Raw genomic sequence first — 57,671 nt, 5'->3', positions numbered from 1 at the left:
CTGCCGTATTCCTCTTGCCCTGCATTTTTACCGATCGCTACCATTTCATGGAAACAATAACAATGGAAGCCAATTTGTTAAGAAACGAAGGATTCCCGAAAACGCAGTTGGTATATGACAAAAAAGAAAATTCATTATTTGAATATACTATGCTCAATAATGATTTTCCTGAAAAAGGCCCTGTGAATTTTACAATGCAGGAAACCACTAACAGTGAAATCGCATTTTGGCAAAAAATGGAACCCCATGAACTTATTGAGGCTTATGCAAAAGGACAATTGAAAGGGAAATTGAAAGACATTGCAGCGGAACTGCAAGAGGATTCAAATCCTGTAATAATGTTAGTAAAATACAGAAAAGTTACCTTATGATACCCCAAAAAAGAAGAACTGATCTTTATTTGTTTAATTGGACTATAGTGTTGATAGCAATCATTTCTTTCAATTCATGTAAAGATCACAAGACAATTTCCTTCAATCAAGATTATTCGATCGATACAGTAAAGATGTCGATCGGAGACAGTTGTCTTCAAACATATACTACACAAAGAAACAGAGTCTATGGAAATAACTTCTATTGTTTCAATAAATTACAACATTGCATCGATATATTCGATCTATCGGCGAAACAACTCATTAACCAATTAAAGATAGACCGTGAAGGGGCAAATGGAATAACAAACATAGAGGCCTTTTGTGTTTGTGGTGATTCCATTTTCATTCAAAATGAAACGAACTATATACTAATGAATCATCGGGGAGAAATCATCCGGAAAATATCCAAAGACAAATTAAACAACCTCATCGATCAAAACATATATTCTTTTTTCCCTACAAGTATTACATTATCCAATTTTGAAAATCTCATATTCGATAAAAAATACAATGAATTAATAATACCCATCAATATAACAGACCCGTTGGCACTAAAGGATAAATCCTGTATTGCGACAATAGATATAGAAAAAGAGACTGTGAATTTACTTCCTGCGTATTTTCCTTCTACCGTAACAAATAAGTATTATGGGAAATTAGCGACTGCCCAGATATTAAGCAAAGGGGATAGTATTATATACAATTTTGCAAACTCATCATACGTATATATATACGATCGTACAAATAAACAGACCTATGAATATAATATAAAAAGTGATTATACCCCCAATTTATCTGAAAGCTTAGACAAAAACGCCAATATGAAAGGGGTATTTGACCACTATTTACATTCGCTGTTTTTTCATAATATGCAATACGACGAGTATAGAAATCTTTATTACCGCATACATACAGATAAAAGTAACGACAAATCGGCATTTAATAACAAAGAGACATTTCTTACTATCATAAATTCGCAGTTTGAGAAAATCAATGAAATAAAATTACCGTCCAATACTTATCCCGTATTCAATATAGCACCTAACGGGCTAATATTCGTTTTCATGAAAGGTCTGGATGAAGACTATTTCAGTTATGCAGAACTAACAAACTCCAACATTTACAAAGTGTCCAGTCCATCGCAAGCGAATATTCTCCCCCAGGAAACTGCTGTTAAAAACAAAAACAGCCAAACCCCCAAAAAGGTATCAACTAAACCGGGAAAGGCTCCTGTAATGACTTCTGAGAAAATCGGTAACTTTATAAAAGAGAATATGATATATCCTGAATATGAATTAGAAAACAAGATTGAAGGATATGTATATGTTGTTTTAGAAAGTGATAGTACAGGAAATGTTATAAGTTACAATATATCTGAGATAGCAACAACTACCGATAATGAGAATTTTCGTAAAGAAGCGCTCAGGATAGGCCACTTAATCAAACAGATTTATCCCAACATCACTTTTGCTTTCCATGTACCTTTTCTTATTGATAACTATCTGGAGAATCATAAAAATAAAGTCAACTCATATGAGAATAACGAATAAATCAATATACCCGAACATATTAACAGAAACCTATAATTAGACGACTAATTGTATTCACAACTCCATATATTGCGATTATCACTATGGATATAAATATATAGTGCTCCATAGCCGTTTCAATCTTTACATATTAGTCCATTGTCTGAAATCGGGTTTGGAGGACTTCAAGGCGGGAGATTAAGGTGTCGAAGGAGAGTTTGTCGCCGTAAATCATGGAAGACTTCATGGCGTCATAATCAATACGCATTTTGTCTCTGAGTTCTCCAGTAGGGCAGAAAGCTATTGTTACCGGGAGATTGAGGTCATAGTTCACACCTCCGACGTGATAAAAACGGCGGCGATGTTCGATGATTTCCTGATAGAGCGGCATATCGGTGAGAGCTGCGGCGGCAAATGGGGTGTCCATCAGTCGCTCTAAGTCGTAGAGGTGTCGGCTCATACGATCAGTACGTGGGTTTTTACGTTGATATTCTTCGTTGAGAAGAAATGCTTTTTCAAGGAATGTACGGATTGGGGAAATTGTCGGTATGTCAGCTACAATCTCATCGTCGATTTGCTGGAATTTATCACCCACAAGCGATGATATATGCCTGACTTCGTATGGTTCTTTCATTGAGAGACAGCTAACTTCGATTTTGATTATAGGGCGCACATATTGATCGGATTCAAGCCTCGGTGTATAATGAACCTCAACCACAACAGGATCGCTGTCATGGTCAATGGGGATGCCATCTTCCTTATGAGTCACAGGCAATACTTTACACTCGCCAAGACCCGCTTCGGAAAGTTTCTTTTTCAGTTCGTCTGCGAACTCTCCGATAATGTAGTCGCGATTAACGATGCGTAAATTCTTGACTTGGTTGTTTGTTGCAGCCTTTGCACATTCTCTGCCTAGCTCATTGAGGTAGAAGTCTCGATAAAGAGCAATGTCGATATCCTCCGAAAAACGGTCAATCAGGTTCCAGCCTTTACTCAAGCTCGTACCTCCTTTGAAAAACATATATGGTGATGGAGATAGGGTGAACAATACCTTAAGAATGGCGGTTACCCACCAGTCTTTTTCAACAGCACCTTCACTTATTCTCTTTTCCTCGGCAACAATATGTGCAGACTGCTGTCTGTCTGGAGCCGATACATCAATCCATTTGCTCATAGCCGTATATCTTTGCTTTAGTGTTCATTATTATCAATCTTATCCAGTTTGGCGCGTGGGCAATATCTTCTTGCCAGGTACTTTCTTCCGGGTTCTTTTTTAGAACACCATACACGACATCAAGCGTCTCGTCTGTGATATTGCTCTGCCCGATGGACTGTAATGCTAATACAAGAACCGGCATTATCTTTCCCTTATATGCAAAAGTGCTTGGCACACGATGCTTGAGTGTAATTATGCGATTCCCTATTTTAAGTTTCCGCGAGGTACCGGAAGTCAGATATATTATGTTCATCGGCACCTGTGTTGAGAAACCCAGATAGTTTTCTGCAGTCGTGCCATGAGGCAATAATTTTGCGTCATCACGTTTGGCGACAGCTTCAGCGATTTCGTATGGTGTAGGCATTACCGGGCCGAAACTCGACATTACAGGCTTTACATAAATGCCAAAAGCCACCCTCACAAGTTTTCCGACCTTAGCAAGTTCGGCCAAAACATTGGCTGCGTGGCGCGTATCAATCGGCATGAAACTGTCTGGTAAGAATATCGTTCCCTTCTTACTTCGATTTATTTTTGATATGATAGCCTGTTTCTGTTCCATATTAGTACTTTGAAGAAATGAAAATAAACATACTATTTTCATTTTTATATACTGCAAATGTAGATATTTACACCCAATGTGCCAAGCAATTAGACTGATTATTCAACGATTTCACATATATAAATATCATATGGTTACTGAATGACTTCTTGAGTTGGCATTTAAGGAATAATCACGCAATCGAGATGTTACCGATAGATGCTATTCCTCTTTAATCCTTCTTATTCCTATCTATTCCCTGATAAACCGTTTTGGTGTTTTGGAGAGGGGTTACATTTGTAATGTTTTCGAAAACAAGCAAAGTAATTCTATTAACACTAAAAAATGTAAGATTATGTCAGTAAAGTATCGTTTAGTTGAGCGCAAAAATTTAGGGAATGATAAAAATCAAACTCCGGTAAAGCTATATGCACAACCTGTTTATTCCGATCTGGTCGGGTTTGAAGAGTTATTGGGTGAGATTAGTGAAGCCGGTATCCCCTCCAACCAGGTGAAAGGAGTCATCGACCGTATGAACTACCTGATAAGAAAACACCTGGCTGCCGGAAGACGGGTACAGTTCGGCGAATTCGGAAATTTCCGCTACGGGGTAGGTTCGACCGGTTCTGCCACGGAAGATGAATTTCAAACCAATATGATCAAAATTCCGAGAATCGTTTTCAGCCCGGGTACTACCCTGCGTAAAGCCCGCAAAGACACCGGCTTTGAGAAAAAAGGAGAAACGGTTGTAAAAAACAACGGAGGTAACAGCGACAGACCGGAAATTGAATAAAGCAGTCAGCACGGTAAATTGAACAATCTAAAAGAGGGTATGCCAAAAAATCCCGGCATACTCTCTTTTTATGTTCATTTTGAGCACTTTATCCGGATATTTTATTTACATTTGTATACACTTATTCATCAGTTATTTGGTTATGAAAACATTAAGGGAGTTACACGCATTCTATTTCATTTTATGCTTTGTCCTTTGCTCCTGTCATACCCAGGATACATATCGCTGGAAGAATCAGGATGACAGAATGGTTCTCATGTCCGGAAAGACCATTGTAGGAGAACTGAATCCATCTGTAACCAAAGGAATGAACCGTACGGATCAGATTGAAAAACTCGATTCTTGTACCTTTAAGATCACCAGCCGGTATATTGCGCTGGAAAATATCGAACGAGCCAGAATCTGTCTGGATTTCGTGCACAGATCTGCTTCAGATTATTGGATGATCCCTTCCGTCTCCTACAACGGGAACAACTGGGGACGTGGAAAAGAACCCAAAGGCGCACAACAGAACGGAGAATGGAGAACGTATTCTTATCGCAGCACGCCCATACCCGGGGCAACCTACTCGGAAGGAACCAGATTTGCCGTTGCCATGTGGAGCGATGTTCCTCAAAATGAAAAAGAAAGTTTCTCCTGTTCGCTGATGCCGGACAAACAAACCACTACACACCGGCTGATATGGCCGGAAGAGGAAAAACCTGTTATGTATGCAGCCAGAGACCGGTACAAACCCGGATATCAAAAACAGGAAAAACTATCTGCAGGAGATACGATCACATTGACTGCCTATCTTACTGTCAGCGACCTCCAGCCGCACCATTACGCTATACGCCACTTTTTACGCGAAGCCTGGGACCGGGCAGACAAGCAGGGAACAGATATTTATCCTCCTGAAAAAATCTGGAACTTAGGTCTTCGGTATGCCAAAGAGTATCTATGGGTGGAAGACGGAGCTTTCAGAGGCTTTACGATCGGTTTCTCGCCGGATAAAAGCGGGGGATGGAGCAAGCGGAAAGGTTATGAGATCGGCTGGTGCGGACAAAATGCTTCTTTTGCCAATTCCCTCCTTTTCGATTACATTAAATATAAGAATAAGGAATCCCTGGAAAAAGGGTTGGCAACTCTCGACGCATGGGCCAAACTCTGCCAGCTGTCCAACGGGCTTTTTATCACGAATTACGACCGCGTCTCCAATCAGAAAAATCTGAATGACAACATCGTTTTAGATGCCTGCAACCTGGGAACGGCAGCCCTTAATTATTTTGAAGCAGCCGACCTCGTGAAAGCATGCGGACTATACAGGCCGGAATACGAACGCCTGGCTTTCGGCATCTGCGACTTTGCCAAAAACGACCAGCAGACCAATGGCGTATATGCCCGGGGCTGGTACTCGAACGGAGAATGTTTCTACCGGGAAGGTACGATCGGCTGTTTCCTGGTCCCTCCGATGCTGGAGGCTTTCACCAGATCTAAAGACAGCACTTATTTTGTTTCGGGTACGAGGGCATACGATCATTATGTCAGTGAACTGAAAACGAAAGGATATTCTACCGCCGGTGCTCTGGATACCTGGTGTATCGACAAGGAATCGTCCATCTCCCTTCTGCGTTCGGCCTTGAAATTATACAAGCTGACAAATAACAAAGAATACCTGGACGATGCCGTTGCTATCTCCTACTATTTATCGACCTGGCTATGGCATTACAACGGTGTTTACCCGGAAGACGATAATTTCACCCAATACAATTATAAGACATTCGGTGGTACTTCGGTTTCCGTACAGCATCACCACCTGGATCCATACGCCCTGTTCTGGGTGCCGGAATGGTTGGAACTGGCTAAACTGACCGGTGACGGCCAATGGAAAGAAAAAGCAATCGCCATCTGGAATAACGGTTGCCAATTGATCTCCGACGGAACATTAGTGATCAACGGACGTGTCCGCCCCGTCGGTTCCCAGAATGAAGCCTATCTGCAAAGTCACTGGAACTGGGATGCAGCTCCCCGTTTTGACAGGATCAATTCATGGCTGGTCGCCTGGCCCGGAGCTTTCAGATTGGAAACATTAAGAAAGTTGGACGCTATCGATCTGCCACAAATAGAGTAGAATATTTGTAGAAAAAACAATTATTACCCTATTTTGATCGATAAATCCCCTATTTTGACCGAATAATGATACTGTGGTTTGGAAAATATAACGTAATTTTGACACGTAATAAAAAAAAATCACAGTATCATATCATGAAAAAATTATTCATCAGTGCCCTCGCATTTCTGGCATTACCCTTATTTGCCCAAAAAGAGGCAAGTATCCGTGTGTATCCCCAACAGGGAACACAACAGATCAGTAAACATATTTACGGACAGTTTGCCGAACATCTGGGAACCTGTATATATGGCGGACTTTGGGTCGGTCCCGATTCCGATATCCCCAACACACAGGGATACCGTAACGATGTTCTCAATGCGTTGAAAAACTTACAAATCCCTAATCTTCGCTGGCCCGGAGGCTGTTTTGCAGATGAATATCATTGGATGGACGGTATCGGTCCGAAAGAGAACCGTCCGAAAATGGTAAACAACAACTGGGGCGGAACGATTGAAGACAATAGCTTCGGGACCCACGAGTTCCTCAACCTCTGCGAACTGCTCGGATGCGAACCTTATATCAGTGCCAATGTCGGTAGCGGAACCGTGGAAGAAATGGCGAAATGGATTGAATATATGACTTCGGAAGGCGACAGCCCGATGGCACGCCTGCGCCGCCAGAACGGTCGCGACAAAGCATGGAAGGTCAAATTCATCGGGGTAGGAAATGAAAGCTGGGGTTGCGGCGGCAGCATGCGTCCGGAGTACTATTCCGATCTGTACCGGCGTTACTCTACTTATTGCCGCAATTACGACGGAAACCGCCTGTTCAAGATTGCCAGCGGTGCCAGCGACTATGATTACAACTGGACGGAAGTGCTGATGCAAAACGTAGGCGGCCGTATGGACGGGCTTTCCCTGCATTACTACACCGTCGCAGGTTGGAACGGAAGCAAAGGATCGGCAACGGATTTCAATAAAGACGATTTCTACTGGACGATGGGCAAGTGCCTGGAAATAGAGGATGTGATCAGAAAGCACATTACCATCATGGATAAATACGATCCGAAAAAGAACGTCGCCCTGATGCTCGATGAATGGGGCACCTGGTGGGATGAAGAACCGGGAACGATCAACGGACACCTGTATCAGCAAAATACGATGCGCGATGCCTTCGTCGCCGCTCTTTCACTGAATGTATTCCACAAATACACCGATCGCCTGAAAATGACCAATATCGCCCAGATCGTCAACGTGCTTCAATCCATGATCCTCACGAACGGCCCGAAGATGTTGCTCACTCCAACTTACTATGTTTTTGAAATGTATAAAGTACATCAGGATGCCACATATCTTCCGATGGATCTGATCTGCGATAAAACGAAAGTACGTGACAACCGGGAAGTTCCTATGTTGAGTGCATCTGCTTCGAAGGACAAGAACGGCTCGATCCATATCACACTCGCCAATGTGGATACCGACAATGCACAAAATATATCCCTCGACCTGCAAAGCGAGAAGATATCCGGGGTAAGTGGCCGGATACTGACATCCGGTTCCATCAACGACCATAACACTTTCGAGCAACCGGACGTGGTTAAACCGACAGTATTCAACGGTGCCAAAGTGGAAAAAGGCCGGCTGAATATCAATCTTCCTGCCAAATCGATCGTCGTACTGGAAGTGAAGTAACTTTTTCATCGTATTTTACCATCCTGCCGACAAATTCGTGCCGGTAGGATGGTTTGCGCCTCCTTTAAATTGTATACATTTGCGGGATAATAATCTCACTCGAATGAAACTCTTACCAAAAATACTACTGGCATGTTTATTAACGGGGCAGACCGTTCATGCTCAAACAGAATTCCGGATTTACGATACTATACAAGTCACCCACCACAATCTGCACTTCGATATCCGTAATTTCAAAGACCAGACATTATACGGCAAAGCGGATATATCCATCCGGAGTAAGATGGATAACCTGAAATATGTTCCTTTGCTTTTGCGACAAATGGAAATAGACAGTATTTGGGTGAATGGTTCGCTCCTTTCCGGTTATCAATACAATGATACTTTGCTGCGGATACCATTGGTTTCCCCTCTGAATGAAGGTGACAAATCGGTGGTTTCCATCGCATACCACGGTACCCCGCCTGCTGCCGAATTTGGAGGATTCTTGTTTAACGACAGTCTGCGAATGGCATATAATATGGGAGCATCGATCAATGATATCCCCCATAGCTACGGACGGGGTTGGTTTCCCGCCGTCGATGATTTCCGGTCGAGAAGTACTTTCGACCTTCATTTCAGAGTTGAAAGCGGCCTGAAAGCGATCGGGAACGGATTGCTGAAAGATACGGTCTCCAACGGGGATGGAACGACCACATGGCATTGGACTGTCAACCAGCCAATCCCGGAATATCTGGTCAATGTGGCGGTCGGTGATTACCGGAAGATCGAAATGAGCCACCGACAAGTCGGCAGAACGCTGCCTATCGATATATACGTTTTACCCCAGGAGGTCGAAAATGCCAGGGAAGCCTATGCGATCGTCCCCGGAATACTGGAGAGCATGGAAAAACGATTCGGCGAATATGCGTTCGACCGGGTAGGATACGTATCCGTCAACAGTCCCGGAGGTGCTATGGAGCATGTGGGGAATATATCCATGCCGATGAATCCACAGCCTACCCTCGATTATCAGTTATATATCATTCACGAATTGATACACGGATGGTTCGGGAATAAAGTGACCTGTGCCACAGCCGGAGACATGTGGTTAAACGAAGGGATCACGACCTTCTGCCAGGAACTGGTATTTCAGGACCTGTTCTCACAACAAGAGGCAAAAAACGATTCTGAGGGTAATCTTTTGTTCGTTCTTTCCAGTTCCTTAAACTACGACGGAGGTTATTATCCTTTACAGGGAATGCCGCAGGAACACACCTACGGCATAGCGACGTACTACAAAGGAGCTGCCGTGATGCATACGCTACGTTATTACCTCGGTGATGACCTGCTGATACCTGCCCTGAAAGACTATATAGATACTTTTGCCTTCCGGCATGTCACAACCGACGAATTCAAAGACTTCCTGTCGGCCCATACCGGGAAAAACCTGGATGATTTTTTCAACCTGTGGATAAAACAACCCGGATTTCCGGCGTTCGAGATCGATTCGATCGTTTCCACGCAGGTGAACGACGGATATAAGGAAACAATCTTTCTGGAACAGAAATTATGCCATGCCAACGAATACGGGCATAATGTACGTGTCCCGATCACTCTGTTCGACGAAACAGGGAAAGAAAGCACGGAGATAGAAGTGACGGCGACCGGAGAAAAACCTTCGTTCATGACGCAAACTCCGTTCAAACCGGCTTATTGGGTCGTCAACAGAAACAACGATGTAGCATTAGCTTCTTTTACCCGGCAGTTATCAATCAATAATCCCGGCCAATATTCTCTGCCCGGGTATAACCTTGAACTGGAGTGTAAGCAGGTTAAGGACCCGGTAAATGTCTATTTACAACATTATTGGGTGACACCGGACGCCATGCAGACAAAGTCGGATATTCTTTTATCGGATACTCATTATTGGCGCATAGCCGGTCATATCCCTGCTTCCTGTTCGTTAAGCGGAACGTTTACGATCGATAAAAAGTATCTGGACAGCGAGCTGTTGAAAGACGGCCCGGAAGAAGTGCTCGTCATGTACCGCCCTACCCCTTCCGATAACTGGCAGGAGCATTCTGCAGGTTCGTTGGAACAGGGATATTTTATCGTTGCCGACAATCTCAAACCAGGGGAATATTGCTTGGCTGTTCGAGTTTTAAACAGAAATTAATCACAAATCACAATTGTGTATTATCAATTGTTTTCTACCTTTGTCGGCAGAATGAAAAATACACTATCTAATTAAAATAAAAGAATTATGAAACCTACATTATTTCTACTGGCTGCCGGTATGGGTAGCCGCTACGGAGGTTTGAAACAGTTGGACGGACTGGGTCCTAACGGGGAAACAATCATGGATTATTCAATCTACGATGCTATTCAAGCCGGTTTCGGAAAGCTCGTCTTTGTTATCCGTAAAGATTTTGAACAAGATTTTCGTGATAAGATCATTTCTAAATATGAAGGTCATATTCCTTGCGAATTAGTATTCCAGGCTATCGATAATCTTCCCGAAGGATTTACCTGCCCGGCAGAACGTACAAAACCATGGGGTACGAACCATGCCGTTATGATGGGTGCCGACGTGATCAAGGAACCGTTCGCCGTAATCAACTGTGACGATTTCTATGGCCGCGATTCTTTCCAGGTAATGGGCAAATTCCTTTCAGCACTGCCTGACGGTTCTGAAAACACGTATGCAATGGTCGGTTTCCGCGTAGGAAATACGTTGAGCGAAAGCGGTACCGTTTCCCGTGGTATTTGCAGCACAGACGAAAACGAGTTGTTGACTTCTGTTGTTGAACGTACCAAGATCCAGCGTCTGGACGGTGAAGTTAAATACATCGGCGACGACGGCGAATGGGTGGCTACTCCCGACACTACTCCGGTAAGTATGAACTTCTGGGGCTTCACACCCGACTATTTCGCTTACAGCAAAGATTTCTTCAAAGTGTTCCTGAGCGATCCGAAGAATATGGAAAATCTGAAAAGCGAATTTTTCATTCCTTTGATGGTCGATAAGCTGATCAGCACCAGTACGGCTACTGTAAAAGTATTGGATACGAACAGCAAATGGTTCGGAGTAACTTATCCGGAAGACCGTCAGGAAGTTGTCGATAAGATCCAGGCATTGGTCGATGCTGGTGAATATCCAGAAAAGCTGTTTTAACAACTGAACAATCATACAAAATTCCCGGTAGAGCTGTTATTTTTCAGTTATTCTACCGGGAATTTCTTTTTCTCACCAAAAATCTGTAATATTGTTCCAAATTATGTAATCGCACACATGGGGATCAAAGAAAAAACAGACACGGAATTAGCCATCTTACTCACTCTTAATGATGAAGCGGCTTTCAGTGAACTATATGTGCGCTATAAAGACAAATTGTATTACTTCTGCCTCCATTTACTCAAATCAAAAGAAGAAGCCAACGATATCGTTCAGGAAATATTTATCCGTATCTGGGAATCACGTAACTTTATCAACCCGGACCTCTCTTTTTCTTCTTTTCTCTATACAATGGCACGCAACAGGATACTTAATTATTTCCGGGATATCGATATCGATGAAAAGGTAAAAGAAATACTTGCCACACAAAAAGTTACGGAGGAAGAAGCGATCGACTCCAAAATAATCTACACTGAATATCAGGTGATCCTTCAGAATGCAATCAGCCAGCTTCCCCCGCAACGCCGGAAGATATTCAACATGAGCCGCATCGAAAGTATGTCTCATAAGGAAATTGCAGCCGAATTAGGTATTTCGGTCAATACCGTGCAGGAGCATATTTCAGAGGCGCTCAAATTTATAAAAGCCTATTTCAGCAAACATGCGGATATGTCCATAAGCCTGTTGCTGGCAGCTTTTATCTTGTATAAATAATACTTAGTTATTACTGAAAAAGTCGCCGGTTGTTTTAACTTCTTCCAGCTTTTCTTCTATCAGGGCCGTCAATTCCTTTACTATATCCGGATATTTGGTAGCCAGATTATATTTCTCCGAAGGATCGGTATTTATGTTAAACAGTAAAGGCAATTCGCCTTTAAAATAATCCAGCCCCAACTGGCTGTATGTTTTCACATGCAACTTCCATTTGCCTTTCCGCACCGCCATCAGCTGATGGTCGATACCAAAATAGAAGAATGGCGTTTCCGGTTTCGGAGCCACACCTTCGTATCCCAGGTAAGAGGCTACATTCTTTCCGTCGATGACCCGGTCTGTCGGAATAGCTGCACCGCCCATCCATACGGAAGTGGCAAAAACATCCATGGAAGTTATAACCTCTTCATTGACCTGACCGTTCAGATGGCCCGCCCAGCTAACGAAACAAGGTACACGGACACCCCCTTCCCAGGTACTGCCTTTACCGTCGCGGAAGATACCGGCCGATCCGCCTTCCTCGTTCCGGGGCAGCCAGGGCCCGTTATCGCTCATAAACCAAACGATCGTATTCTTATCAAGACCTTCTTTCCTGAGAGCAGACAAAATCTCCCCTACTCCCCAGTCGATCTCTTCCACCGCATCGCCGTAAGTACCCCTCTTGGATTTGCCGATAAAGGCTTTTCCGGGATATAACGGAACATGAGGCATTGCATAAGGGACATAGACAAAGAAGTTTTCTTCCTTATGCTTTTTAATGAATGATATCGCTTTTTCCGTGTAAAGCGCTGTCAGTTCCGACTGGTCGGGATTCATTTTGAGCGTATCATTTCCACACATCAAAGCTATATCCGGATATTTCGGGGGGATCATATCATTGCTGTACGGAAGACCTACATATTCATCGAAGCCGTTCTGCAAAGGCAAATATTCCTTCTTCGTACTTCCCAGATGCCACTTGCCATAGATAGCCGTAGCATATCCCTGCTCTTTCAGCAATTCGGCCATCGTCAGTTCGCGGGGATGAATACCTCTTTCTGCATCCGGGCTCAGTACCCAGCGGAAGCCGGCACGCACCGGATAACGTCCTGTCAATAAGGAATAACGGCTTGCTGTTGAAGCCGGGGATGCACTGTAATAATTCGTAAAGCGCATACCGTCCAGAGCCATCCGGTCCAGATTAGGAGTCTTTATATCCGGATGTCCCGTCACACCTATATCTCCATACCCCATATCGTCACAGTAAATAATAACGATATTCGGGCGGGTGGTCTTGTTTTCTTTAGCGGCTGCCTGGCACAAAGGTACCGGCAGCAATGCTAAAGCTATTTTTATATGATTATTCATTTTTGTTTTCTTTCCTGTCACTTTTCCTTATTACTTAAATACCTGTAACATCGGACGGCCGATCCATACCTGCGGCTGTTTCAGATTGAATATATGAGCGATAGTGGCTGCCGTGTCAAACTGCATCATGCTTTCAGAAAATTCATAACCTTTCTTGATTCCTTTTCCGGAAATAATGAAAGCAGTTTCCATTTCCTGCATCGTCTTACCACCATGTCCTTTATTGATCCCCCCGTGGTCGGAAGTAACAATAAAGATCGTATCATCCAGCATACCGGCATTTTTTACAGCTTCTACGATCTGAGCGATATAACCATCCAATACTTTCAGCATATTATAATACTCCGGCGTGTCATGGCCATCCGCATGGCCGATATGATCCGGGTTATCAAAAATGACCGCACACAGGTTCGGTTTGGCCGATTGGATATAGTCGACAGCATAACGAGCCGTAGCATCGGGTTCTTTTGAAGCCTCGGCCACATGCTTGTCGTAATTCAGCGCCAGGGTGTCCACAACATAACGGATCCCTTTCCATTCGCAGACACAACCTATCTCAGCCTTCGGTTCCGATTCACGCAACAGGCCAAATACAGTCGGGAAAATGCCGTCTTTACTCAATACCCGCGAAGGAAGTTCCGGTGTTCTCGATCCCCATTCCGTATATCCGTGTAATTCAGGACCTGCCCCCATAAACATGGATGCCCAGTTCACAGCACTGGAAGATGGCAGTACACTTCTTTTTTTCAACGTATAGGAACCATCCGCCATCAATTTCTTAACCGTGGGCATTTCCGCTTTCTCCACGCTATAGGCTCCCCAGCCGTCGAGACCGATCAATATGACATGTTTAGCCTTCCATTTGGCTGCAAACGAAACATTGGCAAATAAAAAAATAAAAGCAACGATATATAAATATTTTCTAGTATCCATATTTTATGTATTAAATAATAAAGGTTGTTTCTACGACAACACAGTCCGGAAACAACCTTTAAGAGAGTATTGATATTAATTATTCGGCAGTTTCCCAACCCGGGTTTTGTTTTAACTTAGGATTCAACGCTATTTCCTGAGTAGGGATAGGTTCCAGATAATATTTTTCCAGCCATCCCGACGGTTTTGCGAACAGGATAGAATATCCCTCATCAGCCCCATTGAGAATATTGAGCTTACCTCCATAGTTACTGCTCTTCACCCATGCGCCTAATGGTTGTTTATTCACATATTCCCCTTTCTTCCAACGTTTCAGGTCACGGAAACGGAAACCGTCACCCATCAGTTCGATACGACGCTCACGACGGATTTCCCACAACACGGGATCTACGCTCTGGTCTCTGTTCAAATCGAAGGAAGCATCTATTTCCGATACATTCATAGATGGAATAACCGCACGAACACGAAGTTTATTGATAGTAGCATCAGCTACGGACTGAGAAAATTCACCTAATTCAAATTTAGCTTCAGCATAGTTCAGCATCACTTCTTCTATACCAAATAGCAGATAATCGACAGTAGAAGAACGCAACGCCATATTATCGACGTGACGGTTATAATATTTCCAGAAATAGAACCCTAAATGGCTAACAAGGAATCCCTGTCCGTTCGGGTAGTTACGGAAATGAGGGAAACCGGAAACCTGATACCCGACGAAGTTAGATACCGGTAAACTCTTGCCTGTCGCCGAGCCGCCTATTTCTTCCATATAGTCAATATATTCACGATCACTGGCAACTCCGGTATGCTCCCAACCGAATGATGTACCGGCGGCACCTGTCAGGTTCACTTTATATGGAGGAACTACCGTCCAATATAAACGGCGGTCACGGTGACGGAACTGGGCATTCAGATCCTTATCGCCTTCATACACCTTACTGGTAGAAACCGGACGTCCGTCTGAACATAGATAACTGTCAACAGCATCTTTTGTCAGGTCGACGTACCATGCCGAAGAGCGGATCACGCGTGTGATACTATGCGTTACCATATCCGTTTCATATTGTTTAGCCAGGATCACCCCTGTTTTTCCAACCAATTCTTCCGAATTATAAAGATCATCATAATTAGACATGATAGCAGGATAAGTATTCATCAACTTTTCTGAAGCATCTGCACAAGCCCGCAGGTAAGTTTCGCTATCATTCAGTCCGTGATATTTACGCCATGTACCTTCAAACAATCCGAAACGGGAAATCAGGGCTCTGACAACATGAACATTGATCGTATTTGTCCCTGTACCATCCTCTTTGATATGTTCTTCTGCCCATTGCAGCTCTTCCAGAATATGTTTGGCGACTTCGTCTCTCGGAGTCCGCTCACAATAAAGTTCTTCCGTATCCGTATCATCCAGCACTCTGTCGATCCAGGGCACATCGCCATAAGCCGCCATCATATCGAAATAACGTAAAGCTCTGAAAAAGTAACCGACACTTCTCCAGTGGTCTTTATCGACATCACTCATGGAAGAACCATCGATATTCTGCAACATTATATTTACACGACGGATAAACGTAAAGCTCCAGGAATCGCTGGTCGCCGGTAATTTCTTTAACTGATATGCATAATCGGACTCTCCTCCGGAATTGGCATAAATTATATTATCCGTATCATACTCACTCGATATATTGGCCGGTGTATAACCACCATCCGTTGGAAATCCGTCGAAATATTCATACAATCCCCAGGCATACGTTTTGAAGTTATCATTCGTTTCAAATGCAGTCGCTTCAGTCTGCTGGTCCAAGGGGATTTTATCCAAAAAATCACTTGAACATCCCGTCAATCCCAAACCGGTTAAAGCGATGACCGGTAATACGATATATTTTTTCAAATTCATATTCTTTCTTTTTAATAGTTTCATAATAATACAGAATTACAAGCTTACGCTGAAGCCAAAGGCATACGAACTCATGAAGGGATAACCCAGTCCGTTCGCTTTACTTTCGACCGCCGGGTCGAGACCTTTAGGCATATGATCGAACGTAAACGGATTTTCTGCTGAAACATACACTCTCAGGTTACTGATACCAATTTTAGAGATTACACTCTGAGGGATTGTATATCCCAGTGTCAGATTCTTCACCCGCAGATAAGCTCCGTTAGTCAGATACTTTGTCTGGGCACGAACATTCGCTGCATAGTTCGTATTTCTCATACCTGTTTCATACAAACGAGGGAAGAAAGCTCCGGTATTTTCAGGAGTCCAGTAATCCAATTGATGTTCATAGATCGTACCGAATTCATAATAATACGGGAAGATCAAATCGTTTGTCAACCATTTGTCACATTTTCCAACTCCCTGTAAAAGGAAAGAGAAGCTGAGGTTATTCCATGACAAGCCACCGTTTATACCATATTGGAAACGTAATGAGTTATTCCCGATAATCTTACGGTCGCCCGGATCATAAATCGTTTCATTTCCTGAATTGATGATACCGTTGCCATCCAAATCCTTGAACATCATATCACCCGGATTCGGTTTCACACCTTCCACATGAGGAATACCGTCTTTCAGGGTACCATTTTTCAGATTCGCATCCAAAGTTCCCTCTACAAAGTCATCGACCGTGTACAACCGATCAGTTACATATCCCCATATTTCACCTAACTGTTGTCCTTCCACATAGGTTTTATTATCAGAAGTACGAATCACACCGGCTACATTATTTTTAAACTTTGTGATATAGGCTTTGTAATCATACAGGTTGAAACCGATATTATAATGTACTTTTCCGATCTGGTCACGCCATGCCAATTCCAGTTCGAAACCGGTAGATTTCAAATCGGCTACATTCTGTAAAGGAGCTGTTGCACCCAAAGTAGCAGGCAATTGCGATCCGCTGGTCAACATATCCTTCGTATCGCGGCGGAAAAGGTCGAAGTTGGCGGAAAGACGGTTCTTCAAGGCACTGATATCGAAACCGAGGTTTAAGGTACGAACCGTTTCCCAGGTGAAATTTCCACTTACCAGACCCGGCTGCTTCAGAGTAATAGGCTGTGTATTATTATCCAACCATTTCGACTTTTCAGATTCCATACTTGGTACAAACTGGTAGGGATCGATATTCTGATTACCAACCGTACCGATTGATCCTCTGATCTTAAATTCAGGAATATAATCGCGCAACGGTTCCATGAAACTTTCTTCCATCACTCTCCATCCCACAGACAGAGACGGGAAGAATCCCCAGCGGCTACCCGACGGGAATTTGGAAGAAGCATCATAACGTCCGTTCAGCTCAAGCAGGTAACGGTTTGCGTAGTCATAATTCAAACGTCCGAAAAATCCCATCACCGTATATTCGGTAAACTTATCATACGCTTTCTGTACACCCACAGACTGGGAAATCGAAGGCATATCGTCATTGATCATATTTGAAGTTTCAGCTTTCAGATAATCATAATGATTGGATTCCTGGTTATATCCTAATAATAAAGAGAAATTATTATCGGCAAAACTTTTGGCGTATGAGCCGTAAATGTTCAAAGCCGTATAATTTGTAACAGCACGTTGGCGGCTATACGTTGAATAATCAGAAGTGTATTCTTCCGAGAATTTATCAGCATTGGCAAAACGGATACGTTTTGAATACTTTGTCTCGGTTTCATTCAGGTTATCATATGTAAACTCTGCATTCAAAACCATGTCTTTGATCGGCGTTGCTATCAATTTGGCGAAGACACGCGTATCAGAGATCGCATTCGTGTTCTGACCGCCCAGACGAGTCAGGTTACCTGCTGTACCGGAATATAGATCTTCGTCATTGATCGTGATCATCCCTGTCGGGTTGTAAGACGGAGCCCACACCGCTTTGGAATAGTTGGCACCGCTGGGCATGCCTTTATCCGATTTATAGAAACTAAGATCCAACTGTCCTGTCAACCAGTTCGTTATTTTCGAACTGATAAAACCTTTCGCATTATAACGTTTATAGCTATCCATATCGGTTGTCATGATACCATCGGAACCCGTATATCCCAAAGAAATACGGTATGAAGAACGTTCGGTACCCCCACTCACAGAGAAATCATGTTTCTGCTGGAAACCTGTTTCCGACAAGAAATCCTTCATTATATCCGTTTGTGCCAACTGATAACGCATGCCACCTATATCTGCATATCCATCCGGATAAGCAGACGGATTAGAACCGTATTCATGAAGCAGATCCAGCCATGTATCCACAGTCTGACCGGAATAATATGTTATATAACCCATATCCGAATATGCCTGAACGGTCTGGAGCGGATTCGCTTTTACCGGCAAATTCGTCGGCTTTGAAAAAGAAAAATTATTACTGTATGTCAGCTGTACCTTCTGTTCTTTCTGGACCCCTTTGGTTGTAATCAGGATAACACCAAAAGCAGAACGAGCTCCGTAGATAGAGGCAGATGCCGCATCTTTCAGGACCGTAACCGACTCGATATCATTCGGATTGAGTAAGTTCAACGAACCGGAAAACGGCACATTATCGACAAGAATAAGGGGGTCGCCGTCATTGATACTCGTTGTACCGCGAATATTAAAATCCAAACCGCCACCAGGTTCACCGCTACCGGAAGTAACCTGTAATCCCGGAACTGCTCCCTGCAACAAAGCACCTGTAGTCGGAACCGGGCGATCTCCCATCACCTCATCCATTTTAACGCTACTTACGGAACCGGTCAGGTTGGCTTTTTTCTGTTTCGCAAAACCGACTACGACGACTTCATCCAGAGCCTGTGTATCCTCAATCAATGCAACTTCCACACTCTGTTGTCCTTTTCCTATCGGCATTTCTTTTGTCAGATAACCAATGTATGAAACAACCAAGGTACCTTTCTCCGGTACTTCCAGAGAAAAATTACCATCCATATCCGTCACAGTACCACTGGTAGTACCTTTTACAAACACGTTAGCACCAATAATAGGCTCGCCATGATTATCACGGATAGTACCGGTTACTTTTTTGGCATTTTGTTCAACAGCCGGAAAAGACGCTTTAACTTGTCCCCGACTGACCGATATCGTATTATTGATCTTTTTAAAAGACAATCCCGTTTGGCGGGATAATTCATTCAGAATAGCATCTATCGAACCTTCTTTAATTTGTACACTTACATTTTTCAAGCCTTTTAAAACGGATTCGTCATAAAAGAAATTAAAGCCGGTGATTTTACTTAATTGTTCAAAAGCGTCGCTGACTGACGTCTGTTTCACCACATACGTGATATCGCTTTCTTTAAGACTTTGCCCTAAAGCTCCTTCCGCGCAAAGTAACTGCGACGACAGAGCGATAGCACAAACGGTTAACGAAGTTCGCATAAGAGTCTTGTTATAGATTAGATTATAATTCATACATTTGTAATGTTTTAATAAATGATGTTTGTTAAGACAGGCAGAGATACTTTACAACCCAGTGGCTCAATACTGTTCTGAAGGTCCCTGCTGAAAATCAGTGAAGGCAGTAGTGTAGCAGCACTACTGCTTTTTTCATATATTTTATCATCTAGTGTTTATCATAGGCATTCCGTTTTTTTAATGTTAGACTTAATGTTTATCATATAATATAATATTATCTCCTTCGAGTCGGCTTCGAAGTCCTGTCGTAAAGCAGATGGCTTCAATTACAGCCTCGATACTTTTGTTATCATGGGTACCCGTGATGCGATACTCACAATCTTTACATTGCAGAATCACTTTTCGATTATAAGTACGGTTGATTGTTTTAATTACTTCACGGATCGGTTCTTTGTTAAAATACAGGGAACCATGTATCCACTTTATATAGTTGTTTTCCTCAATGGTTTCCTTACGAACGTTCCCGTCTATTTTATTGATCGAAAGATGTTCATTCGGTGAAACAGCCAGCTGAAGGTCCTGATCGGCAACATTTACCCTGACTTTTCCTGTCGATACGGTTAGTTTGATAAATTCATCTTCTTTGTAAGATTTGAAATCGAATGAAGTACCCAATACCTTTACCTGGGCTTCTCCGCTTTTTATAACAAAAGGTTTATCCGGATCGGGAGTCACATCGAAGAATCCCTCTCCTTCTATCTCTATGGTACGTTCTTCTTTATTAAAATTATTGGGGATGCGAACCTTTGTATCAGAATTAAGAATAATCTTCGTGCCATCTGCCAACCGTATACTTTTCTTTTCGCCTTTTGCAGATATTTTTTCCGTATAAGTAATCATCTGTTGCGGACGGTCATAAATTTTTAATAAACCGAACGTCACACTGAAAGCAAGAATTAAAATAGCAGCAATCCGATAAAAACCGTTCAAACGGTTTTTATTCCTAACACTGGTGTTAGCGGATTTATTTTTATGTTCGATCTTTGATAATAAGGAAGAAACTTCTTTGCGTAATTCGGTTTCCCTTTCTGAAGTCGGTTGGGCCATATCCCTATCGATAGCTTCCCAAAGCGGCTGGATAACAGAATCCAACCCAGCATGGCTGTCCGGAGATTTCAGCCATTGAAGCAATGTCCACAACTCCTGTTCCGAACATTGATCTTTTATATATTTTTGAAGAAGCGATATGATGATCGTGTCTCTCATAAGTATCTTTATAAAATGACTGTTTTTAAGTCTGTTTATAAAGGATACACACAAAAGATTTCTGTCTAGGGGTCAACGAGTTTTTATTTAATATACATTAACAATTATAACAAGAAAATCTTGTCACCCTGCGCTTAAAACGCGATGACAAGATTCCCATTCAGTAACATTTTATATACTTAATCTTTTAGAAACTATACTGTACTGCCAGATTCATCCGGTTGGCATGGCGTGTCTGATCGTTGAAATCCGTACGCCATCCTCTCAGGTATTCGGCACCCACCTGCAGGTCGGGAGTTATATTCCAGAACAGGTTCGCTACCAGATACTGGCCGTAACGGTATTGTTCGGAAGGAGTGACAGGGTAATCGTTGTCACTGTACAGGCGGGACTGGCTGTAAGTACTTGAAACAAATACTTTCGGAGTGATATTGTACTGCAAACCGGCATACCAGCCCATCATCGAAAGTACCTGCATGTGGCCGGATTTGGCCGGATCGGGAACAATATCCACATTGAGGTTACTCAGGTCGTTCATGTACTGGCTGATACCTTTTCCGTAAACACCTTGTCCGTACACCTGAACTTTGCTGCAGACGTTGAAAGTCGTGGAGAGTAAAACACCCCAACCGGTTTCCGATTCGGCTTTATTGGCTACCAGGTTATCATAGGTCATACTTCTGACGATAGCGGCCGCACGCAGGTGACTTTTTGAGTTCCATCCGTATTGCAGATAAGCCGGGAAATTCGGCATACGTTGTGAACCGATACTCAGCTTGTCATTGGTGATCCCGTCCACAACCGGCATTTCCACACCGATACCGGCTTTCCATCCTTTTCCGAAGGCACGTTCATAACGGAACTGCGTTGCATGATAGATAGCCATCCCGTTCGGTCCGGCAAAGTCGATCGTCGGAGGAATAGCCGACAGGTCCATAAACGAACCGTAGTCGTATCCGAGTGTGAAACCCAGTAAAGATGCATAAGCATTTCTCAACTCAAACCCTTTACCGTCACCGCGGAAATTACCGGCGGTATAGACAACGAAGTCACCTAAATGCTTGGTATGTCCTACCAACTTCAGGAAGACCGTACTGGTCGTTGCATCCATCTGGAACTGGTTTCTTACGTGTGACGCACCTTTGTTGGGGATCAGTGCAGGGTAGAAATCAATATCCTTGGCAATACCGCCGAAGTCGTATTCGGCTGTTGCCTTTACATATCCGCCGATACCCAGGGCGAAACGGCCTTTGCGGTCGGTCAGCAGGAAACGGGGAATACCCGGTTCGTGGAAACGCTGATTCTGGGTTTCGTTCAGTATCCGGATAATCTCATCGCCCGCCTTGTCACGGGATATGAACAGGATTGAATTCGGCTCCTCATCCTTGATGATCACTTTCTGAGCCTGGGCATGGGTAGACAGTAGACCTAACCCGAGCAGTAAGGCTGCTCCTTTAACAAATGCTTTCATAAATGTGTTTTGTTTAGACGTTTTACCAGTAAGGAACAAGCATTGCATGAAAAGGTTGTGTTAAAAGGTTGCGTTAACGACTAAAAGTAACTATTTTTGTTGCCTTAATAACAAAATAAAACGAAGATGAAAAAGCTGTTTGCTATAGGTTTACTCCTTATTGGAATATTGTCATCCTTTCATTTGCAAGCGCAGGAAGTTGAGACACTTGTCCTGATCGATACCGATATGGGAAAGATCAAAGTGAAGTTATTTAACGATACTCCACAACACAGGGATAATTTTATCAAAAATGTGAAAGAACACCGTTACGACGGATTACTTTTCCATCGTGTGATCAAACAATTCATGGTACAAGGAGGTGACATCAACTCGAAAGATGCTCCTATCGAACAGCATCTCGGTGACGGAGATCCGGGTTATACCATCCCTGCAGAGATCGTCTATCCGAAATATTTCCATAAACGCGGTATGTTATGCGCTGCCCGTACCAGCGACGATGAAAATCCGGAACGTGCCTCATCCGGAACGCAGTTCTATATCGTCACCGGAAAGTTCTATACGGAAATGGAACTGGATAAGATGGAAAAGGCCGAAAACAGGACATTCACTCCGGAAGAGCGTCAGGCTTACATGCTGGAAGGTGGTGCTCCGCACCTGGATAACAAGTACACAGTCTTCGGTGAAGTCATAAAAGGTATGAAAGTTGTCGATAAAATCCAATTTGTCGAAACAAATGAAGACGACAGGCCGTTAAAGAATATAAAGATCAAGACAATGAAAGTTGTCGATAAATAATCATTAAACGAAATTAAGAATGGAAACGCAAACAAACGAGACACAGGTGTTGATGAAAACCAGCCTGGGTAACATCAAACTGAAACTATACAACGAAACACCGAAACATCGCGATAACTTTATCAAGCTGGTAGAGGACGGAACTTACAACGGCCTGCTTTTCCACCGTGTGATCAAGGATTTCATGATCCAGGGAGGTGACGTCACATCCAAAGATGCTCCGATGAGCAAACAGCTTGGTGCCGGCGACCTGGGCTATACGGTTCCTGCCGAGTTTGTTTATCCGAAATATTTCCATAAAAAAGGTGCACTCTCTGCTGCCCGTACCGGCGATGAGGTGAATCCCGAAAGAGAATCTTCTGCATCCCAGTTCTATATCGTAACCGGTAAAGTCTACAAAGATGCCGAACTGGATCAAATGGAGAAACAAAAAGAAGGCCGTCTGAAACAATCAATTTTCGCCCGCCTGCAAAAAGAAAATGCGGCAAAGATCAAGGCGGCTTACCAGAGCGGAGACAAAGCGGAACTGGCTATCATCCGCGATACCCTGGTAGGTAAAACCGAACTGGAAGCGGAAAAACGTAAAGAGGAAGCCAAGCTGACACCGGAACAACGCGAAGCTTACAAAACAATCGGCGGTGTTCCTTTCCTGGATAATGAATATACGGTTTATGGCGAAGTGGTAGAAGGACTGGACGTAGTGGATGCCATCCAAAATGTCAAGACCAACCGACAGGACCGTCCGCTGGAAAATGTGGTTATCGAATCAGTTGAAATCATTAAATGATACAATTCTCTGCTTATAAAGAACATTATAAAGAAACAATACGCCTGGGTGTCCCGATCATGTTGGGACAGCTGGGCATTATTATTGTCGGGTTTGCCGACAACATCATGGTGGGGCATCATAGCACCGCCGAACTCGCCGCCGCCTCATTCGTCAATAACTTCTTCAACCTGGCTTTTATTTTCGGAATGGGTTTTTCATACGGCCTCACTCCTATTATCGGTGGGCTGCATGCCAACAAAGAATATCGCCAGGCCGGTGAGACACTGAAGAACAGTCTTTTTATCAATTTCATCGTCGGGGTCCTGTTGAGTTGCCTGATGCTTCTGCTTTTACTGAATATCAATATATTAAAGCAGCCGGAAGAGTTGATGCCATATATCGTTCCTTATTATATCCTGCAACTATTCTCGGTAATATTTGCCATGCTGTTCAATTCGTTCAAACAGTTCAGTGACGGTACGACCGATACGGTCACGCCGATGTGGATCATGCTGGGGGCGAATGTGCTGAATATTATAGGTAATTATTTCCTTATCTATGGTAAATGCGGCGTTCCCGAACTGGGACTGACAGGGGCCGGTATTTCTACGCTCGTCAGCCGTATCCTGACCTTTATCGTTTTCTATATTTTATTTACCCGAAGGGAAAAGTATAAGGAGTTTTTAGTGGGGTTCAAAAATGGGGTTGTCAACCGGCTGAATCTCTCTAAACTGATACGTTTAGGTTTTCCGGTAGGACTGTTGATGGGAGTTGAAACAGGGTCGTTCAGCCTGAGTGTTATTATGATGGGATGGTTAGGAAGTACGGCATTAGCCGCTCATCAGGTATTGGGTGTTATTACTACGCTTGGGTTTATGGTTTACTACGGGATAGCTGCGGCAGTTACGATACGGGTCAGTGTTTTTAAAGGGTATAGCGATTGGCTGAATATTCGTCAGGCTTCTTTTGCCGGACTGCATCTGATCATGGGGGTTGCTGTCCTGTTCGTTTCATTTATTATGTTATTCCATAAGAATATGGGATATTTGTTTACACCGGAACATGAAGTGGTGGCAATGGTGGCTTTGTTGTCCTGGTCGGTTGTTCTGTACCAGTTCGGCGACGGATTACAGATATTGTTCGCCAATGCTTTGCGTGGTATTTCGGATGTGAAATATATGGCTTACTGCGCTTTTATCTGCCACTTCGGGCTGGCGTTGCCGATCGGGTATATTTGCGGATTTATCTTTGACTGGGGAGCGATCGGCATCTGGTGCGGATTTCCGATAAGTCTGACGACGTTGGGGGTATTGCTTTGGAGACGGTTTAATAAACTCACTCTGAAACCTATAAAACAACAATAATAAAAATCCTTTTTGCAATCGATTATACACTACAAAATCGATTACAAAAGGGATTTTTATCTCTATTTACATTACTATTTCACGATCACTTTGCTGCTTTTCACATCTCCCTTTTCGGTTGAGACCTTTACGACATAGACGCCTCCTGTCAGATAGAGGCGTTTGACCGGTTCGTTTATTGACTGGAGACTGAGTTGTAATCTGCCGGAAAGATCATATACCCGTACCGTCTTCAGTCTGTCAGAGGAAGAGGTGGCAACTACAATTTCACCGGCTACCGGAGAATAGATGGCAATATCGCTTTCTGCCTGTAGCCCCTCTTTTCCACCGTTCAGGAAATAGCGGCCATGCGTAGAACCGGGAACAGTTACCTGTGTGTTCAGGGCATCCAGCCGGATACTTTGATCCAGCAGGGCATCATAAAGGTAAAGCGGACTGTCGAACTGCTCGATGCCCTCGAAAGTGAGGGTTACATCTTCTGCGTTATCGCTGTAAATGCCCAGCGGGATGTTGGTAATAACCGACGTTTGATTGATAACCACCGCCTGATTTCCGGCTACGCTGTACAGAGCAGGATGCTGTTTTTCGTCCGTATCTAATAATACGGCTGCATCCTCGCCGATGCGGTAGTCGGTATCAGCCTGTTCCCGTTTGACAATGGAAATAGAACTACATTCGTCATTCCGTTTGGCTGAGATGTAAAGAGTCGGGAAAGTTTCTCCTTCTGATGAACGGGTTGAAAGCGAGGTATTATTATCTGCCGACATCATTTCCGGAGTAAAAGTGACAGTAAGGGATTTCGCCTCAACTGCATCCCGTTTCTGAACAAAGAAGCCTTGCATGGGTTTCAGAAAACCGCCAGTACTACCGTCTGTACTTACCGTTTCGTTATCTTTGTCTAATACAAATGCGTCATATTCCGTCCAGTAAGCTCTAATCAACTCTCGATTTCCATCAAAAAACTCTTTCATATTCAAATAGGTCATAAACGGATTGCCTACAAAGAAGAAGTAGCCGTTGGTAGCATTTATGACTTCAGCTTCTAACTCCGCTACTCCCGTATCGAAACCTAATCTACCACGTTTATCCTGAATATCCGGAGGAATAGGATACGTATCATCTTTACCACTGGTTCCACCATATTCATAATAATCATAAGTTTTATCATCTTTAGGCAAACGAACCAAAGCCATATCATTATTAAAATTCTCCACACTCCCGTAAAAACCGGTACCCGGTTCATAAGGGACTGAAACATCATTATATTCTACACTCCAATTGGAGGCAACAGCGTCATAGCTTTTATCCTCCTCATCTTTCAAATACATCTTAGCACTATGATCCCATGTTTTCTGATAGAAAGCAGGATTAAAACGATTGTAGTTTCCTCCCCAATTTATATTACTAAAAGCCGCAGTTTCCTGTTTTGCAGAACTTTTCCATGCATACATATCACCAGCTATCACCCCCTGCAAAGGGGATGACAAGAAATATTTCTGGTTCTTCACCATCTCAAACTCAACTCTTGCCTTCTTGTAAGTCAAGTAATCCTGCCCCATCAATGTTGCTCCAGGCTTAAAGTAAATTTCATTACAACGGTTTCCATTAAAAGCTACTGCAGCATATACACCATCATCAACCTCTTCCGGTGTCATCATATCATATTCTATGCGATCAGTCGCATCTCCAATTCTGTCAGAATTATCCTCCGGTATCATATTCAATGACTGATCACTACTTCCCTTTGCCGTCAATTTATACAACCATGAACTGTTTTCAGGCTTAAGTATTGTCACGTATGAAAAGTTCATCGGAGCAAAAGCATACTCCAAATCATTCCGGTTCAGGCCATCCGGGTTTGCATCAGCGTCTTCTTCGCTACCCATATAAAGTTCTTTTTTGTTCGAACGCCTCCACAAAGCGTCGTTATTCCAGTTACGGGAAGTTCCGTCACTGATCCATGTCAAATACTGAGGAACTATTTTAAGCGGAAGATACACGATACCGTCACAAGTCTCTATACGATTATTGTCTATCGTCCTCTCTTCGAAATGAATCATCAAAGTATAGATATACCCCTCGAGCGGCTCAAAATCCGGCAAGAAATTTAAACGAATATAATTATCGCTTCCATTCTTTTCTGCTTTCATATCTGTAAGCACCGCGACAATCGGAAGTTCCTCAACGACATCACCATTTATTTTGTATAGCAAAACGGAATCTTTCAAATCTACCGACGAAATACCCAAGTGATCTGCGTTTGAATTATCTGTCAATTCAATATGGCGCACCGGTATTTGCAGAGAAGCCTTTGAGAAAGATGATTCATCCCGTCTACACTCTTTAATCTGTTCCAGACCAATACGTAAAGGTACTTCCGACATATCCTCCGGATACTGTATGTCGGTAAGCCCAAGTTTCATCACAGGAGCCTTCGTCGTTGCTTCAAGCTCTACTTTTTGAGGCTCCAAACAGAGTAACGCATTCGAGCTACCTGTCACAGATTCTATTTCTTCCTTTAATTCCTGTTCGTCTACCGTAAAAGGCAAAACATAAAATATTCGATTCTCTTCAGTCAACGTAAATTCCGGACTATGGACAGATAATAGCAAAGATCCTTCCTCCACTAAACTTATCAACTTTTCCTTTATAGACTTCAAGCTATCTGCCCCCGGATTCCATGCTTTCAAATCTTCAACATTCCCTTTCTTGGGTTCACCACTTACATCTTTGTTCAAATCTTCCCTGAATAGTTTTAAGTCAGCAAACAAAAGTACTACTTCATCCGGCCAAAGATTTCCATTTCCAGTCTCTGCATTCCCTTTGTCATTCCCCTCACCATCGGTATCATTATCACCAGAAGCTTCATCTTCATGGAAAAAATACCAATCAAAACAATAATTCTCCGGTTCAAAATGAATAACTCCACCATCCGGCTTAGATGCCTGCAAAGTAGCATCAATATGCACTGGATTGTTTAAACAATATCCACTTTGGGTATAATCCGACTCTCCATTGATAACAAGACGAAGCGGAGGCAGCACTGAAAACGGAGCAATCAATGCACAAGGAGAATGCGGATCGGCATTACTCCCGTCGGAAACATCTTGTTGAGAGCCATTAATCAACATCGCGTAGTATTCTATTCCCGGAACTAACTTATCACCACCATCCGTATCTTGCCCTTCACGGGCTGTCTTGATATCAGCCAGAAAAATATACCCGGTATCGGCGTCATTGCCTTCTGTGGAAACTTTCCAGGCACAACTGATAGGAGCCAGTCCCAAATCAGCAAATAGTTGATAAGCAGTTTCTAAGTCGTTTGCTGTATATGAATCAGGCTCTTTTGCTTCATGTAAGTCTATAATATTTTGCTCTGCTAACTGTTTTAATGCTGAATAATTTTCCCTGTACTCTTTCAATGCTTCCAGATTCAATTTTGCAGCCATTTCTTTCGCATCTTCCTGACTTGCCGGAATATACTCTTCTTTTGTCGGCACAATAACACGTCCGAAACGCCCTAAATGACCATTTCCATTATAATCCAATTCCAACCATTTATGTGTATCATCATCCACACTTCTTGTAACCGGGGTTACATGAAAATCTTCCAGGAAAGAGAAATACAGATTTTTAAAATAGTCACTTTTCTTCAGACCATCAGTATCATCATCTAAGCCACTAAGCCCCAGACGAAGCAATATATATTGCTTTTTGTATTCATCATCTAAATCCGCATCATCCCCCCAAACCGGTTCATCTTTTGTTACACCCAGATTATACAACAGCATTTCATAATCAGACCTCAGCAGGACTGAGCTTGCATCGCAGGCGGCTTTTCGGCGTACATTGATATTAGGAGTCGAGCGATAGACCCTGATTTCGTCAACAGCATAATCGGCACCATCGGAGTGCTGACAGTTATTAGCCAGCTCCAACCGATAAGATTCATAATCAATATTATCAGGAATGGTAAATTCGAAACAAACCTGCTGCCACTCCAGACGCAGAGGCAATTCACGATCAGTCGCCTTTGCCGGAGTATGCCTCATCGAACCGGTATAAAACTTATATAAGTCCTTAACTTCTCCGTCGCTTGTAAATCCCTTGAAGGTAAAGCCGATATCCCCTGCAATACTGCTAGATGTCCTCGCTTCCATATTGCAAACCCACGCCGTCACCAGAAGTCTGGTTCCTTTACAAAGCTGATTTTCCACGGGTAAAGAGACAATTCTTCCAGGCTCATCGATAGCATCCAAATATAAAAAATACCCCATTTTACCAGGGGTCGATTCCCCCTTCAGTACCAAACGCTCATATAACCGATCATACGCCTTTACATAATATGATCCATCTTTACAAAAATAGTCATTGTACCCTTCCTTTCCTACACGACTGATACCAGCGACATTCAATGTTTTATACAACACATATTCAGAACGGGAGAGAGTACGTGACTTGGGAGTCCTCAGATTTTGATCATAAGCACTCAAATCGGCAAATGCATATTCGGACGATTCTTTGTTCAAACGGGTCGGTCTGTAATTCTCTTTCGGATCCTTAACAACCTTATTTCCATCCACCTCAGGATCATCGAAATTGATTTCGGCAATCAGATCATAGCTCACATCCTCATCCAATAAGTCCTGGCTCCGTTTACGATAATTATAATCCTTTGCTTGTTCCAATTCCCCTGCAGTTCTGGGATCCGAATAAGGCTCCAGCTTAACAGTGATCAGGGCCACAGGAAACCAGTTCTCTTTATCGGCAGAGACATCGGCTGTAATGTATCTGGTTATAGATTCTCCTGCTGTTTGTTTAGTGATAGGGCCTTGCAGGTTCATACAGTAGAAAACGGCTGCATTGGTAATAATTGTATTATTTTTTCCAGGTTCATCAGTACCTTTCCCTGTATACTCAGAATATTTACAGCCCAAAGTCGGAAATTCATGCTCGACAACATATCCGCCTGTAGGAACATCTTTGTTTGTACTACCGTCTCTTATATCACAATAAGCTACAGCCTTTTTATTTTCATCAAACACTCTCCACCGAACATATTTTGCACAATGATAATGAATGCTATCCTGAGACTCACCACTATAGTCTTTGACATAATAATTTGCCAGACTCTCCTTCAAACGGAAGTTAACACCGGTTTCCCAGTCTTTCGAACCATGATTCTTTTCAGTACGAAGAGGTGTATGTACTTCATATTTTTCAAAGTACCCGTCTTCAACAAGCGCATCATTATCCCCCTTTGTCTCAGCCGACTTTTGATATGCTTCCTGTGCCGCTTTCAATTGCGTATATCTTGCCTTTGCATCTTTGATAATAAACTTTCGACGAATATTAATTGCTGTCGGCAATTGGTCGATATAATTCTGACCTTTCTCCCATTGCCAATCATTCCACGCACTTCCGTCCCAGGCTAAAGAGTCGATAATACCGGAACTATCTGTTGTCTGCCCGTCATCCGCAATATATTCTACATAACGATAATGAGGCTGACTTGCCGGTGTCGACTTATCATTTGCAATATAACAGTTTAGCTTCTCGTCATATTTAAAACCACCTGGATTTCGGGGCAACCATGTAAAATGCGTCTTATACCAGCTCTCATCCTTTGCCTCATCTCCCAATCCTATCCAACGTGAAAAGCCATAAATACCTCCGTTAGCCTTGGTTTGTATAAACATACGAGTATGCTCTCCAGGATACACATATACCGTATCCACCTTTTCATGCCAGATATGTCCACGCTCATACTCCCCTTCCTTTGTCTGAGCATAAGCGATACAACTTATTGCCAACAACAAATGTAAGAGATAAGCCGGTCGTACTATTTTATTGTATTGAGACCTTTTCATATTTACTTTTTGTTTATTTATAAATAAGTTCTATTGTATATGAGATTTCCTTATTGTTTTCTGTCACTGCTGTAAATGACAACTCGGCACTACCTTGCTTATGAACCATTAGTGTCACTTGAGTGACCTCATCCCCCTCATTCGGCTGACTATCTTTCCAGGTAATAGCATCATTTCCATCCGATGTCAACCGCCAACCCTTTGTTGTGAACTGAACGCCACTACCTCCGGTTCCATCAAGGTTCTGTTGTATCAAAGCCAGTTTGATTGTCAGCTCACCCGAATTCTTGATCGAATAGGCCAGGCTAGGTACAAGAGACATTTCGTATGTAAAAGGATACCCTCCTATCGGAGCCCGCTGCTCGCTGACTGTCACTTCCAAAGAGTAATCACTAATTACCAAGGGAATGATCAACAAGTCGTTACGACGTACATAAGTAAAATGGGTTACACCGGTCAGATTCTGTTCTTTTTCTTCCTGTCGTTGAATAGTAGTCTGCACTTTGATATTATCTTGTCCATCCAACTTAGACTCATGCACATAAAATATAGCCTCTCTTTTATCAGCCGTAGCTAATTCAAAACGACTTTCCTCACCTTGCTCGAAAAATATCTTATCTACATTACTAAATCCAGTAGCATCGTTATCTGGAAATAAAGGGATATACTCTTCTTTTATATTTTCCAAAGACTTATAAGGAAGCATATAAATCTTTCTATCATTTTGGAACTTTTCCAAGATCATCTTCGACACAGCAACCTCTCCGGCTGTCTTATTCTCGATACTCATTTTCACCTTTGCTATCATACGATACAAAGGTATTTCCACCATTTCGGACTCCAATTTGTGGGGATGACTGGACATAGGGATAGAGTTCCGCTCATCCACTACTATTTTAACATCATTCTTTATTTTTGCATCAGGAATACTACCATTTAAAACACCTTGCTCATCAAATGAGACAGGCAGCGTCTTCCCCACCTCCAACGCCTCCAGAATATTTTCATTGTTCTCCAACAACGGACTATTCAAATTAGAAAAAGCATACACATAAGCTGCTTCTTTCGGGACTTCCATTGAAAAACCTTCCTCTAATATAGCTTCCTTCCCCTCTTCCCATTGTAAATCTTCCTCTTCTCTCTGCAATATTTTGCCATCGTTATCCGTAATAACCACAAGGATATTACGCATACCTTCATATTGCGTTGTATTTTGGGAGTTTTCCTCCTGACTGGCAGAGAGCATGAGCCGGAAGTCGACTGTCTTAGTGTCTCCCGGCAGGAGACCGTCCGGTTCTTCGTTTGAACAGGCAAATAAGAAAACCAATAAAAGCGAGAAAAAGAACGTATTTCTTAATCGGTACTTCATATGCACTTTCTTTATAGGTTATAACTCCGTTTCATTCAAACGTATCACCCAGTCTTTTACCTGGATGGTGTAGCACGCATAACCGATGACCGGATCAGGATCAGGTGTCGGGTCGGGATCAGGTTCGGGTTCGGGGGTTGGCTCAGGATCGGGGTCAGGCGTCGGATCAGGATCAGGGTCTGGATCGGGCGTTGGGTCAGGATCAGGGCAATCCGGACAGGTAATCGGGGTCAGGAAGAAGATGATGGAATATTCGTCCTGACGGTCCAGGTATTCCTGGGCACTGATGTCGTGACCCTCCATTTTTGTGAGCAAAAGGTAATTGTTGAGGTTGATATTCAGCACATCTTTTTCCCAGCCCTTATGCTGTACGATCAGGCGATAGTTTTCGCCCGCCATCAGACGCATGGTGTTCATTTCGGCTACGGCAACCAGCTGGTCAGAGACCGTAGACTCAGGATCGGGATCGGCAGCTATCTCTACGTTTTCAGTATAGTAAGGGAGATAGCTGATTTTCGGGTCGGACAGCAAGGAGTTGTCGTAGTCCATGTAACCGTTGTCGGCAATGATGCGGAAGGTGAAGTCGTTCACGTCCATATTGTCGCCTTTTACGTTTTGGAGAACAAAGCGCAGTTTGTTGGTGTCCTTGGCCAGTCCTATTGTCTGCTCCTCATGGGCAAGGCCGGTCACGACGATGGTGTCGAGGCTATGCCAGAGAGGATGAAGTTCGAGGGGTTGCGTACCGTCCGGCTGACGAAGGGTACGAACGCGTATATCTTCGACCGAAGAGGTGCCGGGTGTCAGCTGAGGCAGGCGGTAAGTACCGTCGTCGAGTCCCGCCCACGAAACGAGATGGTAGGTACCGGGAGACAGGTCTAGACGGATATCATTGGTTTTCAATTCGTCGCCTTCTACCTGTCGCTGCTGAAGAAAAACACCTTGGTCATCGCAAATAAAGAGGGTGACCTGATCGACTTCATGCTGGAAGGCGTCGGCGAATTTCATATTATAATCGTACACGTAATGCAGGCGAAATTCACACGGCGGCAATGAGTCGTCATGAATATAATCGCAGGCAGACGCTCCCAGCAGCAGGAGTGAAGAGATTAGTCGGGTATAAGTTTTGATAAATCGTTTCATGTTCGATCTGTTTTAATTGCTTGTTTATATGTTGTCAGTCAGCAGACTTGATTTATTTTCTTTTTCATCAGAATTGGAATCACCATCCATCTTTTGTCTTTTACCTGTTGATATATAATATATACACAGGTGAAGGGTTGTCTTTTTTCGGCGTCACCGGGTTTGAAGCTATTCATTCATCGAGGTGACGCCGGAAAGACAGGGTCATTCACCCTTATATTGTTTGATTATCAAGAAACAGTGCACAAGGGTGAATGAAGTGACGCTGTTTTTGTAAAAACTTTATTCTGAGCAGGTATCAGGCGGGTATTCCGCCGGTAAAATCCGCTCCGGCTATGGTTTCAAATGGGTCGGCAACTATTTTGAATGGGTGCCGACTCATTTGGGGACAGGTGCCTACTCATTCAGGAAAAGCTGCCGATCCGTTATTGGAAATACGTACGGCTTTTTATCCAAAAGCGTACATATTTTTTCATGCCTGCCAGACTAAGATTGTAGCACGATAGTGTTGGACAGGCGGTGACTATAGTACTATAAAGGTCAGCCTTATAGTGCCGGGGAGGTCAGCATGGTAGTGCTGGTTCAACCAGGACTGGCTGGTTAGAGTTCGATGTTACCATTGTCACGGACTACCCAGTCTTTGACGTAGATTTCGACGCTGATGTAATGATCTTGTCCTTCATCGGGATTTTCCGGATCAGTAGGTTTGAATGGAGATTCCCCCATACCTGAAACTTTCGTAACTGTCAGGTCGTATATGTTATTACGAACGATAGCGAATTCCATAACACCCATTACATCAGGGTCATCATTATTTGAGTGCCTGATCCAATATTTATAATAGTTCTTACCGTCAGGGTATGCAGAGATACCGTTTTCATAGAGAGTTGGCCCAATTTCATCAAGCTTTTTCTCATAATCACTGAATTTTATTGTTTGTGAGAATGTTGCTTGTAAATAGCCTGTTGGATCACTCTCAACTATTGCTTTTACTTCATCTTTATCTGTTTGCTCAAGACCTTTCCCTGCAATTTTTTCCATAAAGTTTTTATATGCATCGTCTTTTTCCTCCCCTTCATCTAATACATTCTCCAGGTTAGCATAAAACCAATCTGCAAACACAGTCCAAAGATCTTTGTAAATTTTGTTATTATAAACATAATAGTCGGCTGGAGTACCAGTTTTATAACCATCATTATTCACCAAAGGATACTTGTACTCATTACCTGACACCATATACCAGCTTTTCGGAACATACACCCCTTCAAAGATAGCACCTGTTGAATATCCGTTCTGTTGATTTGCTTTAGAGGTAGTATTTTCCATGGTGTAGACAGGTTCAACATTAACAATAGAATGATAATTTCCGTTATCCTTAAAGAAATCACCATACAGTTTGTCTGATGCATCCTGAACCTTTTGGTTTGTAAAACTGTTTTTGTATAAAATTTTGTACTCCGTTTCTCCAGCAGTTATATTATATTCATCCTGCGCTCTTGTTATCATATTAAAAAAGCCAGTTTTTCCACGTGTCCATGGATCTATGACAAAATTTGTTGCCAAGCCACTTGGCGTAGATGTTTCATCTCCAATATAAGTATCGTTATCATTTGAAGTGTTAAGTTCATTCATTATTCCCGTCACACGTTTCAACAGATAAGTACCAGCCTGTAACTGGTTGACGATAGTGAAGTTCTTAAGGAAAACTTTCCCTATTTCGTTTCCATCTTCCTTTCCTGTATCAGTTATTGTATAACCGTCATCTCCACCTGTTTTTTTTACCTCTATCTTCGCAGCCAGACGTTCAATAAAAGCAGTAGTCACAGCCGGATTCGTTTCATTATTTCCTGTACTGATACTTACCTTGGAAGTACCCAGGCCATCAATACTCATCGTATGAGTAGACATGACAAAACGATCTTTAGCATCTCCTGTTATGTCTTCGATCTTGCTTCCAACAAGATAATCTCCTAACTGCCCAACTGTTTCAATCTTTTTACCAGATTCTCCAGAAATTGCCTTCTGTAACTGTTCCCCAATGTTAGCCACACAAATCAAACCAAACTCCTTATCAATAAGTGAATTCGGAATTAAAGACTTTATTTTAACTGTCACACTTGAATGATTATTACCTCCGGGATGAGCGATCTCAGGATTATCCAATTTATGATATCCTACTGCGACAATTTTTTTTTCAGCAGTCACTGTTTGGTTCCAATCTGTTACACTATTTAAACTCTCACCATCTGCATTTCCATACAGAATCACTGTCACATCATGGATCTTTCTTTCATCCGATGTTCCACCATTAAATTCATCCCCATCTTCCCCACCTGTAGGGCGATCTGCTTTCGTTAAAGCTTTTGTCGTAGGTGAAGAGATAGTGACAGCCACATAAGCCTCTTCGCCTTTACCATCAATCCTATCATTAATGTCATCTCCTCCATCCAATTCTTCAGAGCAACCTCCTGCCATCATTAACAGCGCGGCCACCCATAAGCCATAAAAGTTTTTCTTTTTCATTGTGTTATAGAATTACGTTATTAATTTTAATTATTCTTCGCGTTTCAGCTTGATCTGCTCCAGGTTGCTACAGGCAGCCTCGGCCACCGATGTTTCTTCATGTGCGGCAAGCGGGGTGAGCAACTTCTCTGCCCGATCCAGATCGTTCTCAAGCATACAGATAGCCGCTTCCGCCAATTGCCGCTGGGGCGTATCGGTTGTCTTTGCCAGATAACGCTTTGCCTGCCCTAGTTTACCCTCACTGATAGCGATATTGGCAGCATTCAGGTTAGATATCGGATCGTCCGGATACATACGGACCGCTATTTCGAACACTTCCTTGAAACGGTCGCTGCCCGGCTCGTAGGTCTGTGCCACCCGAAACATCTCCTCCAGACTCAACTGCCGGGGATCAGTGTAAAGCAACTCCTTCGCCTCTTCTACCGTAAAGTTGCGTATCGTGTACTTCACTACGTAGTCCGAATGGCGCAAGGCCGGGTATATATCGCGTAGCAATATCTTATAAGGCATTCCGCCCGCAAGCATCTTCAATCGCCACTCACGTTTATCCCAATCGGCCGGTTCATCGGCTCGGATGATCGCTAATATTTCTTCCTTTTCCGGTAGATTGGAAGCTTCAACACGCAGTTCGAGTCCCTCCCAATCTTCCGGTTCGAAATTAACCTGCATACGAGCATTCCCGAAGTCATACATATTACGTACATAATCCAATAAAGCCTTAGCACGGTACTCTGCCAGATAAGCATTATTGGCATATCCGCCTTCAGGTGAAGCATATCCTTTGATATCCACTTCAGTGATCGTTGCGTATTTATCATTGCGCACCGATTCGATAGTCTCTCGTATCTTACTCAGTTCCTGTGGATTCTTACGATAGTCCGGATAGATTTCCGTTTTGTTGACAGGGAAATCAAGAAAGGCACTGCCCTCCAGTGAACGACTTTTTACGGCTTCGGCCTGCGGAGCCACATAAACCAGTTGTGGAGCCAATACGACCGGTTCGGCCAAATTGACCGGGAATAAGACAGTACGATCGTTCTGCAAGGCTTCCCAACCACAACCACAAAGGTCAGTTAGTAAAGCAAATTCGGACTTTTCCATCCATTTACAGAACGGAAGACGAACATGATAATCTAGCCGCTGTTCCTGCTTATTATAACGGCGTACTACAAAACGGGATTCCGGCCGTATATCGTGTTCCTGCCGTTCATACAGGATATGACGGTCGCGCCCATTGATAACGATCGGGGGCAGCAAACGTAGGCTGTCTCCCCGCTGAAGCACCGGAGTACATACGACTGAACGGTTGCAATCAACCTCTATACTACTGATATTGACAGTCATATCCACAATCAGAAAAGAATCGGCCTTTTCTACCAGTTTCCGTTCTACTAAAATTGTGCCTTCCTGCACGGCTCCAGAGACAGTCTCCTGAGCCGACAGGATCGTTGCGGCACCGAATAGCATGGTTGTTATAGTTAGTAAGCGTTTCATAAGGGAGTTCTTTTAGAATAAATAGATAAAACTTACCGCAGCCTGTGTCGGACCGAAATAATGTTTCTTTACTTTCTCAATCTTGCTGCCACAATTGGTACAAGGATATTTATCCGATTCAAGGTACAAATAACCTACGCCTACCGTAGCTTCCAGGTTCCAATGTTTCGACAGTAGCCATTGGTATCCGTAACTGATACCGACACCGGTACCCCACCCCTGATGACGCTCGCCTTCGGTACCCAACAATTTAATGTCGGATACATTATATAATATATAAGGTACGTGAATACCGATAAAGCTCTTGTAAAAGCTTTCGCAAAACCAATAGCGAAGTTCCGGATGCAGGCGCAAATGTTTCAACGACTTGCCGTAGCTACCATCATCATTCTTGCCGGAAAAAGGATTCAGGCCGGCCTCGAGCTCCAATGTCCATTTTCGGGCTAAACGAAATTCGACACCGGCATTGAAAGTAGCTGTAGCCCAATAAGGGATATTGGTCTTTATTGCAACCACTGGTCCTCTGTCCGTTTGTATGCCTTCTTTAGCGGAAACGAAGCTGGTATAACAGATTAGAATTAGTAATAAAACGTTTCTCATAGATACTGTACTTTTAGTTCTCTTTATATTTACCTGTGTTTCAGTACAGATAAGCCATCAACAAATACTTTTTTGAAATATCATGTAAATCATGCTATTTCGCGTTTTACAAAAATAAATATTCGAACAATAGGCAGTCACTCACATCTGACATATGGTATCAGATTGGAGAAATTTAGTACAAATTCAGGGGAGTTTTAACATAGTTATTCGAAATAACATGTATTTCATGACATTTCAAAGAAAACAAATAAAAAAAAGGATTGCTTCGGTCATCTGCAATTTCTTACAGAAGACCGAAGCAATCCTTATATTGAAAACGTAGAAGTACTAAATACCCTTCTACCTTTATTTTACTTCTTCACCCACTTATCCAGCCATTCGAAGAATGTGCGCTGCCACAATACACCGTTCTGCGGTTTCAACACCCAGTGGTTTTCATCCGGGTAGATCAACAGTTCGGCAGGAACGCCACGAAGTACGGCAGCATTGAAAGCAGCCATCCCCTGACCGGCAAGGATGCGGTAATCTTTTTCACCGTGGATACATAAAATAGGCGTATCCCACTTATCGACAAAGCGATGCGGAGAGTTGGCAAATGTACGTTGAGCCACCGGATTATTCTTTTCCCAGTAAGCGCCCCCCATATCCCAGTTGGCAAACCACATTTCTTCTGTTTCCAGATATTGCATTTCCATATTGAATATACCGTCATGAGCAATGAATGCTTTGAAACGTTTATCGTGATGACCGGCTAACCAGTAAACAGAGAAGCCTCCGAAGCTGGCACCGACACAACCCAGGCGGTCGTTATCGACATACGGTTCTTTCGCCATTTCATCGATAGCCGTGAAATAGTCTTTCATGCACTGGCCGCCGTAATCACCGCTGATCTGTTCGTTCCATTCCATACCGAAACCCGGAAGACCGCGACGGTTCGGGGCCACGATAATATAATCGTTGGCTGCCATGATCTGGAAATTCCAACGATAAGACCAAAACTGGCTGACCGGACTCTGGGGACCGCCTTCACAGAACAGCAAAGTCGGGTATTTCTTGTTCGGATCGAAATGAGGCGGATAAATCACCCAGGTAAGCATCTGCTTGCCGTCGGTTGTCTTCATCCAGCGTCCTTCTACCTTACCCATCTCCAGCTGATCGTAAATCTGCTTGTTTTCAGTTGTCAGTTGAGTCACCTTATTATTATCTGCCAGGTCGATCGTATAGATCTCATCTCCCATGCTCATGGAATGGCGTTTAGCGATCAACTTATTTTCCCCCAGCAGGTTGACAGAGTCATAGTCATACATACCGGAAGTCAGTGCTGTCAATTTATTACCGTCATTCAGATCGATCTTATATACCTGCGATTCACCATGCCATACACCGGTAAAATAGATTGAACGCGCATCGGCACTCCAGCAGAAACCGTCCACATTGGAGTCGAAGTCCTTGCTGACAAATGTCTTTTCACCTGTTTCCAGGTTCATTACCATCAGGCGGTTCTGATCGGCTTCGTAACCGTCACGTTCCATACTCTGCCAGGCAATATATTTACCATCAGGCGAATACTGCGGATTCGTGTCATATCCCATGATTCCCTCACTGATATTGACCGTCTGCTTTGTATTCAGGTCATACACATAAATATCCGAGTTGGTAGAAATAGCATATTCCTTACCCGTTTTCTTACGACAGGTATAAGCTACTTTATCGGAAGTAGTGTTCCATGCCAACTGTTCGATACCACCGAAAGGTTTCATCGGCGATTCAAACGGTTCGCCCTCCAGCACATCGATCGGGCTACCCACTTTATTTCCGTCGAAGTCAGCAATAAACGGATGCGGAGCCGTTGTCACCCATTCATCCCAATGCTTGTACATCAGGTCGGTCACGATAATACCGGTCGCTTTGTCCAGATCCGGATATTTATCTTTTGTACTCGGTACGGTCTTCACCTGAGAGATAAACAAAACCTTCTTCTCATCCGATGAGAAAGCGAAACCTTCGATATCGCCGTCATAGTTCGACAACTGGCGGCGTTCGGTCCCGTCCGGATTCATTTCCCAAAGCTGGCTGCTGCCACTTTCACCGGAAAGGAAAGCGATCTTCTTGCCTCCTTTGATCCAGGTCGCTTCGTTCTCCGAAAAAGGAGTGTGCGTAATCTGTTTGTTATCAGATCCGTCGGCATTCATAACGAATACTTCACGGTTGCTGGTGTTGAGAGGTACACTGTAATAAGCTACGGTGTAAACTACTTTTTGTCCGTCAGGCGAAACATTCATTCCTCCGATACGTCCCATGGCCCAAAGAGCTTCGGGCGTCATCCGACCGTCGGCAATTTTGATTTCCGAACGTCCGATAACCGGTTTTGTGTCTTCTGCTTTCTTAGCTTCCTGATTACAAGCACCTAGTAATACGGATGTTGCCATAACCATTGTTGCAATAGATTTATTCATGTACATTATAATATATTATATTCTGTGTGCGAAATTAGTAAATATAATTTATATCTTTGCACAAGTAATTTAAGAACTGAACAGTATGAATAAGATTTGGTTATTTGGAGCCGCTATAAGTATGGTATTAGCATTCGGCTCATGTAAACCTAAACAGAGTGCTTATAAGGCTGCTTACGAACAAGCCAAAGAAAAAGAATCTACAGCTCCTGTTGAGGTAGTAGAACAAGAAGAAGAGATTGTTGAAGAAGTTGCACCGGTTTCTAAACCCAGAACTTCTACGGCAACGACTCGCTCGGAAAGAATCAGCGCTGCACAGGGTGAAGACGCCAGCCGTCTGAAACGCTACAGTGTTGTTATCGGTAGCTTCAAAAACAAGACAAACGCTTACTCTTTGAAAGAGCGTATGCAGAATGCAGGCTACAATGCGGTATTAGGTGAAAACGAACAAGGTATGTTGCGTGTAATCGTTGCCAGCTTCGATGATAAAGCTGATGCAGCCGACAGCCGCGATGCTATCAAAGCAAAGTATGCTCCTGACTTCCAGGATGCATGGTTACTGGAAAGACAATATTAATAAGCTATTCGGCTAAATACAAAAGGGATATCCATCACGGATGTCCCTTTTCTTTTGTTACCTGTAAATATAAAAAAGCCCGGATATTCCGGGCTTTCACCAACCTAAACTAAAAACCTAAAAACTAACCATCTTTTTGCCTTAAACTATAAAAACCTATACATACATGAATTATCTTTCTTATTCGTAAGCCGGCCATGCTCCTTTGCTGGAACATACGAAGGCCGCAATCTTCACAGCATATCTGTGGGCGTCTTTCAATGTACCGCCATTGAGCAACGACATGATCAAAGCGGCTGAAAATGCATCTCCTGCACCTACCGTATCGACTACCTCTACTTCCGGTATAGGTAATGTTGAAACTTCATCCGGAGTATAAACCGTACTGTAAGAAGCTCCTGCGGTAAGAACAACCATTTTCAGGTTATATTTCTCCATAAACCAGGCTGCTATTTCATCTTCTGTCCCGTTCAGTCCGAATAGTTCTTTCAACTGATTCATCTCATCGCTATTCATCTTCAAGACATTGGAGAGATATAACGATTCTTCTATCAATCCTTTATTATAATAATGCTGACGCAGATTTATATCGAACAAACGATAGGCTGTATCCGGAGCAAATGACAGGATGGCCTGAATAGTTTCACGCGACTGTGTCGAACGTTGTGCCAATGCTCCGAAACAAATGGCATCCGCCCGCTCTGCCAGATCGACTGCATCCGATGTGGGCGACATATGATCCCAGGCAACACGTTCTGTAATCGTATATTCCGGTATCCCATCTTCCTTCAGTTCGACTTTGACTGTTCCTGTAGGATAAGGGACTTTTTCGATCAGGTATTGAATAGAGTTTTTATCCAGTTCTTTCAAGATATCTACTCCATCCTCATCATCACCAATGGCACTGACAGCATATCCCTCTGCTCCCAGACGGGATGCATGGTAAACAAAATTAATAGGTGCACCACCTGCTGTTTTACCGGTGGGAAGTAAATCCCATAAAAGTTCACCTATACCGACTACTACCGGTCTTTTGTTTTGTTGCTTCATTTGTTCCATGGTCTATTAATTCTTTATAATATAAGATTTTCTTTTCCCTTAGTTTTCGATGATGCAAAACTAGGGGATACAATGGAGACAAACGATAACACATGCTACAAAAAGAATAATCCTCGTTACATAAAAGAGTTATCTACAGAGAGATTATACTCACGTTACACGTATGTAACAATTGTTATTCCTTTTCCTGGTATTCGGTAGGTGTAATGTTATAGGCCGCTTTAAAACATTTGGAAAAATAAGGAGGAGAACTAAAACCGGTAGCATAAGCTACTTCATTCACATTGCGGCCTTTCTCCCTCAATAAGGCTGCCGCACGTTTCAAACGATAGTTACGGAGAAAGTCGGTTGGCGTGACACCGGTCAGTTCCTTTACTTTCCTGTAAAGGTGCACACGTGACAGTCCCAGCATATCACTCGCTTTCTCTATACTGAAATCAGAATCAGGATAAGATTCTTCGATTAAAGCTATAAACTTACGCATAAATAAATCATCCATACTTTCCGTTTTACCTATCTTCAGGTTGGAAATGGCAGGCGACTGAAGTTCCTGCGTAAAGGCATTCCTCAACCGGGCACGCTCTTCCAACAGGCGGACGATACGAAGTTTCAGTTCTTCGATATTGAAAGGTTTCTGGATAAATTCGTCGGCACCGCTGGCAATACCGTACATCCGCTGCTTATCATCAGACAAGGCAGTCAGCAATATAACCGGGATATGACTGAATGCGATATTCGATTTAATCTGTTTACACAGTTCATAACCATTCATTTCGGGCATCATCACATCACTTATGACCAGAGATATATTTTCCTTTGCCAGAATATCGATAGCTACGACTCCATTTACAGCCGTCAGAATACGGAAATTCGATTTCAGTTCTTTCTGTAGGTAAGCATTGATATCCGGATCGTCTTCAACAACCAGGATCGTATAATCATATGTCCGGTTCACAATCTCGTCCATCTCGCGGGTATCCAGATTAGCTACCCCGCTCGACAGCTCGGTGACGGAAGGGGCAAACGTGCAGGTTTCATCAAAATGAGATTTTCCTTTGGGTAACTCGACAAAAAAGACAGTACGTTTTCCAGGTTCGCTTTCCACATGAATACTGCCTTTGTGCATACTCACAAACTCATGGGTCAGATGCAGTCCGATACCCGTTCCGGTAAGGTTATCGCCGGTAAAGAACTGATCGAAAACAGCAGAGAGGTTCTGAGGCTGGATCCCTTTCCCGTTATCTTCTACCGAAAGTGTCACATACCCGGCATGATCCTGTAAACGGATCGTAATAGTTCCGCCATCAGGCGTAAACTTAAAGGCATTCGACAGCAGGTTGGCCAGAATCTTTTCCATTTTATCCGTATCTACCCAAAGGCGTACAGACGATACATCGTGCTGAAAAGTATATTGTATCTGCTTACTTTGCGCCATCGTCTCAAAATAAGACTTGACATCCTCTATAAAAACAACCAGGTCTATTTCCGTTACCCGCATATTCATTTTATTACTCTCGACCTTACGGAAATCGAGCAACTGGCTGACAACCCGTTTCAGGCGGTCGGCATTCTTTTTTATCAGATGTATGTCATCTGCGATCGGCGAATCGGGAGGCAGTTCTTTAGATAGCTTATTCAGCGGACCGAGTATCAGCGTCAGCGGTGTTTTGATCTCATGGGAGACATTGGTAAAAAACTGTAACTTTCGTGTTGTAGCTTGTTCGATCTTGCGATTCGCTACAGCCAGTTCTTCCCGCTGCTGTTCAACCTGTATGTTCGTTCGTTTCAGCTCGTGGTTCTTTCTCTGTACTTTACGAAAGATATGTATCACATAGAGAGCCAGCAAGATCACTATTCCCAGCAACAACAAGATCAGACCGACCGAATTTTGAAGGAAACGATATTCCGAAAACATCTTATCCAGATTATTGCGCTGTTTCTCGATCTGATCCTGATAATCAGCCAATTGTTCGGTCTGCAGATAGATGGTTCCGGCATTATCCTTATCGATCAGGGCCGATGTCAATGCATAATGTTTGGAGACAGGCATTCTGTTCAGGATCTGCCAGGCTACCTTTATAGCGGTACTCCCCCCTGTGGGATAAACAAATGAAGCGGTCAGATAACCGTCGCGAACCGCTTCAATTCCTTTCCCCTTACCGGGTAAAGCATCTATACCGATAAACTTGATCCTTTCCGCAGCTTGCGGATCGACTTCCATAATCGCCTCCCGGGCAGCCAGTGCCATCGGATCATTATGCGCATACACGATATCTATATTCTCGAAAGATCCCAATGCTGCAATATTAACCTTTGCTTCATCCCTGTGCCAGCGACCATATACGGTTTTCACAGTTACATTGTTATTATGAATAAGAGCATCGCTAAATCCATTATGGCGGTCGAGGGCAGAAGAAGAACCTTCGCGCCCCCATACTTCGACAATCGTCGTCTTCTCTTTCTTCAGCAAGGAATTGACAAACAACCCGGCAGCACGACCGATTTCGTAATTATCCGCCCCAATGAACGTGGTATATTCCTCCGAATAGATTTTCCGGTCTATTATAATGGTCGGGATTCCAGCCCGGTAGGCTTCGACAGCAGCCGTTGTTATAGGTTCCGATTCATTGGCGGAAATAATAATAAGATCGACCCGCTTTTTTATCAACTCACGGATTTGTTTGATCTGAGTATCATTATCTTCATCGGCGTCCTTCACATCAAGAGTCATCCCCGGATAGTCTGAAGCCTTCACCTGCATATCCAGCATCATCGCTTTCCGCCAGCTATCGTTAATAGAGCTATGGGAAACACCCACAACAAATTCTTTTTCCTCCCCTCCCCGCCTACAGGAAATTGTTAGGGACAGAATAAATATCAACAGACAAAGACGGTATATAACGGGTTTCATGAAGCAGCCGATTTTCAGGGTTTCGTACAAAAGTACGGATTATCGGCATAACAGACAAAATTTATTTTGTACATTCGTCCCACAAACAATTGTTGCATAACATGAAAATAATCGATAAACAACTACTTGACAAGACTTCTGAACAGGCAAAGCAATCGCCTCGTCTCCGTATGAATTACAACTTCCACGAACGGTTGGACGATCCGGTCAATCGTTTGTTGAATGCAATGGAACCAGACACTTATATCCGTCCGCACCGTCACCTGAATCCCGACAAAGACGAGATATTCCTGCTACTTCGCGGAAAAGCAGTCGTATTCATTTTCGACGACCAAGGGAATATTACGGAAAAAGTTCTACTCGACCCGTTGGCCGGTTCGTATGGTGCGGAAATCAAACCCGGTATCTGGCATTGCCTGCTGGTCCTGGAACCGGATACAGTTGTCTACGAGGTGAAACCGGGACCTTTTGCCCCTCTACATCCTGAAAACATGGCATCATGGAGTCCTGAACCGGACGATAAGAAAGGTGTCAAAGAATATATGACTTATCTGGCCACTCAAATATAAAAGATGAAAAATAGCAATAGAATCAGTCATACAGGAAAAAGGGTAATATCAATCGTTACGATTCTGTTTTTTACCCTTATTGCGACCTCATATGCAGGTAACCCGGAAGAGAACACCTATCCGACAAGCGAAAGGCTTTTCCATATAGCCCGGAGTACCAACAAAAACCTGGTCTGCTACGATGTGAATCTGGAAAACGGCAAGCTGAACACTAAAACTCCCCTCAACGTCTACTGGGTCAACCGGGAAGAACGGCCGGGAGAAACCAACGGTTTAAGTTATTTCCAACGAAAGATGGCATACGGATACAAACTGGTTTCGGAAGGAGACGATTTCAGTGAAGTGACACTGACAGCCTATTCTGGTAAAAAACTAAAGATCTGCAAGCAGGATTCAAAATATGTCTGTATGACAACGATCGACAATCAACCGGCCATACTGGAATCTCTCTATGTACAAACCAAATCCGGTAGTCCTTTAAGTGTCGAATATGTAGAGCTACAGGGAATTTCCACCAGTACGGGAGCCAAAGTTTCTGAAAGAGTCAAGAAATAATAAAAGCGAGTGTGTTTATAACAAACAGACTCGCTTTCTTATTTATTTTACAGACAAACCGCTTTTACACCAGTTTATGAATAACCAGCCCCGAACGTAATTTCGGTTCGAACCAGGTTGTCTTAGGAGGCATGATATTTCCGGTATCGGCTATATCCATCAACTGTTTCATAGTTACAGGATATAGGGCCAATGCCACTTTCATTTCACCACTGTCTACACGGCGTTTCAATTCTCCCAATCCACGGATACCTCCAACAAAGTCTATACGTTTGTCCGAGCGCAGGTCTTTAATACCTAAAACTTCGTCCAAGATCAGATTTGAAGAAATAGTAACATCCAATACGCCGATCGGATCGTTATCATCGTAAGTACCGGGTTTAGCAGTCAACGAATACCATTTACCACCCAGATAAAGCGAAAAATTATGCAAAGCCGTCGGTTTATATATTTCCGTACCTTTCTCTTCTACAATGAAGTTAGCTTTTAGTTTATTCAGGAACTCTTCTTCCGTCAATCCATTCAAATCTTTGACCACACGGTTGTAATCGATAATAGTCAACTGATTTGCCGGGAAACATACAGCCATAAAATAGTTATATTCCTCATCTCCACGGTGATTCGGATTTTGCTTAGCCTTTTCCGCACCCACCAAAGCAGCTGCTGCCGAACGGTGATGTCCGTCTGCAATATACAAGGAAGGCATTGCTTCGAAAAGTTCCGTGATACGGGCAATATCATTCTTATCATCAATAATCCAGAATGTATGTCCGAAACCATCCAACTCTGCAACGAAATCATATTCCGGAGTTTTTGCCGTATACTTCTTAACAATAATATCCAGTTCCGCATTATCAGGGTAGGCAAAAAATACCGGCTCAATATTGGCATTATTGACACGTACATGTTTCATACGGTCTTCTTCCTTATCACGACGGGTCAACTCATGTTTTTTAATATTACCTTTCAGATAATCATCGACATACGCACAGACAACCAATCCGTACTGCGTACGTCCGTTCATCGTCTGGGCATAAACATAATATTGTTCCTGCTGATCCTGGACTAACCAACCTTTATCCTGGAATTTCTGAAAATTCTCTGCCGCCTTTTCATAGACAGCCGGATCATGTTCATCTGTTCCCTGCGGAAAATCAATCTCCGGTTTGATTATATGATATAATGATTTTTCGTTACCTTTTGCTTCTTCACGCGCTTCTTCAGAGTTAAGCACATCATAAGGACGTGAAGCTACATCTTTTATTAAATCCTTCGGTGGACGGATACCTTTGAATGGTTTTATTTTTGCCATAGTTTTAACAGTTGACAATTGACAGTTGACAGTTGACAGTTGGGGATGATAGGAACGCGAAGCCCATCTGTCAACTGTCAACTGTCATCTGTCAACTTTATTTATTGACTCTGAATTTCTCGTTACCGTTCTGCAGGAAATCAACGATCTGTTTTGCAGCAGCAATACCGGCATTGATATTAGCCTCAGCAGTCTGGGCCCCCATCTTCTTCGGTGTTCCGAAATAACGGTCCGGATATTTGGCAGCCAGATCGGCATCGATAGCCGGCTTGATATCCGTGATATATTTAAAATCAGGACGTTCTTCCATCATCTTTGTCAAACCGGCCTCGTCGATCACTTCCTTACGGGCTGTATTCACAACGATAGCACCTTTAGGCATCGAATTCATCAATTCAAAATTGATAGAACCTTTTGTTTCGGCTGTTGCCGGAATATGAAGAGATACAATCTGGCAAGTCTTAAACAGATCGGCAGTAGAAGCAACTGCTTTTACACCGTCTTTTTCAATCACTTCAGCCGGACAGAATGCGTCGTAAGCATATACATCCATACCGAAGCCTTTAGCGATACGTGCCACATTACGGCCGACATTACCATAAGCCAGAATACCTAGTTTCTTTCCCATCAGCTCTGTTCCGGATGTCCCGTTATAGAAGTTCCGGACAGCATATACAAGCATACCGAAAACTAATTCAGCCACAGCGTTGGAGTTCTGCCCCGGCGTATTCATCACACATACATTATGAGCTGTCGCAGCAGCCAGATCCACATTGTCGTAACCGGCACCGGCACGAACTACGATCTTTAAATCTTTGGCTGCATCCAATACCGGAGCATCGATGATATCACTACGGATGATCACCGCATTTGCATCTTTAACAGCATCCAGCAATTGACTTTTATCCGTGTATTTTTCCAGAAGAGCCAATTCATAACCAGCACCTTCAACCACTTCACGAATACCTTTCACTGCTATCGCAGCGAAAGGTTTATCTGTAGCAACTAATACTTTTGTCATAGGATCAATGTAGTTTTTCAAATTCTTTCATTGTTGCAACCAAAGCTTCTACACTGCTCTTCGGCATAGCGTTATAAAGAGAAGCACGGAAACCACCGACAGAACGGTGTCCTTTGATGCCCACCATACCGGCAGCAGATGCGAACTTGTTGAATTCATCTTCCAGCTCTTTGTATTCGTCATTCATAACGAAACAAACATTCATAATAGAACGGTCTTCTACAGCAGCTGTACCTTTGAACAATCTATTACGGTCGATCTCATCATACAAGATAGCCGCTTTTTCAAGATTCATCTTTTCAATAACAGCAACACCACCCAACTCTTTATACCATTTCAATGTTTGCAATGCTGCAAAGATCGGAAATACAGGAGGAGTGTTGAACATAGAATCTTTTTTGATGTGCGTATTGTAATTCAGCATTGTAGGAATAGCACGGTCTACATGGCCTAAAGCTTCTGTACGCACAATAGCCAGAGTTACACCTGCTGGCGCCAGATTTTTCTGTGCACCGGCATAAATCACATCATATTTAGAGATATCGATCGGACGAGAGAAAATATCAGAAGACATGTCAGAAACCAGACGTACATTCAAATCGGGATCATAACGCATTTCCGTACCATAGATCGTATTATTAGATGTAAAGTGGAAATAGTCCGAATCTTCTGCAACCGTATAACCTTTAGGAATATAGGTGTAGTTAGCTTCCTTTGAAGAAGCGACAACGTCAACTTCTCCGAATAACTTAGCTTCCTTGATCGCATTAGAGGCCCATGTCCCCGTATCCAGATAAGAAGCTTTTTTGTTCAACAAGTTAAAAGGAACCATACAAAACTGCATGCTGGCACCACCACCCAGAAATACAACTTCGTAACCAGCCGGCACATCTAGTAACTCTTTGATCAAAGCTCTGGCCTCGTCGTTTACTGCAACAAATTCTTTACTTCTATGAGATACTTCAAGAATTGATAACCCTGTACCTGCGAAATTCTCAACAGCTGCTGCTGCATTCTTAATCGTGTATTCGCTCAGAATAGAAGGTCCTGCAGAAAAATTGTGCTTCTTCATATCAATTTCTTTTTAATGTTATATATTATTTAAGTAACGTGTTTTTCGAAAACAGGCGGCTAATGTACGAATTAAATTGAAATTTGAAAATCAAAACCCGAAAATTATTAGCAAAAAGGTACATATTTATCATTCTCACCGTCTTTTATACCGTTAATTTTCTAGTTTCAATTATGAATTGTCAATTACTAAAACCGATCTCCCCACAATTTCTTCATTTGTTCGATCAGTTTCTGTTCAGCCGGGTTACTCTGTCCTTTCCAAAAGCGCTGGTTCAGCACTTCTTTAGGCAAATATTCCTGTTCTACAAAGTTGTTCTTATAATCATGTGCATATTTATACTCTTTACCATAATCCAACTCCTTCATCAAAGCTGTCGGAGCGTTCCGCAAATGAAGCGGAACAGGAAGATTCCCGGTGCGTTCAACCAATGCCAATGCATCATTTATCGCCATATAGGCTGAATTACTCTTAGGACTACTGGCCAGATAAATGGTCGTTTCAGCCAGGATGATCCGTCCTTCGGGCCAACCGATCTTCTTCAAGGCATCGAAACAGGCATTTGCCAGTAATAATGCATTCGGATTAGCCAACCCTATATCTTCCGATGCCGAGATCACCAACCGCCGGGCTATAAACTCAGGGTCCTCCCCTCCTGCCACCATACGTGCCAACCAATAAATAGCCCCATCGGGGTCGCTTCCCCTGATCGATTTGATAAAAGCAGAAATAATATCATAATGCATCTCTCCACCTTTATCGTATGCCGCCGGATTCTCCTGTAAACGGTCTACCACTTTCTGATCCGTTATCTCGATCTTATCCGTTTCTTCTGCCGATATAACCAGCTCCAGTATATTCAGTAATTTCCGGGCATCCCCACCTGAATAACGAAGCATGGCGTCCGTCTCTGTCAGGACAATATCCTTCTCCTTTAATACGATATCCTCCTTGATCGCATGATTTAACAATGTAAGCAAATCACTTTTATCCAACGATTTGAGCACATAGACCTGACACCTCGATAATAACGGACGGATCACTTCAAAAGATGGATTTTCCGTTGTCGCTCCGATCAATGTAACTACCCCCGTTTCTACAGCATTCAGCAAAGAATCCTGTTGGGATTTACTAAAACGATGTATTTCATCAATAAACAAAATAGGAGATACCGTATTGAAAAAGCGATTACTTTTTGCCTTTTCAATCACATCACGCACATCCTTCACTCCCGAACTGATAGCACTCAATGTATAAAAAGGTGCCTCCAGTTTATTGGAAATGATCTGTGCCAGTGTAGTCTTACCCACACCCGGCGGTCCCCACAGAATAAAAGAAGGGACACGGCCTGCATCTATCATTTTCCTTAACACGGCTCCTTGCCCTACAAGGTGCTTCTGTCCGATATAATCATCCAGTGTTTTCGGACGTAATCTTTCTGCTAAAGGTTGATTCATCATGCAGACAAAAGTCGTATATTTTATTTACTTTTCAAAGTATAACCCGCGTAAAAATTTTCATTCAAGCGAATGTTAGAAAACAGATTTTTATAACAAAAAGACAACAATACAGCCTTAATACCGAAGTAACACCATTGTAAGTATAACATTTTGTCAAACAAACATTAGAGAACACAGGAAATTCTTCTGATTTCCTCTACGTTCCCTAATGCCGTTACCCAATATCATTTAATACTTGACAAACTCGAAAGATCACGAACGACAGTCATGTCCATAATATTACTGTATATCTCCGTCGTACGCACACTTTTGTGCCCCAAAAGTTTCTGCACAGTCGTAATATTTGCACCATTATATAATAATAATGTAGCATTCGTATGTCGTGCTGTGTGAAATGAAACTTTCTTATCTATATCCGCCATCTTACAAATTCGGCGTAATTGCTTGTTCACGTTTGAATTGGAGGAAGCCGGCATATCAAACAAAGTCCACGGATTATTTTTATAACGCTCATAAATAGGAAGAGATTTCCCGTCAAACAGCAAAAACAGAGGCAAGCGAACATTGACATCTGTTTTGACTGATGAATAGATCAACCAAACCTTATCATCGATAATAAGAAAATTCTCCCTCGTAATACTGACAATATCCGAAAAACGAAGTCCGGTATAACAGCTGAACAGGAACATATCCAACGTCCGTTGCAACGTCCGGCGACCTTTCAGGTTTAAACTTTCCAATTGTCCCAGTTCTTCCGGAGTCAGATGAGTTCTTTTGCTTTCCATATACTTTATCTTGTATTTACGGAAAGGATAACGGTGCAAATCGAACAGATCCTTGTTGATAGCCAGGTTTATATAACGTTTTAAATGCTTCATATGTTTGGCTATCGTATTCCGGTGATATTTATTCACCAACATATAATGCTCAAAATCACAAAGGAAATTAAAACTCAAATCATTAAAACTCACATCTGTTTTAAAAGAAGACAGAACCTGCAATGTCGAAAAATGATTCTTCAATGTTGACAATTTCAGATTACTCTGAGTTATCTCATTTTTCATAAACAGAGAAAAAGAAGTCTGACCTGCCTCAGGTTTCTCTTTCAGATCATTCAACGAAAATTCCTTGCCACTATGCACAATTTCAAGCTCCAGCTGTTCTAATTCTGCAATAAAATTAGTCAGATACTGGTTTAAAGACTCCATATTAGGATGATTCTTTACTGCTTTTCTCTTTGCATCCCACTGAAAAGGCTTCACATAAACCTTTGTCGAAAAATACTTCTTCTGCTTGTTCAAGTAGGCCTCCACCTGAACCAAAGCTTTACCCTCTGAGTTTAACTGCTTCTTACGGTTAAACACTAAGTTATAAATTACTTTTTCCATGATATATAATTTATTTTCTGAATGAAACACGAAGGAACAATAATTAGTTCTTTCTTATGTCTAAGACAAATTAAAAATTTGTTATTACTTATTTACCTAAGTTCCGAAAAGACGAAATCCTACCCCGATCCAGCCTTAAAAAACAATCGATTCGGAAAACTCATTTCTACTACGAGCCTACAAAGATAAAAGAGACTTACTAATCATAAAAAACAAAAAACAAGAAGTAGCTTTCCAAAATGGATACAAAAAAGCCTTTTTTACTCAATCTGTTCAGAAAGTGAAACACAAAGAATCTATTTTTTTTGATGATTGAAAGAAAAAATAAAAAGTGTAGCGTTTAACGATATCCCCTTTAAAGAAGACAAAGGACATCTTATTCTTTAACACCACACATTATATAGATTCGATACCCAATAAAAAAAGCTGTTTCACTTAAAATGAAACAGCTTTTCTTGAAGTTATAACAACATTTGTTATTTATCAAACCACATCGCATCCCACAATTTCGGAGATTCTTTAGGTGCATTTGGATTGCCACTCAATTCATCCGGAGAATAATCCCAACGACGGAGGAGTTCCTTCGCTGAAGCTTCTTTAGGAACAGTCAATGCGGGAACTTCATTTCCATGAGTCCCGGAACGACGCCACTGAACAAAACACTCTAATGGGCGATCCATCAAGTCAATCCACTGTTGAAGATGTATTTCGTAAATAGCTTTGTCCTGAGATAGTTTGGAAAGATCCGGTAAATTACCCAAGAATGTTTCTGTAGCAGCTCCGTCTGCCTTATAGTAGTTACAAGCAGTTTTCACACCTTCTCTGAATAAATCATTAGCCTTTGTCAAATCCATTGCAACACCCAGACCTCTTGCATAAACTTCGGCCTCCAATAATAATTGTTCTTGATAAGAGAACAACAAATCAGGACAGTCCTTTCTATATAAATAAGCACTGATAGCTGACGATAAAGCATTATTATCGGCATCTTCTACAACCTCTTCTCTTGTATCCAATGCTCGAAACTCACCATCAAAACCAGGATCAAAATAACGAGGAATACGAGAGTCGTTATATTTCTGCATTGGTTTTAATGTATTATTGTGAGCATAGAACATTAAGTTTGTACCTCCAGTATATTTAGCTATGATTCCATATTTAGGATTTTCATTTCCTGCATTTTCTGAATACTGGAATTCCATATTGCCTTCAGAAGAAGATATCATCTTTCTTTCTTCCATCAGCTTTTTAATATCATCAGCTTTACTGGGATCAGCATCAACCATAGTCATTAAGATTCTGAATTTTAATGAATGTGCTAATGCATACCATTTAGACATATCACCTTTGTAATAAGGGTCATATTCATCGATACAATTTTTATCGTCCAAATTAATTTTCGCAATTGCTTCATCTAATATTTTAATAGCCCCATTCAATACATCTTCTTGGGCGTCAAACTTCGGATACTTAATATCCGTTTTCCACGCTTCTGAAAATGGTATATCTCCCCATAACATAGATGCTTCATAAACATGTTCAGCCAAAAGAATTTCGCACTGGGCTTCAGCGTTAACATTCTCTGGTGAACTATTCTTAGCCTGTTCTATTGCCAATTGAAGATTATTACCTCCTACAGAATAATAATGCTTCCAGGTATTACCTGTACTATAAGGACTAATTTCATAATATGCTTCGCCCCAACCTCCATAGTTGTCGCCGCCATCTGCCTGGGATTGAATACTCATCGAAATAGGTATATATGAGTCGCCACCTAAACGATTACCAGACCAACAAACTGCCACATAATTAAATAAATAACCAGCTTCTACCTTCTCTGCAGTGTTGGGATTATCGTTCACGTCTAACCAATCGCTACAACCAGTCAGAGCAGTACAAGCTACCAGGCTTAGAAGTGTATATTTTTTGAATAAACTTTTCATCTGATTTACTGTTTGAATTTTAAATAGATATTTTATATTATAATGTTAATTTAATATTGAACCCAAAGCTACGAGTTGCCGGGATACTATTAAATTCAACACCTTCTCCAATTTCACCAATACCGAAGAAGTTAGATTCCGGATCAATGTGAGGCACATGAGATTTGATTAACCACAAGTTACGTCCTTCAAAACCCAAATCCAGTGATTTAATGAAGAAATTGGTAAACCATTGTCTAGGTAATGCATATGAGAATGTCAACTCTCTCAATTTTACATAAGATGCATCAAATACACAACCTTCTGTATTTTGAGTTTTAGATACGTGATTCCAATAATCTTGCATACTTTTTACAGGCACATCGTTCGGACGTGTAGTCCCATCCGCATTCAAGATTACCCCCGGTTCAATAAAATTAGTGTTTTCACGATCAACACCTGTTTCTGCAGCCAAACCAGATGAACGCAAAGAAGATACTGTTCCAGAATAGATGCTACCACCATGACGAATATCAATCAGGAAACCTAAATTGAAACCTTTATAAGATATATTATTATTGATACCCATCGTGAATTTAGGATAAATATCTCCCAAACGGACATTGTTCACCGTCTCACGAAGACCGGTTTTATCATTAATAACATAATTACCCTGATCATCACGCTTCCAACCTGTACCATATAAACCGAATGATTCACCCGGTTGAGCTTTTACCTGCAAACCGCTCCACCCTGAAGTTAGTGTATATTCAGTTAAGCCTTCTGCTAGTTCATTTACGACCTGCTTATTAGATGCAAAATTCACATCCAGATCCCATTTCCAATCACGTGTCTGGACAGGAGTGATTCCCAATGTCAATTCAACCCCTTTGTTAGTAAGTTTACCTGCATTGATTTTATTTGCAAAATAACCGGTAGACAATGGAACATCGATAGATACAATCTGATCCGTAGTTACATTCTGGTAATAGGTTGCATCCAGACGAAGACGATTGTCAAAGAAACGTACGTCAGCACCAATTTCAAAAGAAGATTGATTTTGAGGCTTCAAATTGGCCAACGGCAATGTGCGTGGTCCCGTAAAACCAACTAATCCATTATGAGGCAATGTATTCGTAATGCTATATTGCAAGAAATAACTATTCACTGCACTGTACTGAAATGCCAGCTGATAAGGGTCTTCATCACTACCAACATTTGCATAGTTAACACGTACTTTACCATAGTTGAATACATCTTTTAAGCCATCATCAAACAATTCAGAGAAGATAAAGCTGGCACTAACTGACGGGTAGAAATAAGAACGGTTATTTACAGGTAATGTAGAGGACCAGTCATTACGACCTGTTACGTTCATATACAACAGACTCTTATAACTGAAACCCAAGTCAAAATAGACACCCATCAAACGTTTGATTTCATAATAATTTTTCGGACTTGTCGATTTTGCATTTGTAAATGTATACAAACCGTCAACGATCAGCCCTGTAGCCAATGTATTATTGTTCTTCCATTCAATTTGGTTTACATTGTGCCCTACAATAGCTTTGATTCCAAAATCATCGAATGTCCTTTCATATGTAGCCATCAAATCATTATTTACAATGCGGTTATTCAACTCCCAGGTTTGGAATTTACCTTCATTTTCTCCGATTGTTCCTTTAGCATACACTTTACGACGAGATTCATTGTAAAAGTCGGTACCTGCATTATTGGAGATAGTCAAACCTTCAATCGGTTTCCATGTTAAAATAATATTACCAATAACACGATCCAAAGTATTGGTATATTTATTTTTATTGATAATCCAATAAGGATTATTACTCTTTCCATCAGGGTCTAATGGAATTTGTTTACCATACTCATTTACCCAGTTATTCTTAATATCATGAATATCAATTGTTCTGGGAAGACCATTCACCAACGGAACCAATAAGTTCGGGTCATTTGAACCTTGAGCCGCACGACCTTCAGAATCACTACGAACATATTGAGCAGACACACGTGCCGAGAATTTAGGATTAAATTCCATACCGGCATTCACAGCAAACGTATATTTATTGTAATCTGATCCCGGAATGATACCTTTCTGATTAACAGAAGAAAAGCTGGTACGGAAATCCGTTTTTTCTCCACCACCTGCAACAGAAACGTTATTCAAGTAACTCATACCTGTATTGTAAAAGTCTTTCACATTATCGGGATAAGCTTGTAAGGTTACTTTTTCACCTTTATAGTTTGTATATTGAGTTCCAGCAGCGGCTGCGGCTGCAATATTGGGTCCCCAACCATTCAGATTCTTCACACTATATTCCCCATAAGTACCCTGGGCATATTCATTCTGAAAATCAGGGAGTTTAGACACTTTGTCAAAACGAGTTGAAGAATTGACTGTGATAAATGTTTTTGTATTCTTACTACCTTTCTTAGTTGTAATAACGATAGCTCCATTCTTTGCACGTGCTCCATATAAAGCAGTAGCAGCAGCACCTTTTAATACGTTGATCGATTCAACATCATCAGAACTAATATCACTCGCACGGTTTCCAGCATCCACATTACCTGTAATTCCATCTGCATTATAAGCTCCATTATCAATAGGCAACCCATCAACAACAAATAACGGAGAAGAATTACCTCCAATAGAAGAAGCACCACGGATTTGAATTTTAGAACCACCACCAGCAGTACCGGAAGCTTGTCCAATACGAACACCGGCAACTTTACCTGATAATGCATTTACAACATTTCCTTCGCGAGCTTTAGTCAGTTCCTCTCCTCCAACACTAGACACAGCATAACCCAACGATTTTTCAGAACGCTTAATACCGATAGCAGTCACAACTACTTCATCAATATTCTGAGAACCAGAGCTTAAAACCACTTTCAAAACAGGTTGAACAGCGACCTCTTGGCTTTCCATACCTACATACGAAATTACCAGAGTCTTTGCAGAACT

At 42.4% G+C, this 57,671-nt stretch carries 38 protein-coding genes (1 of these 38 running past the window's edge); 14 read left to right on the top strand and 24 right to left on the bottom strand.

All coding sequences use genetic code 11. From position 1 onward, the window contains the following. Together DWX23_RS22315 and DWX23_RS22310 are read left to right on the top strand one after the other, a co-directional pair. Positions 1 to 371, top strand: the 3' portion of a protein-coding gene (locus DWX23_RS22315) for a 6-bladed beta-propeller (protein ID WP_122376123.1). The gene continues 832 nt to the left of window position 1, outside the view; 371 of the gene's 1,203 nt are visible here — the last part of the coding sequence; the start codon falls outside the window, past its left edge; its stop codon occupies positions 369 to 371. Then, a complete protein-coding gene (locus tag DWX23_RS22310) occupies positions 368 to 1,924 on the top strand; it encodes a DUF4221 family protein (protein ID WP_122376122.1) in 1,557 nt (518 codons plus the stop codon). The genes DWX23_RS22315 and DWX23_RS22310 overlap by 4 nt, the downstream gene beginning before the upstream one ends. Positions 1,925 to 2,054: 130 nt before the next feature. On the opposite strand, the gene DWX23_RS22305 is transcribed toward DWX23_RS22310, so the two are convergent. Further along, on the bottom strand, positions 2,055 to 3,077 hold the full coding sequence (locus DWX23_RS22305; RefSeq protein ID WP_122376121.1) for a nucleotidyl transferase AbiEii/AbiGii toxin family protein: 1,023 nt from the start codon (positions 3,075 to 3,077) through the stop codon (positions 2,055 to 2,057). Next, complete coding sequence (locus tag DWX23_RS22300) at positions 3,061 to 3,678, bottom strand: DUF6088 family protein (RefSeq protein WP_122376120.1); 618 nt, start codon at positions 3,676 to 3,678, stop codon at positions 3,061 to 3,063. The genes DWX23_RS22305 and DWX23_RS22300 overlap by 17 nt, the downstream gene beginning before the upstream one ends. Positions 3,679 to 4,012: 334 nt before the next feature. Between DWX23_RS22300 and DWX23_RS22295 the strand changes: the two genes are divergently transcribed. The 6 genes from DWX23_RS22295 to DWX23_RS22270 all read left to right on the top strand — a co-directional run bounded on the left by DWX23_RS22295 (position 4,013) and on the right by DWX23_RS22270 (position 12,104). Beyond that, positions 4,013 to 4,450: a DsbA family protein gene (locus tag DWX23_RS22295; protein ID WP_122376119.1), complete on the top strand. Its 438-nt coding sequence runs from the start codon at positions 4,013 to 4,015 to the stop codon at positions 4,448 to 4,450. A gap of 142 nt (positions 4,451 to 4,592) precedes the next feature. After that, positions 4,593 to 6,560 (top strand): hypothetical protein, encoded by a 1,968-nt coding sequence (locus DWX23_RS22290; protein ID WP_233587746.1) that lies wholly within the window; start codon positions 4,593 to 4,595, stop codon positions 6,558 to 6,560. A gap of 134 nt (positions 6,561 to 6,694) precedes the next feature. Then, positions 6,695 to 8,233, top strand: a complete 1,539-nt coding sequence (locus DWX23_RS22285) for an alpha-N-arabinofuranosidase (protein ID WP_122376154.1) — start codon at positions 6,695 to 6,697, stop codon at positions 8,231 to 8,233. Positions 8,234 to 8,336: 103 nt separating this feature from the next. After that, positions 8,337 to 10,391, top strand: coding sequence for a M1 family metallopeptidase (locus tag DWX23_RS22280; RefSeq protein WP_122376117.1), 2,055 nt, complete (start codon positions 8,337 to 8,339; stop codon positions 10,389 to 10,391). A gap of 87 nt (positions 10,392 to 10,478) precedes the next feature. After that, positions 10,479 to 11,390 carry a nucleotidyltransferase gene (locus DWX23_RS22275; RefSeq protein ID WP_122376116.1) on the top strand — a complete coding sequence of 304 codons (912 nt, stop codon included), beginning with the start codon at positions 10,479 to 10,481 and terminating at the stop codon, positions 11,388 to 11,390. Between the two features lie 117 nt (positions 11,391 to 11,507). Further along, on the top strand, positions 11,508 to 12,104 hold the full coding sequence (locus tag DWX23_RS22270; protein WP_122356988.1) for an RNA polymerase sigma-70 factor: 597 nt from the start codon (positions 11,508 to 11,510) through the stop codon (positions 12,102 to 12,104). Between the two features lie 3 nt (positions 12,105 to 12,107). Here DWX23_RS22270 and DWX23_RS22265 read toward each other — a convergent pair whose 3' ends face one another. From DWX23_RS22265 to DWX23_RS22240, 6 genes are all read right to left on the bottom strand, one after another. Continuing rightward, a complete protein-coding gene (locus DWX23_RS22265) occupies positions 12,108 to 13,448 on the bottom strand; it encodes a sulfatase (RefSeq protein ID WP_122376115.1) in 1,341 nt (446 codons plus the stop codon). A gap of 30 nt (positions 13,449 to 13,478) precedes the next feature. Next, positions 13,479 to 14,381, bottom strand: a complete 903-nt coding sequence (locus tag DWX23_RS22260; protein ID WP_122356991.1) for an alkaline phosphatase — start codon at positions 14,379 to 14,381, stop codon at positions 13,479 to 13,481. A 79-nt stretch (positions 14,382 to 14,460) separates the two neighbouring features. Then, positions 14,461 to 16,281: a RagB/SusD family nutrient uptake outer membrane protein gene (locus tag DWX23_RS22255; RefSeq protein ID WP_122376114.1), complete on the bottom strand. Its 1,821-nt coding sequence runs from the start codon at positions 16,279 to 16,281 to the stop codon at positions 14,461 to 14,463. Between the two features lie 36 nt (positions 16,282 to 16,317). Continuing rightward, positions 16,318 to 19,746, bottom strand: coding sequence for a TonB-dependent receptor (locus tag DWX23_RS22250; RefSeq protein ID WP_233587745.1), 3,429 nt, complete (start codon positions 19,744 to 19,746; stop codon positions 16,318 to 16,320). A 225-nt stretch (positions 19,747 to 19,971) separates the two neighbouring features. Then, positions 19,972 to 20,988, bottom strand: a complete 1,017-nt coding sequence (locus DWX23_RS22245) for a FecR family protein (protein ID WP_122376112.1) — start codon at positions 20,986 to 20,988, stop codon at positions 19,972 to 19,974. Between the two features lie 187 nt (positions 20,989 to 21,175). Then, positions 21,176 to 22,459, bottom strand: a complete 1,284-nt coding sequence (locus DWX23_RS22240) for a DcaP family trimeric outer membrane transporter (protein WP_122376111.1) — start codon at positions 22,457 to 22,459, stop codon at positions 21,176 to 21,178. Between the two features lie 126 nt (positions 22,460 to 22,585). Between DWX23_RS22240 and DWX23_RS22235 the strand changes: the two genes are divergently transcribed. Genes DWX23_RS22235 through DWX23_RS22225 form a run of 3 tightly spaced genes read left to right on the top strand, consistent with a single transcriptional unit; the run spans position 22,586 to position 25,390 of the window. Then, positions 22,586 to 23,257, top strand: a complete 672-nt coding sequence (locus tag DWX23_RS22235; protein ID WP_122357001.1) for a peptidylprolyl isomerase — start codon at positions 22,586 to 22,588, stop codon at positions 23,255 to 23,257. 19 nt (positions 23,258 to 23,276) lie between these two features. Next, positions 23,277 to 24,044: a peptidylprolyl isomerase gene (locus tag DWX23_RS22230; RefSeq protein WP_122376110.1), complete on the top strand. Its 768-nt coding sequence runs from the start codon at positions 23,277 to 23,279 to the stop codon at positions 24,042 to 24,044. Next, a complete protein-coding gene (locus tag DWX23_RS22225) occupies positions 24,041 to 25,390 on the top strand; it encodes an MATE family efflux transporter (protein ID WP_122376109.1) in 1,350 nt (449 codons plus the stop codon). The genes DWX23_RS22230 and DWX23_RS22225 overlap by 4 nt, the downstream gene beginning before the upstream one ends. A gap of 74 nt (positions 25,391 to 25,464) precedes the next feature. Here the strand turns inward: DWX23_RS22225 and DWX23_RS22220 are convergent, their stop codons facing one another. The 7 genes from DWX23_RS22220 to DWX23_RS22190 all read right to left on the bottom strand — a co-directional run bounded on the left by DWX23_RS22220 (position 25,465) and on the right by DWX23_RS22190 (position 40,845). Further along, positions 25,465 to 31,260 (bottom strand): T9SS type A sorting domain-containing protein, encoded by a 5,796-nt coding sequence (locus DWX23_RS22220; RefSeq protein WP_122376108.1) that lies wholly within the window; start codon positions 31,258 to 31,260, stop codon positions 25,465 to 25,467. A 13-nt stretch (positions 31,261 to 31,273) separates the two neighbouring features. Then, positions 31,274 to 32,629, bottom strand: coding sequence for a hypothetical protein (locus tag DWX23_RS22215; RefSeq protein WP_122376107.1), 1,356 nt, complete (start codon positions 32,627 to 32,629; stop codon positions 31,274 to 31,276). An 18-nt stretch (positions 32,630 to 32,647) separates the two neighbouring features. After that, positions 32,648 to 33,769 carry a FimB/Mfa2 family fimbrial subunit gene (locus DWX23_RS22210; protein ID WP_122376106.1) on the bottom strand — a complete coding sequence of 374 codons (1,122 nt, stop codon included), beginning with the start codon at positions 33,767 to 33,769 and terminating at the stop codon, positions 32,648 to 32,650. A gap of 600 nt (positions 33,770 to 34,369) precedes the next feature. Further along, a complete protein-coding gene (locus DWX23_RS22205; protein WP_122376105.1) occupies positions 34,370 to 36,292 on the bottom strand; it encodes an Mfa1 family fimbria major subunit in 1,923 nt (640 codons plus the stop codon). A gap of 30 nt (positions 36,293 to 36,322) precedes the next feature. After that, entirely contained in the window at positions 36,323 to 37,786 is a 1,464-nt protein-coding gene (locus DWX23_RS22200) for a DUF3868 domain-containing protein (RefSeq protein WP_122376104.1), read from the bottom strand. A gap of 12 nt (positions 37,787 to 37,798) precedes the next feature. Beyond that, positions 37,799 to 38,386, bottom strand: a complete 588-nt coding sequence (locus tag DWX23_RS22195) for a DUF3575 domain-containing protein (RefSeq protein ID WP_122376103.1) — start codon at positions 38,384 to 38,386, stop codon at positions 37,799 to 37,801. A 353-nt stretch (positions 38,387 to 38,739) separates the two neighbouring features. After that, on the bottom strand, positions 38,740 to 40,845 hold the full coding sequence (locus DWX23_RS22190; protein WP_199673365.1) for a S9 family peptidase: 2,106 nt from the start codon (positions 40,843 to 40,845) through the stop codon (positions 38,740 to 38,742). An 85-nt stretch (positions 40,846 to 40,930) separates the two neighbouring features. Between DWX23_RS22190 and DWX23_RS22185 the strand changes: the two genes are divergently transcribed. Continuing rightward, positions 40,931 to 41,422: an SPOR domain-containing protein gene (locus tag DWX23_RS22185; protein WP_007652658.1), complete on the top strand. Its 492-nt coding sequence runs from the start codon at positions 40,931 to 40,933 to the stop codon at positions 41,420 to 41,422. 180 nt (positions 41,423 to 41,602) lie between these two features. On the opposite strand, the gene DWX23_RS22180 is transcribed toward DWX23_RS22185, so the two are convergent. Next, positions 41,603 to 42,481, bottom strand: coding sequence for a carbohydrate kinase (locus tag DWX23_RS22180; protein WP_122376101.1), 879 nt, complete (start codon positions 42,479 to 42,481; stop codon positions 41,603 to 41,605). 175 nt (positions 42,482 to 42,656) lie between these two features. Continuing rightward, positions 42,657 to 45,392 carry a substrate-binding domain-containing protein gene (locus tag DWX23_RS22175; protein ID WP_122376153.1) on the bottom strand — a complete coding sequence of 912 codons (2,736 nt, stop codon included), beginning with the start codon at positions 45,390 to 45,392 and terminating at the stop codon, positions 42,657 to 42,659. A 101-nt stretch (positions 45,393 to 45,493) separates the two neighbouring features. Between DWX23_RS22175 and DWX23_RS22170 the strand changes: the two genes are divergently transcribed. Both DWX23_RS22170 and DWX23_RS22165 read left to right on the top strand, forming a co-directional pair. Continuing rightward, positions 45,494 to 45,961, top strand: coding sequence for a WbuC family cupin fold metalloprotein (locus tag DWX23_RS22170; RefSeq protein WP_122357024.1), 468 nt, complete (start codon positions 45,494 to 45,496; stop codon positions 45,959 to 45,961). Between the two features lie 3 nt (positions 45,962 to 45,964). Then, positions 45,965 to 46,516 carry a DUF4833 domain-containing protein gene (locus tag DWX23_RS22165; RefSeq protein WP_122357026.1) on the top strand — a complete coding sequence of 184 codons (552 nt, stop codon included), beginning with the start codon at positions 45,965 to 45,967 and terminating at the stop codon, positions 46,514 to 46,516. Between the two features lie 64 nt (positions 46,517 to 46,580). On the opposite strand, the gene DWX23_RS22160 is transcribed toward DWX23_RS22165, so the two are convergent. From DWX23_RS22160 to DWX23_RS22130, 7 genes are all read right to left on the bottom strand, one after another. Beyond that, a complete protein-coding gene (locus DWX23_RS22160; RefSeq protein WP_122376100.1) occupies positions 46,581 to 47,828 on the bottom strand; it encodes a DUF1015 domain-containing protein in 1,248 nt (415 codons plus the stop codon). Positions 47,829 to 47,925: 97 nt separating this feature from the next. Continuing rightward, entirely contained in the window at positions 47,926 to 48,849 is a 924-nt protein-coding gene (locus DWX23_RS22155) for an NAD(P)-dependent oxidoreductase (protein WP_122376152.1), read from the bottom strand. Positions 48,850 to 48,853: 4 nt separating this feature from the next. Further along, entirely contained in the window at positions 48,854 to 49,921 is a 1,068-nt protein-coding gene (serC, locus tag DWX23_RS22150; protein WP_122376099.1) for a 3-phosphoserine/phosphohydroxythreonine transaminase, read from the bottom strand. A gap of 188 nt (positions 49,922 to 50,109) precedes the next feature. After that, complete coding sequence (locus DWX23_RS22145; RefSeq protein WP_199664176.1) at positions 50,110 to 51,381, bottom strand: replication-associated recombination protein A; 1,272 nt, start codon at positions 51,379 to 51,381, stop codon at positions 50,110 to 50,112. Positions 51,382 to 51,605: 224 nt separating this feature from the next. Continuing rightward, entirely contained in the window at positions 51,606 to 52,769 is a 1,164-nt protein-coding gene (locus DWX23_RS22140; protein ID WP_122357032.1) for a site-specific integrase, read from the bottom strand. A 476-nt stretch (positions 52,770 to 53,245) separates the two neighbouring features. Beyond that, positions 53,246 to 54,712, bottom strand: coding sequence for a SusD/RagB family nutrient-binding outer membrane lipoprotein (locus DWX23_RS22135; protein WP_122376098.1), 1,467 nt, complete (start codon positions 54,710 to 54,712; stop codon positions 53,246 to 53,248). Positions 54,713 to 54,749: 37 nt separating this feature from the next. Continuing rightward, on the bottom strand, positions 54,750 to 57,671 hold a 2,922-nt coding region (locus DWX23_RS22130), incomplete at its 5' end, for a SusC/RagA family TonB-linked outer membrane protein (RefSeq protein WP_233587743.1).

This window comes from Parabacteroides sp. AF18-52 (assembly GCF_003479145.1).
Classification (GTDB): domain Bacteria; phylum Bacteroidota; class Bacteroidia; order Bacteroidales; family Tannerellaceae; genus Parabacteroides; species Parabacteroides faecis.
The sequence above is the reverse complement of the archived record's forward strand: the minus strand, read 5'-3'. Positions and strand labels throughout refer to the sequence as shown.

Coding starts and splice junctions, on each gene's coding strand:
- DWX23_RS22310 (WP_122376122.1), top strand. CDS start 368: ATGATACCCCAAAAAAGAAGAACTGATCTTTATTTGTTTAATTGGACT.
- DWX23_RS22305 (WP_122376121.1), bottom strand. CDS start 3,077: ATGAGCAAATGGATTGATGTATCGGCTCCAGACAGACAGCAGTCTGCA.
- DWX23_RS22300 (WP_122376120.1), bottom strand. CDS start 3,678: ATGGAACAGAAACAGGCTATCATATCAAAAATAAATCGAAGTAAGAAG.
- DWX23_RS22295 (WP_122376119.1), top strand. CDS start 4,013: ATGTCAGTAAAGTATCGTTTAGTTGAGCGCAAAAATTTAGGGAATGAT.
- DWX23_RS22290 (WP_233587746.1), top strand. CDS start 4,593: ATGAAAACATTAAGGGAGTTACACGCATTCTATTTCATTTTATGCTTT.
- DWX23_RS22285 (WP_122376154.1), top strand. CDS start 6,695: ATGAAAAAATTATTCATCAGTGCCCTCGCATTTCTGGCATTACCCTTA.
- DWX23_RS22280 (WP_122376117.1), top strand. CDS start 8,337: ATGAAACTCTTACCAAAAATACTACTGGCATGTTTATTAACGGGGCAG.
- DWX23_RS22275 (WP_122376116.1), top strand. CDS start 10,479: ATGAAACCTACATTATTTCTACTGGCTGCCGGTATGGGTAGCCGCTAC.
- DWX23_RS22270 (WP_122356988.1), top strand. CDS start 11,508: ATGGGGATCAAAGAAAAAACAGACACGGAATTAGCCATCTTACTCACT.
- DWX23_RS22265 (WP_122376115.1), bottom strand. CDS start 13,448: ATGAATAATCATATAAAAATAGCTTTAGCATTGCTGCCGGTACCTTTG.
- DWX23_RS22260 (WP_122356991.1), bottom strand. CDS start 14,381: ATGGATACTAGAAAATATTTATATATCGTTGCTTTTATTTTTTTATTT.
- DWX23_RS22255 (WP_122376114.1), bottom strand. CDS start 16,281: ATGAATTTGAAAAAATATATCGTATTACCGGTCATCGCTTTAACCGGT.
- DWX23_RS22250 (WP_233587745.1), bottom strand. CDS start 19,746: ATGCGAACTTCGTTAACCGTTTGTGCTATCGCTCTGTCGTCGCAGTTA.
- DWX23_RS22245 (WP_122376112.1), bottom strand. CDS start 20,988: ATGAGAGACACGATCATCATATCGCTTCTTCAAAAATATATAAAAGAT.
- DWX23_RS22240 (WP_122376111.1), bottom strand. CDS start 22,459: ATGAAAGCATTTGTTAAAGGAGCAGCCTTACTGCTCGGGTTAGGTCTA.
- DWX23_RS22235 (WP_122357001.1), top strand. CDS start 22,586: ATGAAAAAGCTGTTTGCTATAGGTTTACTCCTTATTGGAATATTGTCA.
- DWX23_RS22230 (WP_122376110.1), top strand. CDS start 23,277: ATGGAAACGCAAACAAACGAGACACAGGTGTTGATGAAAACCAGCCTG.
- DWX23_RS22225 (WP_122376109.1), top strand. CDS start 24,041: ATGATACAATTCTCTGCTTATAAAGAACATTATAAAGAAACAATACGC.
- DWX23_RS22220 (WP_122376108.1), bottom strand. CDS start 31,260: ATGAAAAGGTCTCAATACAATAAAATAGTACGACCGGCTTATCTCTTA.
- DWX23_RS22215 (WP_122376107.1), bottom strand. CDS start 32,629: ATGAAGTACCGATTAAGAAATACGTTCTTTTTCTCGCTTTTATTGGTT.
- DWX23_RS22210 (WP_122376106.1), bottom strand. CDS start 33,769: ATGAAACGATTTATCAAAACTTATACCCGACTAATCTCTTCACTCCTG.
- DWX23_RS22205 (WP_122376105.1), bottom strand. CDS start 36,292: ATGAAAAAGAAAAACTTTTATGGCTTATGGGTGGCCGCGCTGTTAATG.
- DWX23_RS22200 (WP_122376104.1), bottom strand. CDS start 37,786: ATGAAACGCTTACTAACTATAACAACCATGCTATTCGGTGCCGCAACG.
- DWX23_RS22195 (WP_122376103.1), bottom strand. CDS start 38,386: ATGAGAAACGTTTTATTACTAATTCTAATCTGTTATACCAGCTTCGTT.
- DWX23_RS22190 (WP_199673365.1), bottom strand. CDS start 40,845: ATGAATAAATCTATTGCAACAATGGTTATGGCAACATCCGTATTACTA.
- DWX23_RS22185 (WP_007652658.1), top strand. CDS start 40,931: ATGAATAAGATTTGGTTATTTGGAGCCGCTATAAGTATGGTATTAGCA.
- DWX23_RS22180 (WP_122376101.1), bottom strand. CDS start 42,481: ATGGAACAAATGAAGCAACAAAACAAAAGACCGGTAGTAGTCGGTATA.
- DWX23_RS22175 (WP_122376153.1), bottom strand. CDS start 45,392: ATGAAACCCGTTATATACCGTCTTTGTCTGTTGATATTTATTCTGTCC.
- DWX23_RS22170 (WP_122357024.1), top strand. CDS start 45,494: ATGAAAATAATCGATAAACAACTACTTGACAAGACTTCTGAACAGGCA.
- DWX23_RS22165 (WP_122357026.1), top strand. CDS start 45,965: ATGAAAAATAGCAATAGAATCAGTCATACAGGAAAAAGGGTAATATCA.
- DWX23_RS22160 (WP_122376100.1), bottom strand. CDS start 47,828: ATGGCAAAAATAAAACCATTCAAAGGTATCCGTCCACCGAAGGATTTA.
- DWX23_RS22155 (WP_122376152.1), bottom strand. CDS start 48,849: ATGACAAAAGTATTAGTTGCTACAGATAAACCTTTCGCTGCGATAGCA.
- serC (WP_122376099.1), bottom strand. CDS start 49,921: ATGAAGAAGCACAATTTTTCTGCAGGACCTTCTATTCTGAGCGAATAC.
- DWX23_RS22145 (WP_199664176.1), bottom strand. CDS start 51,381: ATGATGAATCAACCTTTAGCAGAAAGATTACGTCCGAAAACACTGGAT.
- DWX23_RS22140 (WP_122357032.1), bottom strand. CDS start 52,769: ATGGAAAAAGTAATTTATAACTTAGTGTTTAACCGTAAGAAGCAGTTA.
- DWX23_RS22135 (WP_122376098.1), bottom strand. CDS start 54,712: ATGAAAAGTTTATTCAAAAAATATACACTTCTAAGCCTGGTAGCTTGT.